Genomic DNA, 56,813 nt, shown 5'->3' with positions numbered 1-56,813 from the left:
CTGATCGCCGAAGCCTGGCACACCGAAGAAATCCGCCGCACCCGGCCTACCCCTGTGGACGAAGCCAAATGGGGCTTTGCGGTGATCGAGCATTCGCTGTGGCACGCCGTGCCCAATTATTTGCGCAAGGCCGACCAGGCGCTGCACGCCGCCACCGGGCTGCATCTGCCTCTGGAAGCGGCACCGATCCGCTTTGCTTCGTGGATGGGCGGCGACCGTGACGGCAACCCGAACGTGACGGCGCCGGTCACCCGCGAAGTGCTGCTGCTGGCGCGCTGGATGGCGGCTGACCTGTACCTGCGCGACGTCGACCACCTCGCCTCGGAACTGTCGATGCAGCAAGCCAGCCCGGCGTTGCAGGCGCGGGTGGGGGACAGCGTCGAGCCTTATCGCGCCTTGCTCAAGCAACTGCGCGAACGCTTGCGCGCCACGCGCCAGTGGGCGCACACCGCGTTGAGCAGCAGTACACCGGCACCGGTCGAGGTACTGCAAGACAACCGTGACCTGCTCGAACCGCTGGAGCTGTGCTACCAGTCGCTGCATGAATGCGGCATGGGGGTGATCGCCGACGGCCCGTTGCTCGATTGTCTGCGTCGCGCGGTGACGTTCGGCCTGTTCCTGGTGCGCCTGGATGTGCGTCAGGACTCCACCCGCCATTGCGCGGCCATGACCGAGATCACCGATTACCTGGGCCTGGGTCGCTACGAGGACTGGGACGAAGACGCGCGCATCCGCTTTCTGATGGACGAGTTGGCAAACCGCCGACCGTTGTTGCCGGGCTATTTCAAACCCTCGGCGGACACCGCCGAAGTGCTCGACACCTGTAAGGAAATCGCCGCAGCGCCGGCGGCCTCCCTGGGCTCCTATGTCATCTCCATGGCGGGTGCAGCGTCGGATGTGCTGGCGGTGCAACTGCTGCTCAAGGAGTCGGGCGTGCAGCGGCCGATGCGTGTGGTGCCGCTCTTCGAAACCCTGGCCGACCTGGATAACGCCGGTCCGGTGATCGAACAGTTGTTGCTGCTGCCGGGCTACCGCGCGCGGTTGCAAGGCCCGCAGGAAGTGATGATCGGCTATTCGGACTCGGCCAAGGATGCCGGCACCACTGCAGCGGCCTGGGCACAGTACCGCGCCCAGGAACGGCTGGTGGATATCTGCCGCGAGCAACAGGTGGAATTGCTGTTGTTCCATGGCCGTGGTGGCACCGTAGGCCGTGGCGGTGGCCCGGCGCATGCGGCGATCCTGTCGCAACCTCCGGGTTCGGTGGCGGGGCGTTTCCGCACCACTGAACAGGGCGAGATGATCCGCTTCAAGTTCGGCCTGCCGGACATCGCCGAGCAGAACCTCAACCTTTACCTTGCCGCTGTATTGGAGGCGACTCTGTTGCCACCGCCGCCACCGGAGCCGGCCTGGCGTCACCTGATGGACGAGTTGGCGGCGGATGGGGTGAGCGCCTATCGTGCCGTGGTGCGCGAGCATCCGCAGTTTGTCGAGTACTTCCGCCAGTCCACCCCGGAGCAGGAACTGGGGCGCCTGCCCTTGGGCAGTCGTCCGGCCAAGCGTCGTGCGGGTGGCATCGAAAGCCTGCGTGCCATTCCGTGGATTTTCGGCTGGACCCAGACCCGCCTGATGCTGCCCGCCTGGCTCGGCTGGGAAGCGGCGTTGAGCAAGGCCCTGGCCCGTGGCGAAGGCGAGTTGCTGGGGCAGATGCGCGAGCAGTGGCCGTTCTTCCGTACACGCATCGATATGCTGGAAATGGTGCTGGCCAAGGCCGATGCGGATATCGCGCTGCTGTATGACGAGCGTCTGGTGCAGCCGGACCTGTTGCCATTGGGTGCGCACTTACGCGACCTATTGTCGCAGGCGTGCGACGTGGTACTTGGCCTGACCGGCCAGTCGCAGCTGCTGGCCCATAGCCCCGAGACCCTGGAGTTCATCAGCCTGCGCAACACCTACCTCGACCCGTTGCACCTGTTGCAGGCAGAACTGCTGGCGCGTTCCCGTCGCCAGGAAGCCGCGCAGGACAGCCCTCTGGAACAGGCGCTGCTGGTGTCTGTGGCCGGTATCGCCGCCGGTTTGCGCAACACCGGCTAGGGTTTCTTTCGCATTCTCAAGGGCTTGCAGATCAACCCCGCAGGTCGCCCGGAAACGGACGACCTGCGTTTTTGCGAGCGGGTTGCGCCTGGGCATAGCCGACTCGAGAGGCAGGCACGACGCGGGGAACTGCGACTTTCGGCGGCTTGTGTGGTTAGGGCCTGCTGTGTATCTTGATCAGCCTTTGGCCGTTTGTGCGGCCTGGACCCAAAATTTCCGAGATTGGCCCCACGCGGCGAATCCGAGCGTCATCTCTATAAAAAATTGAGGAGCACATCGATGCGCGTCATTCTGCTGGGAGCTCCCGGGGCCGGTAAAGGTACTCAGGCAAAGTTCATCACTGAAAAATTCGGCATTCCACAAATCTCCACCGGCGACATGCTGCGCGCTGCGGTAAAAGCAGGCACCGAGCTGGGCGTCAAAGCCAAGAGCATCATGGATGCCGGTGGCCTGGTTTCCGATGACCTGATCATCGCCCTGGTCCAGGACCGTATCGCGCAGCCGGATTGCGCCAACGGCTTCCTGTTCGACGGCTTCCCGCGCACCATTCCCCAGGCTGAAGCCCTGGTGACCGCCGGCGTCGAGCTGGACGCCGTGGTTGAAATCGCAGTTGAAGACGAAGAAATCGTGCAGCGTATCGCGGGCCGCCGTGTTCACGAAGCCTCCGGCCGCGTGTACCACACCGTCTACAACCCGCCAAAGGTTGAAGGCAAGGACGATGTGACCGGCGAAGACCTGGTGCAGCGCAAGGACGATACCGAAGAAACCGTGCGTCATCGCCTGTCGGTCTACCATTCCCAGACCAAGCCGCTGGTGGACTTCTACCAGAAGCTGTCCGCCGCCCAGGGCAAGCCGAAGTACAGCCACATTCCTGGCGTCGGCTCGGTGGAAGCGATCACCGCCAAAGTGCTGCAAGCACTGAGCTGATCCCTCGACTGGCTTCACGGATAACGGCCCGCTTGCGGGCCGTTGTTGTTTATACTGGCGCACTTTTTTTCGACTTGGACACCTACACCGATGAGCACCCTGCTGGCCCTGGACACCGCGACTGAAGCTTGTTCCGTTGCCTTGCTGCACGATGGCAAGGTTACGAGTCACTACGAGGTGATCCCGCGCCTGCATGCGCAAAAGCTGTTGCCGATGATCAAGCAGCTGTTGCAGGACGCCGGCACCACCCTGGCGGCGGTCGATGCCATCGCATTTGGCCGTGGTCCGGGCGCCTTTACCGGTGTGCGCATCGCCATTGGCGTGGTGCAGGGCCTGGCCTTTGCCCTGGAGCGCCCGGTGTTGCCGATCTCCAATCTCGCCATGCTGGCCCAGCGCGCGCTGCGCGAGCACGGTGCCCACCAGGTCGCCGCGGCCATCGATGCACGCATGGATGAAGTCTATTGGGGTTGCTACCGCGAAGTGGCAGGCGAGATGCGCCTGGTCGGCGAGGAAGCTGTGCAGCCGCCGCAGGCATCGGCGTTGCCTGCCGATGCCAGCGGCGGCTGGTTCGGCGCGGGCACCGGCTGGGGTTATGGTGAACGCATCGCGGTGCCGTTGGTGGGTCAGGATGCGGCGATGTTGCCCCACGCTGAAGACTTGTTGACCCTGGCGCGCTTTGCCTTCGCGCGCGGCGAGGCGATTGCAGCCGACCAGGCTGCACCGGTTTACCTGCGCGATAAAGTCGCGCAGACCAAGGCGGAACGCGGGATTATTTGACGCCAAAAATGATGGCAATTTGGTGCAAAAATCACCAATCGTCAGAATTTGCCCCCCGTTTTAAACCTTTTTCGAATTATGTGTTCTAGTTATCACCAGAGCATTTGCGCGCTACGGATTGCGCCATTAAAATGCCATCACTGATACCGAGTTCGCATCCATGCGTATAGACGGCTTTTCCTCACAGTCCTACCCCATCAAACGCAAGCCGCGTAAGGCGAACGTCATGGTGGACGATTCCGTCGAGGATTCGCCGGACTTCATCGAAGTCCAGGCCGATGCGCAGTCGAATGCCCACAGCGCACGCACCAGTGGCCTGCCTGCCCGCCAGCAAGACATGGTCTTCCCGCGCTCCATGAGCAAAAGCGTCGCCACCGCCTTGGCCAGCTACCTGACCACCGCCGGTTTTGTCGAATGGGATATGGAAGTGCTGGGCCTCGACATCCACATCTGATGCGATTGCCTTACTACCTCGGTTGTCCGTCCTGGAGCGAAAACGCCTGGCGTGAATATCTGTATCCCGCCGATGCCCGTTCCAGCGACTACCTCTCGTTATATTCCCAGGTTTTCAACGCCGTCGAAGGCAACACTACCTTCTATGCTCGCCCGTCGGCGGCCACCGTGCAGCGCTGGGCCGAGATCATGCCGGCTGACTTTCGCTTCACCGCCAAGTTTCCCGGCGACATCAGCCATGGCGGCGATTTGCGCGAGCAACTGCCAGCGGCAGAAAGTTTTGTCGGTTTGATGAGTCCGCTGGGCGAGCGGGTTTCGCCGCTGTGGTTGCAACTCTCCGCCGGGTTTGCACCGCAACGCCTGGCTGAGCTGGCAGGATTTATCGACGGTCTTGAACGCCCCATGGCCGTGGAGGTGCGCCACCCGGAGTTCTTCGCCAAGGGCGATGCCGAGCGCATGCTCAACCGACTGCTGCGTGATCGCGGTGTGGAGCGCATCTGCCTGGACCCGCGTGCATTGTTCAGTTGCACCTCCACATCAGCCGCCGTCCTGCACGCCCAAGCTAAAAAGCCCAAGGTGCCACCACGGCCAGCGGCCCTGACGCAGTTTCCCCAAGTGCGCTTTATCGGCCACCCGGAGTTGGAAGCCAACGACCCGTTCCTGATCCCGTGGGTGGAAAAAATCGCTGGCTGGATCGAAGAGGGCCGTACGCCCTACGTGTTCCTGCACACCTCGGATAACCGCCTGGCGGCGCAATTGGCGCTGCGTTTTCACGATCAACTCATGGCTCGCCTACCGGGCCTGCCGCCGTTGCCCGTGTTGAATCGAGAGCCCGAAGTGCAGCAACTGGGGTTACTCTAAGGCTCCTTTTCCCGCCAGGAGTATGTCATGGATGCTCAAACCCTTCGCGCCGAAACCTTCAAGGCCCTGCACGAGCGCGACCGTGCGTTCGTGATGCCCAACCCCTGGGACGCCGGTTCCGCCATCATGCTTGCCAGCCTCGGCTTTGAAGCCCTGGCCACCACCAGCGCGGGCCTTGCGTTCAGCCTCGGGCGGCCCGATGCGGAGGGCGCGCTATCCCTGGAGGACACACTGAACAATGCCGGCGCCATCGCCCGAGCCACCGCGCTGCCGGTGGCCGCTGATCTGGAAAACGGCTTCAGTGACACCCCCGAAGGTTGTGCCCGGACCATCCTGAGCGCCGCTGCCGTGGGCCTCGTTGGCGGTTCCATTGAAGACGCCAGCGGCCGTGCGGCTGATCCGATCTATGCCTTCGACTTGTCCGTCGAGCGTGTCGAAGCCGCTGTTGCGGCAGCCCGCAGCTTGCCGTTCCCGTTCATGCTGACGGCCCGTGCGGAAAACCTCCTGCATGGTCGCCTGGATTTGCCTGACACCATTCGCCGCTTGCAAGCCTACGCCGAAGCCGGTGCCGACGTGCTGTATGCGCCGGGGTTGCGCAGTGCCGAAGAAGTGCTGGCAGTGGTCAAGGCCGTCGCGCCGAAACCGGTGAACGTGTTGATGTCCGGCGGCTTGAACCTGAGCGTGGCGCAGTTGAGCGACCTGGGTGTGCGGCGTATCAGCGTCGGTTCGGCGTTGGCGCTGGCGGCTTATGGCGAGTTTTATCGCGCGGCGCAGGAGATCTCTGCGTTGGGCACTTTCACCTTCAACGAGCGCAAGATGCCGTTCAGCCAGGCCAACCAGTTCTTCAAGGGTTGAGCGAGGGTGCCTGCGATGATTTCAATGTGATGCTGAGCCCGGACTACAACGCCGCGCACCGCAACCATTTCCACTTGGACAGGGTGTGTCGCTGAATCTCAAGCGTCCAGACGCAGGTTCTGGGTGACCAGCGGACGCGCCCAGTAGTAGTCGAAGTCCAAGGCTTTCTGTTGCGCCACCAACTCTTCGCTGGAGTAGGGCGTGGCGGCCGGTGGCAGCAGGTCCAGTTCGAACTCGGCGATGGGCAGGTGCAATGGATAAGGTTCCGGCGCCGGGCCGGGTTCCGGCAGGGGTTGGCCTGCGGTGAGCACGATAGGGCGCACCCAGCCGCTTTCGAAATTCTGCTGGCGCTGTTGGGCGGCGATTTCTTCAGGCGGGAACGGCGTGGCCGCCGGTGGCAGCAGCTCGGTTTCGAATTCGGCGATGGGCAGGAACAACGGCTCGGGCGGCACGATTTCGGTGTCTTTCACGTCGCATTCGCGCTGGGTCAGGATCTGCGACAGCAGGTCGGCACCGGCGTTGGGTTCTACCGCCGGGTCCACCGGTGCAGGCGCCTGTACCGCGAGTTCGCCGGGGGCTTCGCCCAACTGCTCGGCCAGCGCACGGGCGAAGAAGTCCTGCCACACATGACTCACGCCGGCCAGCGCTTGAGTATTGCGCAGGCCGTAGTGGTTGTGGGTCGGCAATACGCCGATGGTAAGGGGAAGAATGTCTGACATTTTTTTCGGTCGACGCTCAGCTCTGGCAAAATACCTGACTGTTGTTTTTATCGGCCGCAGTTTGCCGATCCTTAATATTTTTGAGCGTAGCGATTGATGAGTGAGCAACCCGCGGCCAGCCGCATCCAGGTCCAGGCATTGGCCGAAGGTTTCCAGGCCCGTGCCGAGCAGTGGGCCGCACAGCTTGGCTTGCCGTTACAGCTGGCGGATGCCGACTTTTCCCTGCAAGTCGGGGAGCACGGCTTGCAACTGCAACAGCTTGGGCCTGACGCGCCGGGACCGGTGCGGGTGGATTTCGTCGAAGGCGGCGCTGCGCACCGAAGGCTGTACGGCGGTGGCAGCGGGCAGATGATCGCCAAGGCTGTCGGCATTGCCCAAGGCGTGCGTCCCCGGGTGCTGGACGCCACGGCGGGGTTGGGCAAGGATGCATTTGTGCTGGCCAGCCTGGGCTGCGAAATGAGCCTGATCGAGCGTCAGCCGTTGATCGGCGCGTTGTTGGAAGACGGGCTGGCGCGCGCAGCCGAAGATTTCGAGGTGGCGCCGATCGTGGCGCGCATGACGCTGCTCAAGGGCAACTCCATTGACGTGATGCGCAACTGGGAAGGCGAGCCACCCCAGGTGATCTACCTTGACCCGATGTTCCCGCACCGTGAGAAAACCGCACTGGTGAAGAAGGAAATGCGCCTGTTCCGCCCCTTGGTCGGCGATGACCCGGACGCCCCGGCCCTGTTGGCCGCCGCGCTGGCATTGGCCAGCCACCGGGTGGTGGTCAAGCGCCCGCGCAAGGCGCCGTGCATCGACGGCCCCAAGCCGAGCCATGCCCTGGACGGCAAGTCCAGCCGGTATGACATCTACCCCAAGAAAGCGCTCAAGCCCTGATTCTTCACTGGTCTTGAGGGCCTTATCGCAGGCAAGCCAGCTCCCATATTGGAATGCAATCCCCCGCGGGAGCCGGGCTTGCCCGCGATGACGTCCGCCCAGGCAATGAAATATTCAGGGCCGATACGCCCGCATAAACAACCCCACCACATCCTGCACATGCGCTTCGGCGGCTTCATCACTCAGTTGCCCGCCGCAGCCATACAGCAAGCAGAAGTTCGCCGTGCCCTTGAGCAGGCAAAAGAAGTGCTCCGCTGCGGTAAACGGTTTTTCGATGCGCAGGGCGCCGCTCTGGTCGATGCGGCTGAGCAGGCGTTCCATGCCTTGCAGCATGCGCATGGGGCCGGCTTCGAAGAAGATCTGTGACAGCTTCACGTCCTGATTGCCGGTGGTCATCATCAGGCGATGCAGGTTCACTGACTCTTCGCTGTTGACCAGTCGATGGAATCTGCGCGCGATATTCAGCAGCACCGTCTCCACCGGAACGTCGACGGGCAGTTCGAAATACATCACCGGCAATTGTTCCTCGCACGTGGCGACCACGGCGGCGGTGAACAAGGTTTCCTTGTCGGTGAAGTGGCTGTAGACGGTCAGTTTCGACACGCCGGCCGCCAGCGCCACAGCGTCCATGCTGGTATTGGCATACCCGTTACTCAAGAACAGGATTTTCGCCGCGTCGAGAATCGCCTGGCGTTTTGCCATGTCCTTGGGACGCCCGGGGCTATTGGTGTTTACAGGATTGTCGGACATTTTCAGTTAATACTGGACTGGTGAGTTTGGTATTAATAACATACTGGCCAGTATAATTATTCCTAGCTCCATTTGCGAAAGGTCCTTCAGCATGCGCAGCACTTTCCTGCCTCTTGCGTTGCCTCTCAGCCTGGTAGTCCTCCTGTCCGCCTGCGGCCACGAAGAAACGAGCCAGACCAGCGTCCGCCCAGCCATGGTGGTGCAACCGCAACCGGCGGTGCAGTCGTCCGACAGTTACCCCGGTGAAGTACGCGCCCGCTACGAGCCGGACTTGGCCTTTCGCATCGCTGGCAAGGTGAGCAAACGCCTGGTGGAGGAGGGCGAACGCGTCAAGGCCAACCAGCCGCTGGCTGAACTGGACCCCCAGGATGTGCGCCTGCAATTGGAGGCCACCCGCGCCCAGGTGGCGGCCGCCGAGGCCAACCTGAGCCTGGTGCGCGCGGAGCGGGATCGCTACAAGACCCTGATGGACCGTCAGATGGTCAGCCGTTCCCAGTACGACAATTCCGAAAACCTCTACCGAGCGGGTGAAGCACGCCTCAAGCAGATCAAGGCCGAATTCGACGTAGCCAGCAACCAGACCGGCTACGCGGTGCTGCGCGCGCCCCAGGATGGCGTGGTGGCCAGGCGTGCGGTGGAAGTCGGTCAGGTGGTCGCTGCCGGCCAGACCGTGTTCACCCTGGCCACCGATGGCGAGCGCGAAGTGCTGATCAGCTTGCCGGAGCAAGGCTTTGGTCGCTTCAAGATCGGCCAGCCGGTGTCGGTCGAGCTATGGAGCCAGCCTGACCAACGCTTCGCCGGGCGCATTCGCGAACTCTCGCCGGCAGCGGATCCGAAGTCGCGCACCTTCGCTGCCCGCGTAGCGTTCAGTGGCGCAAAAGTCCCGGCGGAACTGGGCCAGAGCGCCCGCGTCTTCATCCAGGCCGAGGGCGTGGTGCCGCTGTCGGTGCCGTTATCAGCCCTGAGTGCGGAGAATGGCGCGTCCTACGTCTGGCGCGTGCAGCCGGACAGCACCCTCAAGCGCACCCCGGTGCGCATCGGCGCTTTCGGTGAAAAGACCGTTCCCGTGCTGGAAGGCCTCGCGCCCACGGACTGGGTGATCGCAGCGGGTGTGCACGTGTTGCATGAGGGCCAGCAAGTACGCCCCGTGGACCGTGCCAATCGTGTGGTGAATCTGGCGGCCAAGGAGTAGTCCCCGATGGGTTTCAATCTTTCCGAATGGGCGCTGCGCAATCGCCAGATCGTACTGTTCCTGATGATTCTGCTGGCGGTGGTCGGCACCTTGTCCTACACCAAGCTGGGGCAGAGCGAAGACCCGCCGTTCACCTTCAAGGCCATGGTGATCAAGACCAACTGGCCGGGGGCCACGGCCCAGGAGGTGTCGCGCCAGGTCACCGAGCGTATCGAGAAAAAACTCATGGAGACCGGCGACTACGAGCGCATCGTCTCCTTCTCGCGGCCCGGCGAGTCCCAGGTCACCTTCATGGCGCGGGACTCGATGCACTCGGCGCAGATTCCCGAGTTGTGGTACCAGGTGCGCAAGAAAATCAGCGACATCCGCCAGACCTTGCCGCCGGATATCCAGGGGCCGTTTTTCAACGATGAGTTCGGCACCACCTTCGGCAATATCTACGCCTTGACCGGTGATGGTTTTGACTATGCCGTACTCAAGGACTACGCCGACCGCATCCAGATTCAGCTGCAACGCGTAGCGGATGTGGGCAAGGTCGAACTGCTGGGGCTGCAGGACGAGAAGATCTGGATCGAGCTGTCCAACGTCAAGCTTGCCACCCTGGGCTTGCCGCTGGCCGCGGTGCAACAGGCCTTGCAGGAGCAGAACGCGGTGTCTACCGCGGGCTTTTTTGAAACCCCGAGCGAGCGCGTGCAACTGCGCGTGTCGGGCAACTTCAAGAGCGTGGACGAGATCCGCAGCTTCCCGATTCGCGTGGGCGACCGTACCTTCCGCATCGGTGATGTGGCCGATATTCACCGTGGCTTCAACGATCCACCCGCACCGCGCATGCGCTACATGGGGGCCGATGCCATCGGCCTGGCCGTGGCCATGCGCGACGGCGGCGATATCCTGGTGCTGGGCAAGGCCCTGGAAACCGAATTCGCACGGTTGCAGAAGAACCTTCCGGCGGGCATGGAACTGCGCAAGGTGTCGGATCAGCCGGCGGCGGTGAAAACCAGTGTCGGCGAGTTCGTCCGCGTGCTGGCTGAAGCGTTGGCGATCGTATTGTTGGTGAGCTTTTTTTCCCTCGGCGTACGCACCGGCATGGTGGTGGCCCTGGCGATTCCGCTGGTGCTGGCGATGACCTTTGCCACCATGTATTACCTCGGCATCGGCCTGCACAAGATATCCCTGGGCGCACTGGTGTTGGCCCTGGGGTTGCTGGTGGACGACGCGATCATCGCCGTGGAAATGATGGCGATCAAAATGGAGCAGGGTTACGACCGACTCAAGGCCGCGAGTTTCGCCTGGACCAGCACAGCGTTCCCGATGCTCACTGGCACGCTGATCACCGCCGCCGGCTTCCTGCCGATTGCCACCGCGCAGTCGAGCACCGGTGAATACACCCGTTCGATCTTCCAGGTGGTGACCATCGCCTTGCTGGCATCGTGGGTCGCCGCCGTGGTTTTTGTGCCGTACCTGGGGGAAAAACTCCTGCCGGACCTGGCGAAGATTCATGCAGCCAAGCACGGTGCCGATGGCCCGGATCCCTACGGCACCCCTTTCTATCAGCGGGTAAGGCGTTTGGTGGAGTGGTGCGTGCGCCGGCGTAAAACCGTGATCATGCTGACGCTGTTGTTGTTTGTCGGCTCGGTTGCGCTGTTTCGCTTCGTACCGCAACAGTTCTTTCCGGCGTCGGGCCGCCTGGAATTGATGGTCGACCTGAAACTCGCCGAAGGCGCCTCCCTGAGCAACACCGCCGACCAAGTCAAGCGCCTGGAGGGCTTGCTCAAGGAGCATGCCGGCATCGATAACTATGTGGCGTATGTCGGCACCGGCTCGCCGCGTTTCTACCTGCCTCTCGACCAGCAGTTGCCGGCCGCGAGCTTTGCCCAGTTTGTGGTGTTGGCGAAGACCATCGAAGAGCGCGAAACCCTGCGCACCTGGCTGATCGAAACCCTCAACGAACAATTCCCCGACTTGCGCTCGCGCGTCACGCGTCTGGAAAACGGCCCGCCCGTGGGGTACCCGGTGCAGTTTCGCGTGACCGGTGAGCACATCGAGGAGGTGCGTGCGCTGGCGCGGAAAGTGGCGGCCAAGGTTCGCGAAAATGCCCACGTGGTCAACGTGCACCTGGATTGGGAAGAACCGAGCAAAATCGTCTACCTGAATATCGACCAGGACCGCGCACGCGCCATGGGCGTGAGCACGGCGAGCCTGGCGAAATTCCTGCAAAGCTCCCTGACCGGTTCCAGCGTGAGCCAGTATCGGGAAGACAATGAGCTGATCGAAATCCTCCTGCGCGGCACCGTGCATGAGCGTACCGAGCTGTCATTGCTGCCGAGTCTGGCGGTGCCGACCGACAACGGCCAAAGCGTGGCGCTGTCGCAGATCGCCACCCTGGAGTACGGTTTCGAGGAGGGTGTCATCTGGCACCGCAATCGTCTGCCTACGGTCACTATCCGCGCCGATATTTATGGCAAGGAACAGCCGGCGACGCTGGTCCAGCAGATTCTGCCGACCCTGGAAGGCGTGCGCGCCGAGCTGCCGGACGGTTACTTATTGGACGTCGGCGGTACGGTTGAAGACTCGGCGCGCGGGCAGAACTCGGTGAAAGCCGGCGTGCCGCTGTTTATCGTGGTGGTGCTGACGTTGCTGATGTTGCAGCTGCGCAGTTTCTCGCGCACCGCCATGGTGTTTCTCACGGCACCGCTGGGCTTGATCGGCGTGACCTTGTTCCTGCTGGTGTTCCGTCAGCCGTTCGGTTTTGTTGCCATGCTGGGCACCATCGCGCTGTCCGGGATGATCATGCGCAACTCGGTCATCCTGGTGGATCAGATCGAACAGGACATCAAGGCCGGGCTGGCACCGTGGCAGGCGATCATCGAGGCCACCGTGCGTCGTTTCCGGCCGATTGTGCTGACCGCCCTCGCGGCGGTGCTGGCGATGATTCCACTGTCGCGCAGTGTGTTCTTCGGGCCGATGGCCGTGGCGATCATGGGTGGGTTGATCGTGGCGACGGCCCTGACCCTATTGTTCCTTCCAGCCCTGTATGCTGCGTGGTTCCGAGTGAGGAAGGACGTCGCGTAATCATGCTGGCCACCGTTTCAGCCCTGATCTTGCTGTTGCTTGCCCCTGGCCCGACCAACACCCTGCTGTTTCGGGCCGGGGTGTTGTTCGGGTACCGGGCGTCCTGGACGCTGGCCCTGGTCGAATGCCTGGCTTACGTGCTGCAGGTGTCGGTGTGGGGTGTGGCGCTGCTCTACCTAGCGGCCTACTCACCGTGGGCGTTGAAGGCCACACAGCTGGCTGCGGCCTGCTACCTGCTGTATGTCTCGTTCAAACTGTGGCAGCGCAAGCACAGCGCCATCGAACCGGGGCGCGACCGTTTCTCCGGCGGGTATTTCTTCTGGATGACCGTGATGAACCCCAAAGGGTTGCTGATCGTGTCGTTCATCGCGCCAGCCAACACCTTTGTGGCATTGCCGGAGTATGTCGCGTTCATGACGACGCTGGCGCTGGTGGTCGTGCCGGTGGGGTCCGCCTGGATTGTGCTGGGCAGCCGTTTTGAAAGGCTGCAGAAGGCCTGGCTGACGCCTCTGCGGATCAACCGGGCGGCATCCATCGCAATCTGCTGCTTCGCCACCCTCATGATGGGCCGACTGGCGGAGTCGGTGTTGCACTGACTGCTTACATGCGGATGCAATCGGGCATCGGCGCACAGGGAACGTCTGAATTTTTTACTCCACTCAGAGGTGCCTGATGGACAGGCACAGGACTCGGCTCTGCCCCAGGGCAGTTCGAACCTGTTCCAATCATCTTAGGGAGTATCGAATGTTCAAATTTTCAGACGTTGCGGCATTCAAAGGTGCGTTTCTCGGGGCGTTGCTGGGCAACACCTTGTCATCGAACCCGCAACAAATGAGTGTACGGCCGAAACGGGAATACTCAAATCAGCCAACCTTCGGCCATTCCCTGCCTGTAAGACCTGGGCACGGTCACCAGCATCCCTATCCGGTGTGCCAGTATCCGATGCCCGACAGGCCTCTGTTTCCCATGGGGCGCTAAAGCCGTAGCGTAAAACCACTGCGCCAAAGCCCGTGATCAGCGGCTTTGGCGCAGTGGTTGAAGGGGGACGCTCAGTGCCTAGAGAGCGCCAAATACCTTTTTCGCCAGGCTGGTGGCGGCCGCCGCCGGGTTCTTGCGAATGGTTTCTTCCTGCTGCGCGATCATCTTGAACAGGCCGTCGAGGGCTTGTTCGGTCACGTAGCTTTCCACGTTGGCGCTTTTGGCGTCTACCGCACCAAAGGCCGCAGCCTTGCCGGCCAGGGCATTGTATTGCTGGGCGACACCGACCTTGTCGGTCGCTGCCTTGACGATCGGCAGGAACTTGGCGCGGATCTGTTCACGGCTGCTTTTGTTCAGGTACTGGGTGGCGGAGTCCTGGCCACCGGTGAGGATGCCCTTGGCATCGGTCACGCTCATGTTTTTCACCGCGTTCACCAGGATCGGCTGAGCCTGGGTCACTGCGGTTTCGGCGGCCTTGTTCATGCTGGTTTCCAGCTGCGTGACCTGGTCACCCATGCCGAACATCTTCAGCTTGTCGGCCACTTTGCCGAGCTTGCCGGGCAGGCCGATCTTCACTTCAGGGTTGTTGCTGAAACCGCCGGGAACCCCCAGCTGTTTCACGGCGATCTGCGCGCCTTGGGTCAGTGCGTCCTTGAGGCCGCCGGAGGCGTCGCCCTGGGACAGGCTGCCAAGGTCCAGGGCCATGGCGTTGGCGCCCAGCAGCAGGCCGGCGCACAGGGCGGTAAAGCGAAGGGAATTGCGGAGCATGGGCGCTTCCTTATGATCGAATTCAGTGGGCTACAGCATCGACGCGCAGGCGCAGAGGCTGTGGGTCCTGGCCGTTGAGCTGCACGGCGTGCCGTTCAGTGGTGATAAACAGTAGCTTGCCATCGAGTTCGATGCGAGCGCTGACCGAATAACTGTGGCCCGGTTTGACCTGTGCCGGGTCGTAGCTCAGGTGAAACGGTAGCGGCACCTGGCCTTTGACCGGGCCTTTCTGCTCGGCCAGGGTCACGGATGGCGCGTCGGCCAGGGACACGTCCAGCAGGCTGACACTCAGGGTGGCGGTGGGTGGCAGGGCGATGCGTTGCAGGTAGAACACTTCACCGTCGAGGCTTGCCTTGGGCGTGGGTGACATGGAATGGCAGGCTCCGAGCAGGGCGGTAAGGCCCAGGAGGATAATCTTTTTCATGGTGCAGCTCCTTTTCAGCGGCGCCGGCATCCCGCCGGCACCCTATTCAATCTAGCGGCTTTCTTCAGGTTTGACGGCCTCGGATTCGCTCGGTGCGGGGTCTGCGCCATCGACCCGGTGCAGGGCCACCTGGCGAATCGACAGGCGAATCTCAGCCGGCAACACGCGCTTGGCCGCGCCTTCGGCCAGCTCGCCGAGCAAGTCGTGGTAGCTCAGCTTGCCGGCCTCGTCACGCCGCAGCACATCTTGCTCCAACAGGGTCTGGATGAAATGTCGGAAAAGGCTCTTGTCGAAGAACTCCGGCGCGTTGAGACCATGCAGGATCGACAGGCGCTGGGCCATGATCGTGCACAGGTCTTCCAGCTCTTCGGCGCTGATGCTGTTCTGGCCGCTGTTGAGCAGCAGCGAGATCGCCATGTAGAAGCGTTGCAGGGTCTGGGCGATGCTCTTGGACAACAGGGTCAGCAGCACGAAGTGCCGTGAACTCGGCGCCGGGCGCAGGTACACATCCTTCTCGAAGCGCAGCAGGCCCTGTTCGACAAAGGCCTCCAGCCACTGGTCGACCACGCTGTCCAGTTCCTCCAGCGACCAGCGGATAAACAGCTCCGATTGCAGGTAGGGGTACAGCGCGCGGGTGTAGCGCAGGATCTGTTCGCGGCTCATGCGCGAGCTGCTCTGGAAGAAACTCGCCAGTAATGCCGGCAGCGCAAAGATGTGCAGCACGTTGTTGCGGTAGTAGGTCATCAGGACGGCATTCTGCTCGTCCAGGTACAGGATCTTGCCCAGGGCGTCGCTCTGTTCCGACAGCAAGTCCATGTCCTTCACGTGCTTGATCAGCGCCAGGCCGTCGCCCTCGGGCAGGGTGGTGTGTGGCGAGTACGGCACACGGCGCAGCAGCGCCAGGTACAGGTCCAGCTGGCGCGCCATGGCCTGTTCGTCCAGGGCCAGGCGGGTGGTGGACAGCAACGCCAGCGCCACCAGGTTCACCGGGTTTATGGCGGCGGCTTCGTTCAAATGGCGCGCCACCTGCTCGCCGAGGCGGTTGGTGGTTTCGTTGAGCCAGGCCGGTTTATAGGTCGGGCCCAGTTCCTGGGTGCGCCAGTCCGGCTGTTCGGTGTCGAGGAACTGCGCAAGCTTGATCGGCTCGCCGAAGTTGACGGCGACCTGGCCAAAGCGTTGCTTGAGCGCACCGACCACTTTGAAAATATCGAAGATCGACTCTTTCTTCTTGCTCGCACCGCGCAGTTCGCCCAGGTAGGTGCGGCCTTCGAGCACGCGCTCATAGCCGATGTACACCGGCACGAACACGATGGGCATGCGTGAGGAGCGCAGGAAACTGCGCAGGGTGATCGCCAGCATGCCGGTTTTTGGCTGCAGCATGCGCCCGGTGCGTGAGCGGCCGCCCTCGACGAAGTACTCCACCGGAAAACCCTTGGTGAACAGCGTGTGCAGGTATTCGTTGAACACCGAGGTGTACAGCGGGTTGCCCTTGAACGTACGGCGCATGAAAAAAGCACCGCCACGGCGCAGCAGGCTGCCGATCACCGGCATGTTCAGGTTGATCCCGGCGGCGATGTGCGGCGGGGTCAGGCCGTTCTTGAACAGCAGGTACGAGAGCAGCAGGTAGTCGATATGGCTACGGTGGCAGGGCACGTAAATGATCTCGTAACCCTGGGCAACCTTTTGCACACCCTCGATGTTATTGACCTTGATCCCGTCGTAGATCTTGTTCCAGAACCAGCTCAGCACCACTTCCAGGAAGCGGATCGCGGTGTAGGTGTAGTCCGAGGCGATCTCGTTGCCGTAGCGCAGGGCCTGGGCCTTGGCTTTTTCAGGGCTGATCTTTTCCCGCTCGGCTTCGTCGGCGATGGCCTGGCGCACCAGTGGCATGTTGACCAGACCTTTGACCAGGTTGCGCCGGTGGGACAGGTCGGGGCCGATCACGGCGGTCTTCAGGTTGCGAAAGTGCACCCGAAGGATCCGTTGGGCCATGCGCACCGTGCGTTCGTGACCTTTATTGTGCTCGATCAATTCACGCAGGTTGATAGGCGCGGAGAATTGCACCCGGGTCTTGCGCCCCAGGATCAGGATGCTCAGCAGCCGGCGCAGGCGCCCGGTGACCGCCCAGCTATCGGCGAACAGCAGTTTCCACGGGCTCGATTCGCTCTCGGGAGACTGGCCCCAGAACACGCTGACCGGAATGATTTGTGCATTCTCTTCGGCATGTTCGCTGAGGGTGTTGACCAGGCGGGTCAAGGTCGGCGGTGCGCCGCGCTTGTCCTGGCGGCCCAGCCAATCCGGGTCCGGAGTGAGGTAGAAGAACGCCGCGGGCTCCAGCAGCGGGCCCACACTGACCGGCAACACCGGCCGTGGCAGGCCCGCCTTGGTGCACTCGGCGTCGACCACGGCCAGCTCGGTGATGGAAGGGGATTGCAGGACGTAAAACACCGGTCGGCTGCGGTCGAGGTTAAGGGTTAGGGACGACTGATTGATCGTCTCCGAGCGAACCCAGAGGTACAACAGTCGGCGCAAGGTGCCAAACACCAGACGGCGGAACGGGGAACGGGTCATAGGCGTGCTGCTTCAAGTGGAAAAAACCGAGCAGATGCTCGGGCGGGTAGTGTGCCGTATTCGCCGAAAATCGGCAAAAAAGCAGCGATGTAAACTTGAGTTGATCGTTTTTGAGCCTGTCTTATACTCGGCAGTTCAATGCGACTGACTCAACAATAAAAAAGCATGTGGGAGCAAAACAGATGGCAACGCGCGAAACCGGCAGTGTGAAGTGGTTCAACGATGCAAAGGGCTATGGGTTTATCCAGCGCGACGATGGCAAGGATGTGTTCGTGCACTACCGCGCCATTCGCGGCGAGGGCCACCGTTCACTGGCCGAGGGCCAGCAGGTGGAATACGCCGTGGTCAGCGGCGAGAAGGGGTTGCAGGCGGAGGATGTGGTGGGGCTTTGAGGCCAGACCGATCTTGACCTGATAACCCGATCAATGTGGGAGCTGGCTTGCCTGCGATAGCATCACTGTGGTCTTACTGGTAGACCGAGGTGTCTGCATCGCAGGCAAGCCAGCTCCCACAGTCGGTTGGGTTCATAAATCAGGGGTCAGGCAGTTTTCCAGGTGATCTGCTCTTCACCGTCTTCGCTGATGCGGATCCAGGTGTCGGCGCTTTCCTCACCTTCTTCCTCGACCCAACTGCCCGGCGCGCAGCGCACTTCGACGTTCAGTGCGGCAAAGGCTGCGCGGGCACAGGCGATGTCGTCGTCCCACGGTGTCTGATCGCTTTCCAAGTACAGACTGTTCCATTTGCCGACGGCTTTTGGCAGCCAGGTCACCGGCACGTTGCCGGCCTTGCACTTGTAGGTCTGGCCTTTTTGTTGCCAGTCGCTGCAAGGGCCGAGCGCTTCGGTCAACCAGGCGGTGATGGCCTTGTGGTCGACGTCGGCGTCCTTCAGGTAAATCTCGATATCGGGTTGGCGCATGGCGATTCCGCTGGGGCTCGACGGCCCGTGAAAAGGGGTTATTGAAGCACGAAATAATCGTAGCGCATGGACACGGTGACTTGCAGCGGCTGCGCCTGTTCGATCACCGCCGCACGGCGCTCGGCACTGGCGCGCCAGCCGTGGGGGGTCATGGCCAGCAGGTTGGCGCGGTCCGCAGGCTCGGCCAGGCTCAGCGTGAACGTCAGGGTCTCGCTGTGCGCAAGGCTCATACCGTCCGGCACCAGGGCCAGGTGCTTGTCGTCGGTGTACTCACGCACTTCGTCATACAGACGTTCGCGCAATTCCATCAGGTGGCCGCGGGTCGGGCCGACTTTCATCAAGCCGCCGCCAGGGCTGAGCAGGCGCTTGGCCTCTTGCCAGTCCAGCGGGCTGAACACGCTGGCCAGGAACTGGCAGCTGGCATCGGCCAACGGCACGCGGGCCATACTGGCGATCAACCAGGTCAGCGCCGGGTTGCGTTTGCACGCACGCTTGACCGCCTCTTTGGAGATATCCAGCGCGTAGCCATCGGCATGGGGCAGGGCCTCGGCGACCTGCGCGGTGTAGTAACCCTCGCCACAGCCGATATCCACCCAGCGCTGCGGCGCGCGTTCAGCGGCCAGTTCGGCCAGGCGCCTGGCCACCGGCGCGTAGTGCCCGGCGTTGAGGAAGTTACGGCGCGCCTCGACCATGGCAAGGTTGTCGCCCGGGTCGCGGCTGTTCTTGTGCTGCACCGGCAACAGGTTCAAGTAACCCTGGCGCGCGCGGTCGAAACGGTGCCCGGCCGGGCACGCCACGCCATTGTCCACCGCGTTGAGCGGTGCGCTGCAAAGGGGGCAGGCGAGCATCAGGCGAGCAACTTGATCAGGGTCTGGTAATAGATTTCGGTCAGTACATCCAGGTCGCTGGCGAGGATGCGCTCGTTGACCTGATGGATGGTTGCGTTGACCGGGCCCAGCTCGACCACTTGCGTGCCGAGCGTCGCGATGAAGCGCCCGTCGGATGTGCCGCCGCTGGTCGAAGCCTGGGTCTCGCGACCGGTGATGGCCTTGATGCTGGCCGACACCGCGTCGAGCAAGGCACCCGGTTCGGTGAGGAACGGCAGGCCCGACAGTGCCCACTCCACGTGCCAGTCCAGGCCGTGTTTGTCGAGGATCTGCGCAACGCGTTGTTGCAGGCCTTCGACGGTGGACTCGGTGGAAAACCGGAAGTTGAACAATGCCGTCAGGTCACCTGGGATCACGTTGGTCGCGCCGGTGCCGGAATTGAGGTTGGAGATCTGGAAGCTGGTCGGCGGGAAGAACGCGTTGCCATTGTCCCAATGCTCGGCGGCAAGCTCCGCCAGGGCCGGCGCGGCCAGGTGGATCGGGTTCTTCGCCAGGTGCGGGTAGGCCACATGGCCTTGTACGCCGCGCACGGTCAAGGTGGCGCCGAGGGAACCACGGCGGCCGTTCTTGACCACATCCCCCACCAGTGTGGTGCTTGACGGTTCGCCGACGATGCACCAGTCCAGACGCTCGTTGCGCGCGGCCAGGCGTTCGATCACGGCCTTGGTGCCGTGGTGCGCCGGGCCTTCTTCGTCACTGGTGATCAGAAACGCGACCGAGCCCCTGTGGTCCGGGTAATCGGTGACAAAACGCTCCGACGCCACCAGCATCGCCGCCAGGCTGCCTTTCATGTCGGCAGCGCCGCGACCGCAGAGCATGCCGTTCTCGTCGATCAACGCGTCGAACGGGTCGTTCTGCCAGGCCTGCACCGGGCCGGTCGGGACCACGTCGGTGTGGCCGGCGAAGCACAGCACCGGGCCTTCATGCTTGCCATGGGTGGCCCAGAAGTTGTCCACGTCCTCGATGCGCATCGGCTCGAGCTTGAAACCGGCGTCGCCCAGGCGCTGCATCATCAGCTTCTGGCAATCGGCGTCGACCGGCGTCACCGAGGGGCGACGGATCAGATCGATAGCGAGTTGAAGGGTCGGCGAAAGGTCGGCATGGGCCGTCATGGGAAAACTCCGGGAAGCGTGTCGTGGGCGCAGGACGAATGTGGATTTGAAACGGCGCAGATCCAATGTGGGAGCTGGCTTGCCTGCGATGCAGACGCCGCGGTTCAGCAGGTACACCGCAGCGATGCTATCGCAGCGGTGCGGCGATCCGACAAGCCAGCTCCCACAGAGAGCAAAGCCAGAGCCAAGTCTCGTAAAAGGGCCGTTATCTTATAGCAAAACGGCGGCCAGAGGCCGCCGTTTAGTGCATTGCGCAAGTTTTTACACAGCGGGCGCTGGCTCCGCTGTCGCCGAAGGTTTCGGCAGCGACGAGAGGAACGCCATGATCAGCGCTGCCACGTACGGCAGCGACTGCACCAGCAGCATCACCACCCAGAAGCGTATGTCGTTGCTCGGCAGGCCCTGCACCAGGTAGATCCCCAGCGCGGCGCCCCACAACAGCAGCATGATGAACATTTCTTCGCGGGCTTCGGAAATGGCGACCCAGAAACCGTGGTTATCGGCGTTTTTCGGTGTACGAAAGAACGGAATGCTGCTGGTGAAGAAACCATACAGCACCGCCTTGGCGATGGTGTGGGACAACGCCAGGCCCGCCAGCGCCGCGCAGAACGCATCCTTGAGGTTCACGCCAACGGCGCGACGGTACAGGAAGATGATCTTGCCCACCTTGAACACGAACAACGCCAGCGGCGGGATCGCGAAAATCAGCAGCGGCGGGTCGACCCGTGTCGGCACGATGATCATCGCCGCCGACCACAACAGGGCGCCGACGGTGAAGAAGATGTTCATGCCGTCCGCCACCCACGGCAACCAGCCCGCCAGGAAGTGATAGCGCTGGCCACGGGTCAGCTCGGTGTCCTTGCCGCGCAACAGGCTGGCGGTGTGACGCTTGATGATCTGAATCGCGCCGTAGGCCCAGCGGAAACGCTGTTTCTTGAAGTCGATAAAAGTGTCCGGCATCAGGCCCTTGCCGTAGCTGTCGTGGTAGTACGCCGCCGACAGACCTTTCTCGAACACGCGCAGGCCCAGTTCGGCGTCTTCGCAGATGCACCAGTCGGCCCAGCCCAGCTCTTCGAGCACCGAGCGGCGGGTCATGGTCATGGTGCCATGCTGGATGATCGCGTCACGGTCGTTGCGGGTGACCATGCCGATATGGAAGAAGCCCTTGTATTCCGCATAGCAGAGCTTCTTGAAGGTGCTTTCGTGCTGGTCGCGGTAGTCCTGCGGCGACTGCACCACGGCGATTTTCGGGTCGGCGAAGTGCGGCACCATGTGCTTGAGCCAATTCGGCGACACGCAGTAGTCCGAGTCGATCACCGCGATCACTTCGGCATCCTTGGCGGTGTGCGGGATCAGGTAGTTCAGCGCACCGCCCTTGAAACCGGCCAGGGGCGCCACGTGGAAGAACTTGAAGCGCGGGCCGAGGGTTGCGCAGTAGTCGCGTACCGGCTCCCACACCGCCGGGTCCTTGGTGTTGTTGTCGATGATCAGGACTTCGTAGTCCGGGTAATCGAGGGCCGCCAGCGCATCGAGGGTCTGTTTGACCATTTCCGGCGGCTCGTTGTAGCAGGGCACATGGATAGACACTTTGGGGCGGTAGTCCGAATCCCCTTCGACCGGCAGGAATTCACGCCGACGCTTGTGGGTCCATACCGCTTCCGCCAGCTCGTGGGCCTCGGTCAGCAGCACGATAAACACGCCGAGGGCGCCGAGCGCCAGAAGCACACCGACGGTCACGCTGAACCAGGTGCTGTATTGCTGGCTGTAGTCGTAGGCGATCCACACCAGCACCGACCCGCATAGAAACGCGATGAAAGTCAGGAAGGTACGGCCACGTTGGCGCAGGGCCGAGCCGTCGATCATCAGCAGGGTCAGGGACAGCAGTGCGAGCACCACCGAGCCGATGGCCAGCACGCGCCATTGCGGGATCGCGACCACCGGTCCTTCAAAGTTGAATTTCTGCTGGCGCGCGGCGTTGAACACGCCCCAATAAGCGCCCGCAGAACCTTCGTCGCTGACTTTCCACGGCTGATCGAACGCTTCGATCACGAAGTAGTTGAAGCCCTGACGGTTCAATTTGTTGACCAGGGTGCGCAGGTAAATCGCCTGGTCCGCCGGTGAGGTTTCATTGCCGCCGCGCATACGGCCATTGCTCGGCCAGCCCACTTCCGACAGCAGCAGCGGTTTTTTCGGGAACAGCTTCTTCAGGTCCCGGGCGCGGTCGAGTACGTACTGGCCGGCCTTGTCCATCGGGATGTATTCCCAGAAGGGCAGGATGTGCGCGGCGATCAGGTCGACGTGCTTGGCCAGTTGCGGGTTCTTTTCCCAGATGTGCCATTGCTCGGAGGTGGTCACCGGCACTTTCACGGCGGCGCGCACGCGGTCGAGCAACACGATCAGGGCGTCGGGGGTGATTTCTTCACGGAACAGCGCTTCGTTGCCGACCACCACGCGCACCACACTGCGCGAGCTGTTGGCCAGTTCGATGGCGCGCTGGATTTCGCGTTCGTTGCGTTCCAGGTCCGGGCTGATCCAGATCCCCAGGGTCACGCGCAGGCCGAACTCTTCAGCCAGCTTGGGGATGTCACCCAGGGTGCCGTCGACCGAATAGGTGCGGATGTTATCGGTCAGCTTGCTCATGATCTCCAGGTCACGGCGCATCTGATCGTCGGTGGGGTATTGATCCTTCTGCGGGTACTGCCCCTGTTGGAACGGGGAGTAGGAGAAACCGGAGATTTGTTCAGGCCAGTTGGGGGCGGTGACCGGGCGGTTGATCAATGCCCAGAAACCGGTGAACAGCGCGGCGATCGCCAGCACGATCACCAGATTGAGTCCAAATTTACGCGATGCCATGGCTATTTCGGGTTCCAAAGGGTGTGGAACGAAAAGAGGTGTCGGCCTGCGCCGAACGGCGCGCATCCTACACCGGCCTTTCGCTGAGCGTACAGCAGACAGAGAAAAGCCGGACGTTAGTCAGCGAAAGGCCATCTAAGTTCTTTACGTGTAACTTGTAGCTTAAAACTTGGCGCTCTGTAGCCCATAATGCGCGCCGGTTTTTGGGGTAATGGTCATGAGTACAGAAGATCCGCGGTTTGCAGGCGTCGCCCGCCTGTATGGCATTGAAGGTCTGGAGCGCTTGAAAGCGGCCCACGTAGCCATCGTCGGCGTGGGCGGCGTCGGTTCCTGGGCGGCGGAAGCCATGGCCCGGTGCGGGGTGGGCGAGATTTCGCTGTTTGACCTGGACGACGTCTGCGTCAGCAACAGCAACCGCCAGTTGCATGCCCTGGACAGCACGGTGGGCCGGCCCAAGGTCGAGGTGATGGCCGAGCGCCTGCGCGGCATCAACCCGGACTGTACCGTGCATGCCGTCAGCGACTTCGTGACCCGCGACACCATGGCCGACTACATCACCCCCGACCTCGATTGCGTGATCGATTGCATCGATGCCGTCAACGCCAAGGCGGCGCTGATCGCCTGGTGCAAGCGTCGCAAGATCCAGATCATCACCACCGGCGGCGCCGGCGGGCAGATCGACCCGACGCTGATCCAGGTGTGCGACCTGAATCGCACCTTCAACGATCCGCTGGCCTCGAAAGTGCGCTCGACCCTGCGCCGTGACTACGGTTTCTCACGCACGGTGACCCGTCACTACAGCGTGCCGTGCGTGTTTTCCACCGAACAGCTGCGTTACCCCAAGCCGGACGGCAGCATTTGCCTGCAGAAGAGTTTCGTCGGGGATGGCGTGAAGCTGGACTGCGCCGGCGGGTTCGGCGCCGTGATGATGGTCACCGCCACGTTTGGCATGGTGGCGGCGACCAAGGCGGTGGATAAGATCGTGGCTGGCGTGCGGCGGCCTTCGGAGCGGGCCAAGGCCGGTTGATGTGGGGCGCTTCAGGCCAAGGCAAAGTCATACAGCAGCTTGAGGTTCAGCCCCACGATCACCGTCGCGACCACCCAGGCCAGCACGGCTACCCAACTGGACACCACGAACTCGCCCATTTTCCGGCGGTCGGTGACGAACCGCACCAGCGGTACCGCCGCAAAGGGCAACTGCATCGACAGCACCACCTGGCTGAAGATCAGCAGCTGCGCGGTGCCTTTCTCGCCATACAGCGCCGTGACGAAAATGACCGGAATCACCGCCAGGCCACGGGTCACCAGGCGACGCATCCAGTTGGGCAAGCGCAGGCGCAGAAAACCCTCCATGACAATTTGCCCGGCCAGCGTCGCGGTGACCGTGGAGTTGATCCCCGAGGCCAGCAACGCCACGGCGAACAAGGTGGAAGCAATGCCCAGGCCTAGCAGCGGCGAGAGCAGCTCGAACGCCTGTTCGATTTCGGCGACATCCGAATGCCCGCTGGTATGGAACGCTGCCGCGCCTACGATCAGGATCGCGGCATTGATAAACAGCGCCAGCATCAGGGCGATGCTGCTGTCGGTGGTCGCCCACTTGATCGCATCGCGCTTGCCGGTGCTGTCGCGCGGGTAGTTGCGGGTTTGCACGATGGAGGAGTGCAGGTACAGGTTATGCGGCATGACCGTCGCTCCGAGGATGCCGATGGCGATGTAGAGCATTGCCGGGTTGGTCACGACCTCGGTGGACGGGATGAAACCACTGATGATCGCCGCGATGGGCGGCGCCGCTGCCGCGACCTGCACGCCGAAGCAGATGGCGATCACCACCAGCAGGGCAATCACAAAGGCTTCCAGGAAGCGAAAGCCCTTGTTCATCAATAACAGCAGCAGGAACACGTCCAGGGTGGTCAGCAGCACACCGCCCAGCAACGGGATGCCGAACAACAGTTTCAACGCGATGGCGGTGCCGATGACTTCAGCCAGGTCGCAGGCGATGATCGCCAGTTCGCAGATGATCCACAGGGCAACGCTGACCGGTTTTGGGTAGTGATCCCGGCAGGCTTGCGCCAAATCGCGTCCGGTGGCGATACCCAGGCGGGCCGACAGCGCTTGCAGCAGGATCGCCATCAGATTCGACAGCAGGATCACGCACAGCAGCGTGTAGCCGAATTGCGCACCTCCGGCCAGATCGGTCGCCCAGTTGCCCGGGTCCATGTAGCCCACCGAGACCATGTAGCCCGGCCCCGAGAACGCCAGCAGCCGACGCAACCAGGTGCCGGTTGCGGGAACGCTCACACTGGAGTGGACCTCGGCCAGGCTGGCGTAGGCTGGCCCGGGCTGGTCAAGCCGCCAGGCTGAAGGGTTGGAGGGGAGCGCGGGCTTGGGCATGACACAACTCCAGAAGACCAAAAGCGATACTGCACAGATCGCCGTGTCTGAGAGACGTTCTCATGAATCTGGAATTTAGCCGACGGATGTCCCGGGTTTCGGTGACATCGCGCTCAAGGTGCGCATGCGCTTCAACACCGCGTTGAGGCCATTGTTGCGCGACGGTGAGAGCTGGCGCGACAAGCCGAGTTGTTCGAACCAGCCAGGCAGGTCGACGGTGTTCAGGGCCTCGGCGGACAAACCATTGACCCGCGCCAGCAGCAGCGCCACCAGCCCACGGATCATGCGCGCATCGCTGCTGGCGGCAAACTGCCAATGACCGTCCTGCAAATGGCCCACCAGCCACACCAGGCTTTCGCAACCCTGCACCAGGTTGGCATCGGTCTTGTGTTCATCCGCCAGGACCGGCATGCGTTCCCCCCATTGCATCAGCAGGCGCGCCCGTTGCTCCCAACTGCCCACCGCTTGAAACGCGTCCAGCGCCGTGACTGCGTCTGTTGGCAGGTTCATCGCAGCATTGCCATGGCCTGATCCAGCGCGTCGAAAAAGCGCTCCAGGTCGTCGGAATCGTTGTACAGCGCCAGGGACACACGGATCGCCCCCGACAGTTGCAAGGCCTTGATCAGCGGCATCGCACAATGATGACCGGCGCGCACGGCAATGCCTTGTTCGGTCAACAGATGAGCGAGGTCGGCGTTGTGCACACCCTCGACCACGAAACTGACCAGCGCCACCTGGGGCGTACCCAGCACGCGCACGCCGTTGCGCGCCTTGAGCCCGCGCAGCAGGTAATCGTGCAGCGCGGCTTCATGGGCGATGACCGCCGCCTGATCCAGTGACGCCAGGTAGTCGAGGCTGGCGCCCAGCCCGATCACGCTGGCGATTGGCGGTGTGCCGGCCTCGAAACCCAGCGGCGCGGGGCGGAAGCTGGCGCTGTGGTAATCGGCCTGTTGCACCATCTCGCCGCCAAACTGCCAGTGGCGCAGGTGGTGCAGGGCTTCGTTGCGTCCGTAGAGCACGCCGAGGCCATCCGGGCCGTAGAGTTTATGACTGGAGAATACGTAGAAATCGCAGCCCAGCGCCTGTATGTCATGGCGGCCATGGACAATGCCCTGGGCGCCGTCGACCACCGTGAGCGCGCCGTGTGCCTGGGCCTGCGCGATCAAGACCTCCAGCGGTTGCCAGGCGCCCAGCACGTTGGACAGCTGGCTCACCGCCAGCAGGCGCGTGCGTGGGCCGATCAACTCGGCGGCGGCATGCAGGTCGATCACGCCGGCATCGTCCAGTGGCAACACCACCAGCGTGAGGGCGCGACGTTTGGCCAGTTGTTGCCAGGGCAGCAGGTTGGCGTGGTGTTCCAGGGCGCTGATGACAATTTCATCGCCCGCATTGAATAAGTGCTCAAGGCCATAAGCCAGGAGGTTCAGCGCAGAGGTTGCGCCATGGGTGAATACGATCTGCCCACTGTCACCTGCGTTCAGCCACTGCGCGACCTTGCTGCGGCTGTCTTCGAACGCCTGGGTCGCATGGGCGCCGGGCAGATGCTGGGCACGGTGCACATTGGCTGCGCCATTGGCGTAGTAATGGCTGATGGCATCCAGCAGGGCCTGGGGTTTTTGCGTGGTGGCGGCGCTGTCCAAGTAGGTCTGGTCTTGCCGTTGCAGGGTGGCGATGGCCGGAAAATCGGCGCGCCAGGGGGAGGGCACAAGCATGGTGTTCAAGACTCGTATAAGCGGGCCCCGAAGTCGGGGCCCGCTAGTGGCATCGAGTGGCCGCTTAGTTGTGAGCGTGCAGCGCTTCGTTCAGTTCGATGGCCGATTTGTGGGTTTTGCACTCCACGGCACCGGTCTCGGAGTTGCGACGGAACAGCAGGTCCGGCTGACCGGCCAGTTCACGTGCCTTGACCACTTTGACCAACTGGTTCTGCTCGTCCAGCAGCGCCACCTTGGTACCTGCGGTCACATACAGGCCCGACTCCACGGTGTTGCGGTCGCCCAGCGGGATACCGATACCGGCGTTGGCACCGATCAGGCAGCCTTCGCCGACCTTGATCACGATGTTGCCGCCGCCCGACAGGGTGCCCATGGTGGAGCAACCGCCGCCCAGGTCAGAACCCTTGCCGACGAACACGCCTGCCGACACACGGCCTTCGATCATGCCCGGGCCTTCGGTGCCGGCGTTGAAGTTGATGAAGCCCTCGTGCATCACGGTGGTGCCTTCGCCCACATAGGCGCCCAGGCGCAGGCGTGCAGCGTCGGCGATGCGCACACCGGCGGGTACCACGTAGTCGGTCATTTTCGGGAACTTGTCCACCGAGAACACTTCCAGCAGCTCGCCACGCAGGCGCGCTTCCAGCTGACGCTCGGCCAGTTCGGCGATGTCGATCGCGCCCTGGCTGGTCCAGGCCACGTTCGGCAGTTGCGGGAATACACCGGCCAGGCTCAGGCCGTGGGGCTTGACCAGGCGGTGGGACAGCAAGTGCAGCTTGAGGTAGGCCTCAGGCGTGGAGGTCAGCGCGGCGTCTTCGGCCAGCAAGGTGGCGACCAGCGGCTTGTGGCTCTCGGCCAGGCGGGTCAGCAGCGCGGCTTGAGCGGCGTCGACGCCTTTGAGTGCGTCAGCCAGTTGCGAAGCCTGGGACAGGGTGAAGGTAATGGCCTGGTTGCCTTCGGTGTAGCCAAGGATCGGCGCGATGGCGGCGATGATTTCGGCCGAAGGATTGAGCAGCGGTTGTGCGTAGAACACTTCCAGCCAGGCACCTTGGCGGTTCTGGGTGCCGACGCCGAAGCCCAGGCTGAACAGGGAATGGGACATGCTGTTACCTCTACAAAATGAAAGGGCTGGCCTACTTGAGGGCCGCCGAATAACTATCTGGCTTGAAGCCAATCAGGGTTCTGTCACCGAGATCAAGCACCGGACGCTTGATCATCGAAGGTTGCGCGAGCATCAATTCAATGGCTTTCGACTGATCGAGATCGGCTTTGCGTTCGTCTTCGAGTTTGCGAAAGGTGGTGCCCGCACGGTTCAAAACCACCTGCCAACCGTGCTCGTCGCACCATTGGGTCAAGTGTTCGCGGTCGATACCGGCCGTTTTGTAGTCGTGGAATTCATAGCTCACGCCGTGCTCATCGAGCCAGGTGCGGGCCTTTTTCATGGTGTCGCAGGCTTTGATGCCAAAAAGGTGCAACGTTTTGCTTGAAGCGGTCAAGGAATTGCCCCCTTTGAGCGTGTGAAAACGGAAGGTCACGGATTATGCCACGACCAGCGGGTTTGGGTGCCGCTCGTCATGCCGGCGTGCGACTTATGTGCAAATGCCAGGTTGCAGCCAGGTGGGTAACATAGCTGGGTTATATGGCACTTCAACGGCGAGATGTTGCCGTATGTGTGTCGTTGTACGTCGATTGGCCGGGAAAACCGCGTTATGCAAACCGCCTACACCGTTCTTATCCTGCTGATGCTGGTCAGCGTTTCGCGTCTGGTCGGGCGTGTGATTCCCCTGCCGTTACCCCTGGTGCAAATTGCCGCCGGTGCCTTGCTGGCCTGGCCTACGCTGGGGCTTCACGTGGCGCTGGACCCGGAGCTGTTCCTGTTTCTGTTCCTGCCGCCGCTGTTGTTCTCCGATGCCTAGCGCATGCCCAAGCGGGAGCTTTGGCGCCTGCGCGGGCCAATCCTGACGCTGGCAGTGGGGCTGGTGCTGTTCACGGTGGTCGGTGCCGGTTACTTCATTCATTGGATATTGCCTACGATCCCGCTGCCGGTGGCCTTCGCCCTGGCGGCCGTGTTGTCGCCGACGGATGCCGTGGCCGTGTCGGCCATTTCCCAGAACCGCCTGCCTACTCCGCTGATGCACATGCTGCAGGGCGAGGCATTGATGAATGATGCGTCGGGCCTGGTGACCTTCAAGTTCGCCCTGGCCGCTGCGTTGACAGGGGTGTTTTCCCTGGCGGACGCCAGCCTCACATTTGTCTTGGTGGCCGTCGGTGGACTGGCGGTCGGCGTTGCGCTGAGCTGGCTGGTCGGTCGCCTGCGCGCGTGGATGATTGCCCGGGGGTGGGATGACCCGGCGACCCACGTGGTGTTCATGTTGCTGCTGCCGTTTGCCGCGTATGTGCTGGCAGAACGCCTGGGTGCCTCGGGCATTTTGTCAGCGGTCGCAGCCGGCATGATGCAAAGCTGGCTGGACCTGTTGCCGCGCCAGACCAGCACGCGCTTGCTCAATCGCAGTGTGTGGTCGCTGCTGGAGTTTGCTTTTAACGGCTTGATCTTCCTGCTGCTGGGTCTGCAACTGCCGGACATCATCAAGGCTGTGGTAAGTCATGAGCCGACATTATGGCCGGCCCTGTTCTATCGCTGTCTCGACGTGATCGGGATTTTCCTGGTGTTGGTGGTGTTGCGGTTTGTCTGGGTGCAGAGCATCTGGCGGCTGTCAGGGTTGTTGCGTCGTCTACGTGGGAAAAGTGAGCTGACACTGGTGCCCACGGCGCGCTCTTGCTGGTTGCTGACCGTCGGCGGCGTACGCGGTGCCGTGACCCTGGCCGGTGTCATGTCGGTACCATTGTTATTGGCGCCGGGCCAGGATTTTCCTGAGCGTGACCTGCTGATCTTCATCGCCGCCGGGGTGATTCTGTTGTCGCTGATTGCCGCATGCGTCGCCTTGCCGCTGCTGTTACGCGGTATCGAAAAGAGCCCGGATGAGAAGCGCCACAACGAGGTTCGCGAGGCCTGGAAAAAGACCGCCGTGGCCGCGATCCATGCCCTGGAAACTGAAGAACCGGCTGAACCCGAAACCCAGGATGCAGCCCAGGCCGCGCTTGCTACCGAATTGAAGGCGCGCTTGATGTCGGAATACCGCCACCAGTTGGAGGTGTTCAACGACTCGGCCGAGGCCCAGGCACTGGCGCAACAGATGGACCTGCTTGAGCGCAAACTGCGCCTGAAAGCCCTGCGTGCACAGCGCCTGGAGTTGTATAGCTTGAGCCGTCACCACCAGATTGGTGATGACGTGCTGCGCGAAGTGTTGGCCGAGCTGGATATGAGTGAGGCGAATCTGGGGCTCAAGAAGTAGCGGCTTCTGCTTTTGGGTAGGCTTTTTTGGCCCAGGCGATGTCTCCATCGCTCAACGACCAGGTTTCAGACTGGCCCCAGCCGCCGTGTGTCAGTTTGGGACTGATTTCATAGTGCATGACCGAGTTGCCATCGTAGGGCAGGAAGTCGTATTGGTTGGAACGGGGCAGCGGGAGCACGTTATTTTGCACACCTTCCCGGTCTAGCCCGGCGATACGGTTATAGCCCTCATACACTTTTTCCATATCCCACGGAATGTTGGCATCCGGGTGTTGATGGGCATGATGCGCGCCGAGCATATGACCGAATTCATGCATCACCACATACTTGAATCGTGGGTGCGTATGGTCCCTTGGCAGTGACATGGTGGGGCTTGCGGGAGACTTATCGAGCGCCTCTGTCCCTGTGGCTGAGCTGCCCCCTCCTTCATTGTTTATATTCTGAGTAATGCGAACGTCGCCTTCCTCTCCAGGCACGAACTCGAACTTCAGATTGATGTGGGGCAACCATTCGCTGGCGGCTTTCTTGACGGCCAATACGTAGGGATCGTCCATGTCGTAGTCGTACATGGCGATTTTGATCGTGCTGTTTTGGGGCCAGTATTTGTCGGGCTCGCCAATGTTGCGTCGGCTTCTGGAAAGGAGGTGTGCGCCGTCGCCAGCATTTTCGAAGGGCGAAGCAACAATGGGGTAGTGGAAAACGGGTAGGGAAGTGGCAGCTATCATGTGTTGTTTCCTGCGACGATTAAGGACGAATGTGTTGGTTTATTCGTCCAGATCGCAGGAAAGTTCCGGGCGCTTTGTGTGAGTATGTTAGCCAGTGTTTGCTTGGGGCAAACACGGGTCCGATGTTCGCCGACTGAAGCCCAGGCGCCGGCGCAACAGATGGACCTGCTTGAACGCAAGTTGCGGCTCAAGGCTCTACGGGCACAGCGCCTGGAGTTGTATAGCTTGAGCCGTCACCACCAGATTGGTGATGACGTGCTGCGCGAAGTGTTGGCCGAGCTGGATATGAGTGAGGCGAATTTGGGATCGCTGAAATAAGCCCCAAGGGCTCTATCGGTTTTTAGGGTACAGCGCACTGATGAACTGTTTATCGTTCTGACAATTCATCGTTTTCGGGTGTGGGCATGCCGTGAGTGGCTGGTTTTTGTAACCAGGCCGTGTGCAAAACCGATAATCATTGTGGGCTTGTGAGCGGGAACCCTCTTCGCATTTACGCCGACTGCCGATGAGCCCCCCACTTATTGATGTTGTTTTTGGTGAATTGCTCCTGCTCAGGCGTCATGCCAATCAACGAAATCTTGAGTGTCGAGTTTTGTGGCCAAAGGTCCGCAGGGAAGGCCACGCCACGTTTTTTCCTGCTGAGTTCGGATGTTCCCGGCGCTTGGTTGTAGTAGGCATGCTCGAGGGCGGCGGGTGTTGGATAGGCGGTAGGGTTGATGCTCAAAATGCACGGCCTCGCTGACGAAGGGAGTTTGGAAACCGTGTAGTGGTGCTGTTTGAGGGAAACGTTCCAGCAAAGGAGTAGCTGAATGCCCGTGGCACTGTAGGAAATGCCCAGCACCCGCACTGCATTGCGCAGTGCGGGCTTGTTTCATTATTGATGACGCTGAATAAACGCGCGAATCCGCTCCGCGGCTTCAACACACTCCGCCAACGGCGCAACCAACGCCAGGCGCACGCGTCCTGCACCCGGGTTGAAACCGTCGACTTCACGGGACAGGTACGAACCCGGCACCACCGTCACATGTTCTTCCACGAATAGATCCCGGCAGAACGCCGCGTCGTCGCCATTTACATTCGGCCACAGATAGAACCCGCCATCCGGGTTTTGTACGTCCAGCACGGGTTTGAGGATCGCCAGTACGGCGTCGAACTTCTCGCGGTACAGGTCACGGTTGGCCAGCACATGGGCTTCGTCCTGCCAGGCGGCGATGCTGGCCAGTTGGGTTTGTACCGGCATGGCGCAGCCGTGGTAGGTGCGGTACAGCAGGAAGGCCTTGAGGATGTCGGCGTCACCCGCCACAAAACCCGAGCGCAAGCCTGGCAGGTTGGAGCGCTTGGACAGGCTGTGGAACACCACGCAACGCTTGAAGTCCTGGCGACCCAGTTCGACGCAGGCGCTCAGCAGGCCGGGCGGCGGGGTCTGTTCGTCGAAGTACAGCTCGCTGTAGCACTCGTCGGCGGCGATGACGAAGTCATATTCGTCGGCCAGGGCGATGAGTTTTTTCAGGGTTTCGACCGGGATCAGCGCGCCGGTGGGGTTGCCCGGGGAGCACAGGAACAGGATCTGGCAGCGTTTCCAGATATCCGGCGAGACCGCATCGAAATCCGGGTTGAAGCCGTTGGCATCCAGGCAAGGCAGGTAGTGCGGCTTGGCCCCGGCCAGGAACGCTGCGCCTTCGTAGATCTGGTAGAACGGGTTGGGGCTCACCACCAGGGCGTCGTCCCCACGATTGACCACGGTCTGGGTGAAGGCAAACAGCGCTTCGCGGGTGCCGTTGACCGGCAGGATGTTGCGCGCAGGGTCCAGCCAGCCCTTGGGCACGTTGAAGCGGCGTTCGCACCAGGCGCCGATGGACTCGCGCAGCGCCGGGATGCCCAGGGTCGTGGGGTATACCGCCATCTGGTCGAGGTTGTTGCTCAGTGCCTCGGCGACGAACGCCGGAGAGGTGTGCTTGGGTTCGCCAATGGACAGCGCGATCGGGCGTTTGTCCGGGTTCGGCGTGACGCTGCCCAGCAGGGCGCGCAGTTTCTCGAACGGGTAGGGCTGTAGCTGGTTCAGGGCGTTGTTCATGTAAGCCTCTATGGCGGTGTACACAGACCCTGTGGGAGCTGGCTTGCCTGCGAAGGCATCGCCGCGGTGTACCTGCGGGACCGTGGCGCCCGCATCGCAGGCAAGCCAGCTCCCACAAGGGTTGTGTTTACACAGTTAAATAATCAAATGGTCAGGCGCATAGGCTCGGCGCCGGGCTCCTGAGTCACACTCAATTGCTGCACGATGGCTTCCTGCAAGCGCAGGCACAGCTCCGGGTCGGACAGCGGCTGGTTGTCGGCGTCCGTGATGAAGAACACGTCTTCCACGCGTTCGCCGAGGGTCGCAATCTTGGCGTTCTGCAACGACAGGTCGAACTCCAGGAAAATCCCGCCGATGCGTGCCAGCAGCCCTGGGCGGTCCGGTGCGCTGAGTTCCAGCACGGTGACCGGGCGCTGGGCGTCGTTGGAAATGGTCACCTGGGGCGCAAACGCAAAATGCTTGAGCTGGCGCGGTACCCGGCGCTGGATGATGGTCGGGTAGTCGTCAGGGTTGCGCAGGGCCTCGGTAAGGCCTTCGCGGATCTTGTTCACCCGCACCGGGTTATCACCGATCGAGTCGCCATCGGTGTCGAGCACAATGTAGGTGTCGAGGGTGAACTGGCTGCTGGAGGTGATGACCCGTGCGTCATGGATGTTCAGGTTGAGCTGGTCCATGGCCGCCACGGTCACGGCGAAGAAGTCATGTTGGTCGGGGGCGTAGATGAAGATCTGCGTGCCGCCTTCGAATTCGCGCTGGGTGGTTTCCTTGATCAGCACCAGCGGGCCGCCATCGGCTGGCTGCTGCAGGATCGCATCCGTGTGCCAGGCCACATCACCGGCGGTGTGACGCAGGAAATAATCGTCGCCCAGTTGCGACCACAGCTGTTCGACGTCGTCCGGATCGTTGCCGCCGCGTACCAGGATATCCAGCGCCGCGTTTTGGGTGCGACGGATCTGCTCTTCGCGGTCCACCGGGTTTTCCAGGCCACGGCGCAAGGCGCGCTTGGTCTCGGTGTAGAGTTGGCGCAGCAGGCTGGCGCGCCAGGAGTTCCACAGCGTGGGGTTGGTGGCGTTGATGTCGGACACGGTCAGCACATAGAGGTAGTCCAGGCGGATTTCATCGCCGACGATCTGTGCGAAGTCGTGGATCACCTGCGGGTCCGACAAGTCCTTGCGTTGGGCAGTGGTGGACATCACCAGGTGGTTCTGCACCAGCCAGACGATCAGGCGACTGTCCCACTGCGGGAGCTGATGGCGCTGGCAGAAGGCCTCTGCATCCACGGCACCGATGTCCGAATGGTCGCCGTGGCGGCCTTTGCCGATGTCATGGTACAGGCCGGCCATATACACCAGCTCGGGCTTGGGCAGCTTGGCCATCAGCTTGCTGGCCAGCGGGAATTTTTCTGACACCTGGGTGTACTGCAGCTTCCGCAGGTGCTTGATCAGGTTCAGGGTGTGGGCGTCCACGGTATAGATGTGGAACAGGTCGTGCTGCATCTGCCCGACGATAAAACCGAACTCCGGCAGGTAGCGCCCGAGAATGCCGTAGCGATTCATACGGCGCAGGTTGCGGTGGATGCCGATCTTGCACTTGAACAGCTCGACGAACAGGCTGGTGTTGCGGATGTCGTTGCGGAAGTCGTCGTCGATCAGGTGACGGTTCTCGCGCAGCAGGCGGATGGTGTCGGCGCGCACTCCCTTGATTTCCGGCTGCTGGGCCATCAACACGAAGATTTCCAGCATGGCGAACGGGGTGCGGCGGAACACGTTGTCGTTGCGCGCCTCGATATAGCCGTCGTGGAGTTGGAAACGCGCGTTGATCGGTTGTGGCGGTGCTTCGTCTTCCGGTGCCAGGATCACTTCTTCGAAGTGCTGGATGATCAGGTCGCTGAGCTGGGCAATGCTCATGACCACCCGGTAGTACTGCTGCATGAAGCTTTCGATGCTGGTCTTGGCGTCTTCGCCGGTAAAACCCAGCAAGCTGGCAATCGAGCGCTGGTGATCGAACAACAGGCGGTCTTCAGAGCGTCCGGCCAGCATGTGCAAGGCGTAGCGCACTTTCCACAGAAACTCCTGGGACGACGCCAGCAGGGCATTTTCGCTTTCCACCAGGAAGCCTTCGCCGGCCAGTGCCCGCAGGTTCAGCGTGCCGTACTGGCGACGGGCGACCCACAGGATGGTCTGGATGTCCCGCAGCCCGCCGGGCGAGCCTTTGACGTTGGGTTCCAGGTTGTATTCGGTGTCGTTGTACTTGTGGTGCCGAGTCTTCTGCTCGGCACGCTTGGCCAGGAAGAAATCCTTGCTCGGCCACATGTGTTCGGTGCTGGTGACTTCGAGCATGCGCTGACGCAGGTGCTCGGGGCCGGCAATAGTGCGGCTCTCCATCAGGTTGGTGATGACGGTGAGGTCGGCGCGGGCCTCTTCGGCGCACTCCTCCACGGATCGTACGCTCTGGCCAACTTCCAGGCCTATGTCCCACAGCAATGTCAGAAAGCGCTCGATGGAGTCACGAAAGATCTCGTGGTCGGCGCTGTCCAGCAGGATCAGCAGATCGATGTCGGAGTAGGGGTGCAATTCGCCACGACCATAGCCGCCGACGGCCACCAGGGCGATATCGGCATCTTCGCTCCAACTGAACTGTTCCCAAGCCTTTTGCAGGATGTTATCGACGAACCAGGCGCGGTCCTCGATCAGCCGGCGAATCTCCCGGCCCTGGCGAAAGCGCTCGTCGAGTACTTCGCGGGCCTGGCGGATGGCTTTCTTGAAGGCGGCGATAGGGCTCGCCTTCAGGGCCAGCTCGGCCTGGAACTGGCCACGGTCGAAGAGTTCCGGATCCACTTGCGGCATCGATCGGTTTTCCTTTCTATCTATAGGTCATTCACAGGGTTACGGGAAAACCGAAGCAAGCATCACGCCGAAACGCGTGGAATCGTGTCGTCAGCGCGCAAGGTGAAGATCTCGTAGCCGGTTTCGGTGACCAGCAGCGTGTGTTCCCACTGAGCCGAGAGCTTGCGGTCCTTGGTGATGGCGGTCCAGCCGTCGCCCAGTACCTTGGTGTCGGCCTTGCCCTGGTTGATCATCGGCTCGATGGTGAAGGTCATGCCCGCTTTCAGCTCCATGCCGGTGCCGGCACGACCGTAGTGCAGGATTTGCGGTTCTTCGTGGAACACGGTGCCGATGCCGTGACCGCAGAACTCACGGACTACCGAGAAACCGTTCTTTTCTGCATGCTTCTGGATCACTTCGCCGATGTCCCCAAGGCGGCAGCCGGGCTTGACGATTTCGATGGCCTTGTACATGCATTCCTGGGTCACCTGGGACAGGCGCTCGGCCCAGACCGGTACGGTGCCGACGTGGAACATGCGGCTGGTATCGCCGAAGTAGCGGTCCTTGATTACGGTGACGTCGATGTTCAGGGTGTCGCCGTCCTTCAGGGGCTTGTCACCGGGAATCCCGTGGCAGACCACGTGGTTGACCGAGGTGCAGATCGACTTGGGGAAACCTTTGTAGTTCAGCGGGGCAGGAATGGCGCCCTGTACGTTGACGATGTAGTCGTGGCAGATCTGGTTCAGGGTCTCGGTGGTGACGCCGGGCTTGACGTGTTCGGCGATCATTTCCAGCACGTCGGCAGCCAGTTTGCCGGCGATGCGCATGCCGGCAATGTCTTCGGCGGTTTTCAAACTTACGGTCATACAGGCTCTCTCTAGCGCGACGCGCTGAAATCAATACGGTTTACGGGCGTGCGACAAAAGGTTACAGAATTCGCAAAAGCCACAAAAAACGCGATTCTAGCAGACGACGGCGGCAAATCATGAGCGTCTGATCATCGCTTCTCTCTATAAGCTTAGGGCGTGTTGGCTCTATTCAAGGGGTTGCACTGACTGCGTTCATGCGCGATGTGATTGCGGGTTTCGTTTTTACACTTGCTGTGGTATAAAATGCGCCGCTTTCCGGGGATGCCTCCGGGAAGCTTAAATCCACACACGTGTCGACACGATGACCTGGGTGCCGGAGGCTTTTAAGTCGCTGGTTGGTCATTGGGATACGTGGAGGCCAAACCCGACTTATTAAGGAACTATCATGTCCCAAGTCAACATGCGCGATATGCTGAAGGCCGGTGTGCACTTCGGTCACCAGACCCGTTACTGGAACCCGAAAATGGGCAAGTACATTTTCGGCGCGCGCAACAAGATCCACATCATCAACCTTGAAAAAACCCTGCCAATGTTCAACGAGGCACTGACCTTCGTAGAGCGTCTGGCCCAGGGCAAAAACAAGATTCTGTTCGTCGGCACCAAGCGTTCCGCTGGCAAGATCGTTGCTGAAGAAGCAGCACGTTGCGGTTCGCCGTACGTCGATCACCGCTGGTTGGGCGGCATGCTGACCAACTTCAAGACCATCCGTGCTTCCATCAAGCGTCTGCGTGACCTTGAAGTGCAAGCCGAAGACGGTACTTTCGCCAAGCTGACCAAGAAAGAGGCGCTGATGCGCACTCGCGATCTGGAAAAGCTGGACCGTTCGCTGGGCGGTATCAAGGACATGGGCGGTCTGCCAGACGCACTGTTCGTGATCGACGTTGACCACGAGCGCATCGCAATCACCGAAGCCAACAAGCTGGGCATCCCGGTCATCGGCGTAGTCGATACCAACAGCAGCCCGGAAGGCGTTGACTACATCATCCCAGGCAACGATGACGCCATTCGCGCCATCCAGCTGTACATGGGTTCGATGGCTGACGCTGTTATCCGTGGTCGCAACAATGTTGGCGGCGGCACCGAAGTCTTCGCTGAAGAAGCTCAGGCTGCAGCTGAGTAATTGACGCCCTGGCGTTGACTCAGTAAGCGAAAAGGGGGCTTTGCCCCCTTTTTGCCACCTCGAAAACCATTTGTCATTGCGCGCCGGTTACACGCCGCTCTCCGTGTTGTAACAGGCAGCCGCTACAAGGTATTTCGGGAAGAATTGAACGCCCGTTTGCTCGGGTGGAATGGTTGAAAACCTATCCAAGAGGATTTTGAAATGGCAGAGATTACTGCAGCGTTGGTTAAAGAACTGCGTGAGCGTACCGGCGAAGGCATGATGGATTGCAAAAAGGCTTTGACCAAAGCCGGCGGCGACATCGAAAAAGCCATCGACGATATGCGTGCTTCCGGCGCCATCAAGGCTGCCAAGAAAGCCGGTAACGTGGCTGCTGAAGGCGCTATCGCCGTCAAGGCTGACGCCAAGTCCGCCGTGATCCTGGAAGTGAACTCGCAGACCGACTTCCTGGCCCTGCAAGACGACTTCAAAAACTTCGTTAACGAAAGCGTTGAACAGGCTTTCGCTGACAAGCTGACCGACGCTGCTCCGCTGATCGCTTCCCGTGAAGCTGCTCGTGAAGCGCTGGTTGCCAAAGTGGGCGAGAACGTCAACATCCGTCGTCTGACCCGTATCGAAGGTGACGTAGTTGGTGCTTACCTGCACGGCAACAAGATCGGCGTAGTTGTGGCTCTGAAAGGCGGCGACGTCGAGCTGGCCAAAGACATCGCGATGCACGTTGCGGCAAGCAACCCAGAGTTCCTGCTGCCGTCGGAAGTTTCGGCTGAAGCGATCGAACGCGAAAAAGCTGTATTCCTGCAGCTGAACGAAGAAAAAATCAAAGGCAAGCCTGAGAACATCGTCGCCAACATGGTTGACGGTCGTATCAAGAAGTTCCTGGCTGAAGCGAGCCTGGTCGAGCAGGCGTTCGTCAAGAACCCTGAAATCAAGGTTGGCGAACTGGCCAAGAAAGCCGGTGCTGAAATCGTTTCCTTCACTTACTACAAAGTAGGCGAAGGCATCGAGAAGCCGGTCGACAACTTCGCTGAAGAAGTTGCTGCCCAGCTGGCTGCTGCCAAGCAGTAAGACAGGTTTAAACTGTCGCCCAAAAGAGGCTGCCCGCTCACGCGCGCAGCCTCTTTTCAAATGGGGTAACCGGTTTTATTCGGAAACCCTGCGGAACTGGCTTACAAAGCCATGTTCCAGATGGCGCTGGTACAGTGTCCAGCTAGAGTGAACGCAGGCCGTAAAACGGTTTGCCAAGAATTTTTGATTAAACGCCGCAGGAGAGATTCGCAATGGCTCAGCAGGGCAGTGGCTATCAGGCTCGCTATAAACGCATTCTACTCAAGCTTAGCGGCGAGGCCCTGATGGGCTCGGAAGAGTTCGGGATCGATCCCAAGGTGCTCGACCGCATGGCGCTGGAAGTCGGCCAACTGGTAGGGATCGGCGTACAAGTCGGCCTGGTGATCGGTGGCGGTAACCTGTTCCGTGGTGCAGCGCTCAGCGCCGCCGGCATGGACCGTGTAACCGGTGACCACATGGGCATGCTCGCAACCGTGATGAACGGTCTGGCCATGCGCGATGCGCTGGAGCGTGCGAATATCTCCGCCATCGTGATGTCGGCCATTTCCATGGTGGGCGTGACCGATCACTATGATCGTCGCAAAGCCATGCGTCACCTGAACTCCAAAGACGTAGTAATCTTTGCCGCCGGTACCGGCAACCCGTTCTTCACCACCGACTCGGCAGCCTGCCTGCGTGCCATCGAAATCGATGCGGACGTGGTGCTCAAGGCCACCAAGGTCGACGGTGTCTACACTGCCGATCCATTCAAGGACCCGCATGCCGAGAAGTTCGATCATCTGACCTACGATGAAGTACTGGATCGCAAGCTGGGTGTGATGGACCTGACGGCAATCTGCCTGTGCCGCGACCACAAGATGCCGCTGCGCGTATTTAACATGAACAAGCCCGGCGCCCTGCTGAATATCGTACACGGCGGCGCTGAAGGGACTCTGATCGAGGAAGGCGAAGAATGATCAACGAAATCAAGAAAGACGCTCAGGCGCGCATGCAGAAATCCCTGGAGTCTCTAAACCACGCATTCGGCCAGATTCGTACCGGCAAGGCGCACCCGAGCATTCTGGGGAGTGTGATGGTGCCTTACTACGGTTCCGATACCCCGCTGAAAAACGTGGCCAACGTCACCGTAAAAGACTCCCAGACCCTTCAGGTCGTGCCGTTCGAGCGCAACATGCTGGGCGCCATCGATAAAGCCATCGGCAGCGCGGGTCTGAACCTCAATCCGACCAACCTGGGCGAGTTGCTGTTGATCAACATGCCGCCGCTGACTGAGGAAACCCGCAAGGGCTTCACCAAGCAGGCCCGTGCCGCTGCTGAAGATGCGCGTGTTGCCGTGCGCAACATTCGTCGTGATGCGTTGGGTGATCTGAAGAAGCTGTCCAAGGACAAGGAAATCAGTGAAGACGAAGAGCGCCGTGCAGGTGCCGAGATCGACAAGCTTATCAAGGATGTCGAGGCCCAGATCACCAAAGCCACTGAAGATAAGGAAAAGGACCTGATGGCCGTATAAGGGGTCAGGACGCCTTCATGGAAAAGACCAAGCAGACTGTACCCTCTGTGGTGCCGCGCCATGTCGCGATCATCATGGATGGGAATAATCGCTGGGCGAAAAAACGCTTTATGCCGGGTGTTGCCGGGCATAAAGCGGGTGTCGATGCGGTGCGGGCGGTGATCGAAGTGTGCGCCGAGGCCAAGGTCGAAGTGTTGACCTTGTTCGCGTTCTCCAGTGAAAACTGGCAGCGGCCGGCTGACGAGGTCAGTGCCTTGATGGACCTGTTTTTCAAGGCGCTGCGCCGTGAGGCCAAGCGCTTGAACGATAACAACATCAGCCTGCGCATCATCGGTGATCGCTCGCGCTTCCACCCGGAACTGCAGGCCGCGATGCGTGAAGCCGAGGCGATCACGGCCGGCAGCAACCGTTTTGTGCTGCAGATCGCGGCCAATTACGGCGGCCAGTGGGATATCGCCCAGGCCGCGCAGCGTCTGGCCCGCGAAGTGCAGGCCGGTCATCTGCGGCCGGACGACATTACGCCCGAACTGTTGCAGACCTGTCTGGTAACCGGTGACCTGCCGTTGCCGGACTTGTGCATCCGTACCGGCGGCGAACACCGCATCAGCAATTTCCTGTTGTGGCAGTTGGCCTATACCGAGCTGTACTTCTCCGACCTGTTCTGGCCGGACTTCAAACACGATGCCATGCGCACTGCGCTGGCCGATTTCGCTTCTCGCCAGCGTCGCTTCGGTAAAACGAGCGAGCAGGTCGAAGCTGGAGCCCGGGTTTAATGCTGAAACAACGAATCATCACTGCCCTGATCCTTCTGCCGATTGCCCTGTGCGGGTTTTTCCTGCTCGACGGTTCCAGCTTTGCGCTGTTCATCGGTCTGGTCGTGACCCTGGGGGCCTGGGAGTGGGCCCGCCTGGCGGGCTTCAGCGCACAGTTGCCGCGAGTGGTGTATGCCGCTGTCGTGGCCTTCCTGCTGTTTCTGATGCATACCTTGTCGAGCATCATCGTACCTTGGGTGCTGGGAGCGGCAGTGCTGTGGTGGGCGCTGGCGACCTTCCTGGTGCTGACTTATCCGCGCACGAGCAACCAATGGTCCAGTGTGGCCAGCAAATTGGTGATTGGTTTGTTGATTCTGCTGCCGGCCTGGCAAGGGTTGGTGGAGATCAAGAACGCACCGATGGGCAACTGGTTGATCATGGCGGTGATGGTGCTGGTCTGGGGGGCCGATATCGGCGCGTACTTCTCCGGCCGTGCCTTTGGCAAACGCAAGCTGGCGCCGGCGGTGAGCCCGGGCAAGAGTTGGGAGGGTGTCTACGGCGGCTTGGCGTTGACTCTGGTCATCACGTTGGTGGTCGGCTTCGTGCGTGGCTGGCCGGTGCATGAAATGCTGCTGGCACTGCTGGGGACGGCGGTCGTCGTGTTCGTTTCCGTGGTGGGCGACCTGACTGAAAGCATGTTCAAGCGCCAGGCGGGGATCAAGGACAGCAGTAATCTGCTGCCCGGTCACGGTGGCGTGTTGGACCGCATCGACAGCCTCACTGCCGCCATTCCGATCTTCGCCGTACTGCTGTGGATGACTGCTCCATGAGCCGCTTGCAACAAGTCACCGTATTGGGGGCTACGGGTTCTGTCGGCTTGAGCGCCCTGGATGTGATTGCCCGTCATCCCGAGCGCTACCAGGTGTTTGCGCTCACCGGCTTCACGCGTCTGAGCGAGCTGTTGGCCCTGTGCGTGCGCCACGCGCCGCGTTTCGCTGTCGTGCCTGAAGCGACTACTGCGCAAGGCTTGCAGAATGATCTACGGGCAGCCGGCCTTGCGACGCAGGTGTTGGTGGGCGAGGAGGGGCTGTGCCAGGTCTCGGCCGATGCCGAGGTCGACACCGTGGTGGCGGCCATTGTCGGCGCCGCCGGGCTGCGTCCGACCCTGGCCGCGGTCGATGCCGGCAAGAAGATCCTGCTGGCCAACAAAGAAGCGCTGGTCATGTCCGGCGCGCTGTTTATGCAGGCCGTGCGCAAGAGCGGTGCGGTATTGCTGCCGCTCGACAGCGAACACAATGCGATCTTCCAGTGCATGCCGGGCGATTTTGCGCGCGGATTGAGCCAGGTGGGTGTGCGCCGGATTCTGCTCACGGCTTCGGGCGGCCCGTTCCGGAAAACCCCGTTGGTCGAGCTTGAACATGTGTCGCCGGACCAGGCGTGTGCGCACCCCAACTGGTCCATGGGGCGCAAGATTTCCGTGGACTCGGCGAGCATGATGAACAAGGGGTTGGAGCTGATCGAGGCCTGTTGGCTGTTCGATGCGCGCCCTGACCAGGTCGAAGTGGTGATCCACCCACAAAGTGTGATTCATTCCCTGGTCGACTATGTAGATGGCTCCGTACTGGCGCAATTGGGCAATCCCGACATGCGCACACCCATTGCCAACGCCCTGGCGTGGCCGGAGCGTATCGATTCCGGTGTGGCGCCCCTGGATCTGTTTGCCGTTGCGCGCCTGGATTTCGAGGCGCCGGACGAACAGCGCTTCCCTTGTCTGCGCCTGGCGCGTGAGGCGGCGGAGGCTGGCAACAGTGCGCCGGCGATGCTCAACGCGGCCAATGAGGTGGCGGTGGCGGCGTTTCTCGAACGGCGCATCCGCTTTCCGCAGATCGCGAGTATCATCGAGGACGTGCTGGGTCGGGAGCCGGTCGTGGCTGTCAATGAACTGGGCGCGGTGTTCGAGGCGGATGCCAAGGCTCGGACGCTCGCCGAACAATGGCTGAACCGCAACGCGCGTTAGCCTGTGGGTGCATCAGCGCTCTCAGGCACTGGATTGAAATGCGGAGAAATTAGATGAGTGCGCTCTACATGATTGTCGGCACCCTGGTTGCTCTGGGTGTGCTGGTTACCTTCCACGAATTCGGCCACTTCTGGGTGGCACGTCGTTGCGGCGTCAAGGTACTGCGCTTTTCCGTCGGTTTCGGCATGCCGTTGCTGCGTTGGCATGATCGCCAGGGCACCGAATTCGTGATCGCTGCGATTCCGCTGGGTGGCTACGTCAAGATGCTTGATGAGCGCGAAGGCGAAGTGCCTGCGGATCAGTTGGACCAGTCCTTCAATCGCAAGACCGTTCGTCAGCGTATCGCCATTGTTGCTGCTGGCCCGATCGCCAACTTCCTGTTGGCGCTGGTGTTCTTCTGGGTGCTGGCGATGCTGGGCAGCCAGCAGGTACGTCCGGTCATCGGCGCCGTCGAAGCGGATAGCATTGCGGCCAGGGCGGGCTTGGCGGCCGGGCAGGAAATTGTTTCCATTGATGGCGAGCCGACCACAGGATGGGGCGCAGTCAATCTGCAGCTGGTCCGTCGCCTGGGTGAGAGCGGCAGCGTCAATGTGGTGGTTCGTGAGCAGGACTCGACCGCTGAAAGCCCGCGGGAGCTGGCACTGAATCAATGGCTGAAAGGCGCTGACGAGCCTGACCCGATCAAATCCCTGGGGATTCGTCCGTGGCGTCCGGCCTTGCCGCCGGTGCTGGCCGAACTCGACCCTAAAGGCCCGGCCCAGGCGGCAGGCCTGAAAACCGGTGATCGCCTGTTGGCCCTGGATGGCCAGGCGCTGGGAGACTGGCAGCAAGTGGTCGACCTGGTGCGTGTACGCCCTGATACCAAAATTGTGCTGAAAGTCGAGCGTGAGGGTGCTCAAATCGACGTCCCCGTGACCCTGTCGGTGCGTGGGGAAGCCAAGGCGGCCGGGGGGTATCTGGGCGCGGGGGTGAAAGGCGTCGAGTGGCCACCATCGATGGTGCGTGAGGTCAGTTTCGGGCCGTTGGCGGCGATTGGCGAAGGTGCGCGACGCACGTGGACCATGAGTGTGCTGACCCTCGAATCCCTCAAGAAAATGTTGTTCGGTGAGCTCTCGGTAAAAAACTTGAGTGGACCGATAACCATTGCTAAAGTGGCGGGCGCTTCTGCCCAGTCGGGTGTCGCGGATTTCCTGAATTTCCTGGCTTATCTGAGTATTAGCCTGGGGGTTCTGAATTTGTTGCCCATTCCTGTACTGGATGGGGGGCATCTGTTGTTTTATCTGGTCGAGTGGGCGCGTGGTCGTCCCTTGTCGGATCGGGTGCAGGGTTGGGGGATACAGATCGGTATCAGTTTGGTGGTCGGGGTGATGTTGTTAGCCTTGGTCAACGATCTGGGACGACTGTAACGCTTCGCTGAATTGCGAATCTGCCGCATTTTGCGGCAGTTTGTTTATTGCCAGTTGGAATAAGAAAGGACTTCATGAAACGTCTGCTGCTAACTGCGGTTCTCACCGTATTGATGATCGCCGAAGTTCACGCCGAGTCCTTCACCATCTCCGATATTCGCGTCAACGGCCTCCAGCGGGTTTCCGCGGGTAGCGTCTTTGGTGCATTACCGTTGAACGTCGGTGAACAGGCTGATGACCGCCGCCTGGTGGAATCCACTCGTGCGCTGTTCAAAACCGGTTTCTTTCAGGACATCCAACTGGGTCGTGAAGGCAACGTCCTGGTGATCACCGTCGTCGAGCGGCCTTCCGTCGCCAGTATCGAGATCGAAGGCAACAAGGCGATTTCGACTGAAGACTTGATGAAAGGTCTCAAACAGTCCGGCCTGGCCGAAGGTGAGATTTTCCAGCGCGCCACCCTTGAAGGTGTGCGTAATGAGCTGCAGCGCCAGTATGTCGCCCAGGGTCGCTATTCCGCGAGCGTGGAAACCGAAGTGGTCCCGCAGCCGCGTAACCGTGTTGGCCTGAAGGTCAAGATCAATGAAGGTACCGTGGCGGCCATCCAGCACATCAACGTGGTGGGCAACACCAAGTTCGCGGATGAAGACCTGATCGACCTGTTCGAACTCAAGACCACCAACTGGTTGTCGTTCTTCAAGAACGATGACAAATACGCCCGTGAAAAACTCTCCGGTGACCTGGAACGTCTGCGTTCCTATTACCTGGACCGTGGCTATATCAACATGGATATCGCTTCGACCCAGGTGTCCATCACCCCGGACAAGAAACACGTCTATATCACTGTCAACGTCAACGAAGGCGAGAAGTACAAGGTTCGTGACGTGAAACTCAGCGGCGACCTGAAGGTGCCTGAGGACCAGGTCAAGTCCCTGCTGCTGGTACAGAAGGACCAGGTGTTCTCGCGCAAGCTGATGACCACCACCTCCGAGCTGATCACGCGCCGCCTGGGTAACGACGGTTATACCTTTGCCAACGTCAATGGCGTGCCGACTCCGCACGACGAAGACCACACCGTGGACATCACCTTCGTCGTCGATCCGGGCAAGCGCGCCTACGTGAACCGTATCAACTTCCGTGGCAACACCAAGTCCGCCGACGAAGTGCTGCGCCGTGAAATGCGCCAGATGGAAGGTGGCTGGGCGTCGACTTACCTGATCGACCAGTCCAAGACCCGTCTGGAGCGCCTGGGCTTCTTCAAGGAAGTCAACGTCGAAACCCCGGCCGTGCCCGGCGTGGATGACCAGGTTGACGTGAACTACGCCGTTGAAGAGCAGGCGTCGGGTTCCATCACCGCCAGTGTCGGCTTCGCACAGAGTGCGGGTCTGATCCTCGGTGGTTCGATCACCCAGAACAACTTCCTCGGTACCGGTAACAAGGTTTCCATCGGCCTGACCCGAAGCGAGTACCAGAGCCGCTATAACTTCGGTTATGTCGACCCCTACTGGACTGCCGACGGCGTGAGCCTGGGCTACAACGCCTTCTATCGCACCACCGACTACAAAGACCTCGACGTTGACGTTGCAAGCTACGCAATCGACAGCCTCGGCGCCGGTGTGAACATCGGTTACCCGATCAGCGAAACCTCGCGTCTGACCTTCGGTCTGACCGCGCAGCAGGACGAGATCAAGACCGGTGTCTACACCGTGGACGAAATCTTCGACTTCACCCGCAAAGAGGGTGACAAGTTCCTGAACTTCAAGGCGTCTGCCGGCTGGTCCGAGTCGACCCTGAACAAAGGCGTGTTGGCTACCCGTGGTCATTCCCAGAGCCTGACGCTGGAAGCCACGACGCCTGGCAGCGACCTGTCGTTCTTCAAACTCGACTACCGTGGCCAGTTGTTCGCACCGTTGAGCGATAACTACACCATGCGCCTGCACACCGAATTGGGTTATGGCGATGGTTATGGTTCCACCAATGGTCTACCGTTCTACGAGAACTACTACGCGGGTGGTTTCAACTCCGTACGTGGTTTCAAGGACAGCACCCTGGGCCCTCGTGGTACGCCAAGCCGTGGTGTGGGTGTAACGGGTAACCGCGGTACTGTGGCCGACTCCGACAACGACCCGCTGCCGTTCGGTGGTAACGTGCTGATCCAGGGCGGTGCGGAAATCCTGTTCCCGCTGCCGTTCGTGAAGGATCAGCGTTCCCTGCGTACTTCGTTGTTCTGGGACGTGGGTAACGTGTTCGACTCCAAGTGCGAGCAGATCACCAACCCGAGTGGTGTACGGTCCAATACTCAGTGCAACGACGTGAGCTTCAGCAACATGGCGAGCTCCGTGGGTATCGGTGTTACATGGGTGACCGCGCTGGGTCCGTTGAGCTTTGCTCTGGCCATGCCGATCAAGAAACCGGATGACGCTGAAACCCAGATTTTCCAATTCTCCCTCGGCCAGACGTTCTAAGCGTCTGACCCAAGATAACGACAACGGATTTTGTAGGAGTACATCGTGCGTAAGTTGACTCAATTGGTTCTGCTGGCCACCGTGCTGGTAACCACCCCGGCCTTCGCCGAAATGAAGATCGCTGTCCTGAATTATCAGATGGCCTTGCTGGAGTCCGACGCGGCCAAGAAGTACGCCGTGGATGCCGAGAAGAAATTCGGCCCGCAACTGACCAAGCTCAAAACCCTGGAAAGCAGCGCCAAGGGCATCCAGGATCGCCTGGTAGCCGGTGGCGACAAAATGCAGCAAGGCGAGCGTGAGCGTCTGGAGCTTGAGTTCAAGCAAAAGGCCCGCGACTATCAGTTCCAGTCCAAGGAACTGAACGAAGCCAAAGCTGTTGCCGACCGCGAAATGCTGAAGCAGCTCAAGCCAAAACTGGACAGTGCAGTGGAAGAAGTCATCAAGAAAGGTGCCTTTGACCTGGTGTTCGAGCGTGGCGCCGTGATCGACGTCAAGCCTCAATACGACATCACCCGTCAGGTGATCGAGCGCATGAACCAGCTGAAGTAAGCCATGACTGCGACTATCAAGCTCGGCGAGTTGGCCGAGTTCCTGGGGGCTGACTTGCGCGGCTCCCCGGAGAAGGAAATCACTGGGCTAGCCACCTTGCAGGAGGCTGGCCCAGCTCAGTTGAGCTTCCTCGCAAACCCTCAATACCGTAAATACCTGGTCGACAGCCAAGCCGCAGCCATACTGCTGAAGGCCGCTGACGCCGAAGGGTTTGCCGGGGATGCGCTGGTGGTGGCCGATCCGTATCTGGCGTACGCCCGGGTGTCCCATCTGTTCGACCCGAAACCCAAGGCGGCTGGCGGTATTCATCCTTCGGCGGTGATCGCCGAGGATGCCCAGGTTGACCCAGCAGCCAGCATTGGTGCTTATGCGGTGATCGAAAGCGGCGCACGCATTGCGGCCGGTGTCACGATTGGCGCCCATTGCTTCATCGGTGCGCGTTGTGAAATCGGTGCCGATGGTTGGCTCGCCCCTCGTGTAACCCTGTACCACGATGTGCGTATCGGGCAGCGGGTGGTCATTCAGTCGGGCGCAGTGATCGGTGGTGAAGGTTTCGGCTTTGCCAATTCGAAGGGCATCTGGAACAAGATTGCCCAGGTCGGAGGCGTACTGATCGGCGACGACGTGGAAATCGGCGTGAACACAGCCGTTGATCGGGGGGCCCTGGCCGATACCGTGATCGGCAACGGTGTGAAACTCGACAACCAGATCCAGATCGCGCACAACGTGCAGATCGGTGATCACACTGCCATGGCCGCGTGCGTGGGCATTTCCGGCAGCACCAAAATCGGCAAGCACTGCATGCTCGCCGGTGGTGTAGGGCTGGTGGGGCACATCGATATCTGCGACAACGTATTCATCACCGGCATGACCATGGTGACCCACTCGATTACCGAGCCGGGGGCCTATTCTTCCGGTACTGCCATGCAGCCCGCAGCTGAATGGCGCAAGAGCGCAGCACGTTTGAGGCAGATCGACGACATGGCTCGACGTCTCAAACAGCTGGAAAAGCGTGTTGGGGACGTGACCCCTGGCGATAATGCTTCATCAGAAGGCTGATACCATTTCCATATCAAGTGTGCACAGCCGCTAGACTGCCTCCTTGATTTGCTAGCGGGGCGTGCTCTCAGTTCGCCCGCCCCCAATTTTTATTACAGGCTTCCCCCCGAAATGATGGACATCAACGAGATTCGCGAATACCTGCCTCACCGTTACCCGTTCCTGCTGGTGGACCGTGTAGTGGACCTCAATGTCGAGGAAAAGCGCATTCGTGCCTACAAGAATGTCAGCATCAACGAACCGTTCTTCAATGGTCATTTCCCTGCGCATCCCATCATGCCGGGTGTTCTGATCATTGAAGCGATGGCCCAGGCTGCCGGTATCCTTGGTTTCAAAATGCTCGACCTCAAGCCTGCCGACGGCACGCTGTATTATTTCGTGGGCTCCGACAAGTTGCGCTTTCGCAACCCGGTCACCCCGGGTGACCAGTTGATCCTGGAAGCCAAGTTCATCAGCTGCAAGCGCCAGATCTGGAAGTTCGAGTGCCAGGCCTCGGTGGATGGCAAGCCGGTGTGCTCCGCAGAAATCATCTGCGCGGAACGCAAACTATGAGTTTGATTGACCCTCGCGCAATCATCGATCCGTCGGCCGTACTGGCCGCCGACGTTGAGGTCGGCCCTTGGTCGATCATCGGCGCAGGTGTGGAAATCGGCGAGGGGACTGTCATCGGGCCACACGTGATCCTCAAAGGTCCGACCCGCATTGGCAAACACAATCGCATCTACCAGTTCTCCTCGGTAGGCGAAGACACCCCGGACATGAAGTACAAGGGTGAGGAAACACGCCTGGTCATCGGTGACCACAACATCATCCGTGAAGGCGTGACCATTCATCGTGGCACCGTTCAAGACCGCGCCGAGACCACGCTGGGTGATCACAACCTGGTCATGGCCTATGCGCATATCGGCCATGACAGTGTGATCGGCAACCACTGCATCCTGGTCAACAACACCGCGTTGGCGGGCCATGTGCATGTTGATGACTGGGCGATCCTGTCTGGTTTCACGCTGGTGCATCAGTACTGCCATATCGGCGCCCACAGCTTTTCCGGCATGGGGACCGCCATTGGCAAGGACGTTCCGGCGTTCGTCACGGTATTCGGCAACCCGGCCGAAGCGCGCAGCATGAACTTCGAAGGCATGCGCCGTCGCGGTTTCAGCGAAGAGGCGATCCACGCCTTGCGCCGTGCCTACAAAGTGGTTTATCGCCAGGGACTGACCGTCGACCAGGCATTGGCTGAATTGGCCGAGCCGTCAGTGCAGTTCCCGGAAGTCGCGGTGTTCCGTGACTCGATCCAGGCGTCGACCCGCGGCATCACCCGCTGATCATGGCCAATCTTCGTATCGCGTTGGTGGCTGGAGAGGCTTCCGGCGATATCCTGGGGGCGGGTCTCATGCGGGCCCTCAAGGCCCGTCATCCGGCGGTAGAGTTCATTGGCGTCGGTGGTCCGCTGATGCAAGCCGAAGGCCTCACTTCCTACTTCCCCATGGAGCGTTTGTCGGTCATGGGCCTGGTGGAAGTGCTGGGCCGCCTGCGTGAGCTGCTGGCCCGCCGCAAGCTGTTGATCCAGACACTCATTGAAGAAAAGCCCGATGTCTTCATTGGCATCGATGCGCCGGACTTCACCCTGAACATCGAGCTCAAGCTGCGTCAGGCCGGGATCAAGACCGTGCATTACGTCAGCCCGTCCGTGTGGGCGTGGCGGCAGAAGCGCGTGTTGAAGATTCGCGAAGGCTGCGACCTGATGCTGACCCTGCTGCCTTTCGAAGCCAGGTTCTACGAAGAAAAAGGCGTGCCGGTGCGATTTGTCGGGCATACCCTGGCCGATGCCATCCCATTGCAGGCTGACCGCGCGGCGGCACGGGCCGAACTCGGCCTGCCCGACGGTCCGCTCGTCGCATTGATGCCGGGCAGTCGAGGGGGTGAAGTCGGTCGCCTGGCGAGCGTGTTTTTTGATGCTGCCGAACGTCTGCAAGCCCTGAAGCCTGGCGTGCGGTTCGTACTGCCTTGTGCCAGCCCGCAACGCCGGGCCCAGATCGAGACGCTGTTGGAAGGCCGCAACCTGCCATTGACCCTGCTCGACGGCCAGTCGCATCTGGCGCTGGCAGCGTGCGATGCCGTACTGATCGCCTCGGGCACCGCCACCCTCGAAGCCTTGCTGTACAAGCGCCCGATGGTCGTGGCCTACCGACTGGCGCCGCTGACCTTCTGGATTCTCAAGCGCATGGTCAAGAGCCCCTATATTTCACTGCCCAACCTGCTGGCCCAGCGGTTGCTGGTGCCGGAGCTGTTGCAGGACGACGCGACGCCCGAGGCTCTGGCGCAGACCTTGCTGCCACTGATCGATGGCGGCGAAGAGCAGACCCGCGGTTTTGACGACATCCATCGCACCCTGCGTCGCGACGCGTCCAATCAGGCGGCGGATGCCGTACTGACTCTGATCGGCCAACAGGAGGCCCTATGACCACGCAAATGGGCCTGGATTTCAGTCTGGTAGCCGAGGCCCACGAGTTGGTCGCCGGCGTTGATGAGGTCGGACGCGGCCCGTTGTGCGGTGCCGTGGTCACCGCGGCGGTGATTCTCGACCCGAACCGCCCGATCCTGGGGCTTAACGACTCGAAAAAGCTCACTGAAGCACGCCGTGAAAAGCTTTTTGACGAAATCTGTGAAAAGGCCTTGAGCTGGCACATCGCTCGGGCCGAAGTCGAAGAAATCGACGAACTGAACATCCTTCACGCCACCATGCTGGCGATGCAGCGGGCAGTGGAAGGCCTGCACATCACGCCAAAAATGGCGATGATCGACGGCAACCGCTGCCCGAAGCTGGCGATGCCGGCGGAGGCGGTGGTGAAGGGCGACAGCAAGGTGCCGGCCATCGCGGCGGCGTCGATTCTGGCGAAGGTCAGCCGTGATCGCGAAATGGCGGCGTTCGAGCTGATCTATCCTGGGTACGGCATCGGTGGTCATAAAGGCTACCCGACGCCCGTTCATCTGGAAGCCCTGGCCCGTCTGGGCCCGACGCCGATCCACCGCCGCTCGTTCGCCCCGGTTCGCCAGGCTTACGAGGTGCGTGAGAGCCTCAGCGAGGTTTAGCCGCAAGGCTGATGTTTTTGCCAAGGCCCGGTACAATCCCGGGCCTTGTTGTTTCCACGTTCAAGACAGGATCACTATGCCGGCTTCATTCGTTCACCTGCGCCTGCACACTGAATACTCCCTGGTCGACGGCCTGGTGCGGATCAAGCCGCTGGTCAAAACCCTGGTGGGCATGAACATGCCTGCGGTCGCGGTTACCGATCAGAACAACATGTGTTCCCTGGTCAAGTTCTACAAGACCGCCATGGGCGGCGGCATCAAGCCGATCTGTGGTGCTGACTTGTGGCTGTCCAACAAAGACCCGGAAAACCCCCTGAGTCGCATCAGCCTGCTGGCGATGAATGCTGTGGGCTATCGCAACCTTACCGAGCTGATTTCCCGGGGCTTCATCGACGGTCAACGCAACGGTTCGATCATCATCGAGCGCGAGTGGGTGGCCGAGGCCAGCGAAGGTCTGATCATGCTGTCGGCGGCCAAAGAAGGCGAGATCGGCATCGCCTTGCTGGGGGGGAACCCGCAAGAGGCCGAGGTGCTGGCGCGGGAGTGGATGCAGGTCTTCCCTGATCGTTTTTACCTGGAGATTCAGCGCACCAATCGCCCGAACGACGAAGAACACCTGCACGCCGCCGTTGCCCTGGCCGACACGCTGGGCGCACCGCTGGTGGCGACCAACGATGTGCGCTTCATCAAGAAAGAAGACTTCGAGGCCCACGAAACCCGCGTCTGCATCGGCGAAGGCCGGGCCCTGGATGACCCGCGCCGTTCGAAAAACTACAGCGAAGAGCAATACCTCAAAAGCGCCGAAGAAATGGCCGAGTTGTTCAGCGACTTGCCCGAGGCCCTGGAAAACTCCGTCGAAATTGCCAAGCGTTGCAATATCGAAGTGAAGCTGGGCAAGCACTTCCTGCCCAACTTCCCGATTCCCGATGGCATGACCATCGACGAGTATTTCCGCAAGGTGTCCTTCGATGGCCTGGACGAGCGCCTTGAGGTGTTGCTGCCCAAGGACACCACCGAGGACTATGACGCCAAGCGCCAGGTGTATATCGACCGGTTGAATTTCGAGCTGGATATCATCATCCAGATGGGCTTTCCCGGCTACTTCCTGATCGTGATGGACTTCATCCAGTGGGCCAAGAATAACGGCGTGCCGGTAGGCCCGGGCCGGGGGTCGGGTGCCGGCTCGCTGGTGGCCTATGTACAGAAGATCACCGACCTCGACCCGCTGGAATATGACCTGCTGTTCGAACGCTTCCTCAACCCGGAACGGGTATCGATGCCCGACTTCGACGTCGACTTCTGCATGGATGGTCGTGACCGGGTGATCGAGTACGTGGCCGAGAAATACGGTCGCAACGCGGTGAGCCAGATCATCACCTTTGGTTCCATGGCGGCCAAGGCGGTGATCCGTGACGTGGCGCGGGTGCAGGGCAAGTCCTATGGACTGGCCGACCGCCTGTCGAAGATGATTCCGTTCGAAGTCGGCATGACCCTGGAAAAAGCCTACGAGCAGGAAGAAATCCTGCGCGACTTCATCAAGGTCGATGAGGAGGCTGCTGAAATCTGGGACATGGCGCGCAAGCTCGAGGGCGTTGTGCGTAACGTGGGTAAACACGCTGGTGGCGTGGTGATCGCGCCGACCAAGCTCACCGACTTTTCGCCGATCTATTGCGATGAAGAAGGCGATGGTCTGGTCACCCAGTTCGACAAGGACGATGTGGAGGCTGCCGGTCTGGTGAAGTTCGACTTCCTGGGCCTGCGGACCCTGACCATCATCGACTGGGCACTCAAGACCATCAACCGCGACCGTGCCAAGGCCAATGAAGCGCCGCTGGACATCGCGTTCATTCCGCTGGACGACAAACCGACCTATTCGCTGCTGCAAAAAGCTGAAACCACGGCGGTGTTCCAGCTTGAATCCCGGGGCATGAAAGAGCTGATCAAAAAGCTCAAGCCCGACTGCCTGGAAGACTTGATCGCACTGGTGGCTCTGTTCCGTCCGGGCCCTTTGCAATCGGGCATGGTGGATGACTTCATCAACCGCAAGCACGGACGTGCGGAGCTTGCGTACCCGCATCCGGACTATCAGTACGACGGTCTGCAGCCGGTACTGGCGCCGACCTACGGCATCATTCTGTATCAGGAACAGGTGATGCAGATTGCCCAGGTCATGGCGGGTTATACCCTCGGTGGTGCGGACATGCTGCGCCGGGCCATGGGTAAAAAGAAACCCGAGGAGATGGCCAAGCAACGTGGTGGTTTCATCGAGGGCTGCGCGAGCAACAATATCGACGCGGACCTGGCGGGTAACATCTTCGACCTGGTGGAAAAGTTCGCCGGTTATGGCTTCAACAAATCTCACTCCGCCGCCTACGGCCTGGTGTCTTACCAGACGGCGTGGTTGAAAGCGCACTACCCGGCGCCGTTCATGGCGGCGGTGCTGTCGGCGGATATGCACAACACCGACAAGGTCGTGACCTTGATCGAAGAAGTGCGCACCATGAAGCTGCGTCTCGATGCGCCGGACGTGAACGCCTCCGAGTTCAAGTTCACGGTTAACGAAGAGGGCCGCATCATTTATGGCCTGGGCGCGATCAAGGGCGTTGGCGAGGGGCCGGTGGAAGCCATCACCGAGGCGCGCCAGGATGGGCCGTTCAAGGACCTTTTCGACTTCTGCGCGCGGGTTGACCTGAAACGCATCAACAAACGAACCCTCGACGGCTTGATCCGCAGCGGCGCACTTGACCGTCTCGGTCCGTATTTTCATGATGAGCCGAAAGCTTACCAGGCCAATATCGACCGCAACCGTGCCGTGTTGCTTGCGGCCATGGAAGAAGCGATCAAGGCTGCCGAGCAGACCGCCCGCACCCACGACAGCGGGCACGCCGACCTGTTTGGCGGGTTGTTCGTCGAAGAAGATGCGGATGTGTACGGTAACCACCGCAAGGCCAAGGAACTGACCCTCAAGGAGCGCCTCAAGGGCGAAAAAGACACCTTGGGCCTGTACCTCACCGGTCACCCGATTGACGAATACGAAGGCGAGATTCGCCGTTTCGCCCGTCAGCGCATCATCGACTTGAAACCGGCACGGGATACCCAGACCGTCGCCGGCATGATCATCGCCCTGCGGGTCATGAAAAATAAAAAGGGCGACAAGATGGGCTTTATCACCCTCGATGACCGCTCCGGCCGTATCGAAGCGTCGTTGTTTGCCGACGCCTTCCATTCCGCCCAGTCGTTGTTGCAGACTGATGCCATGGTGGTGGTGGAAGGGGAGGTCAGTAACGATGATTTCTCCGGGGGCCTGCGCCTGCGCATCAAGCGGGTGATGAGCATGGAAGATGCACGCACCAACCTGGCCGAAAGCCTGCGCCTGAAGGTCAAGACCGAAGCGCTCAAGGGCGATCAGCTACGCTGGCTGGGCGACCTGCTCAAGCGCCACCGTGGCGCATGCCCGGTGACCATGGAGTACACCGGCAACGACGCCAAGGTCATGTTGCAGTTTGGCGAGACCTGGCGAATTGATCCCGCCGATGGCTTGATTCAAGCTTTGCGTGACCAGTTCGGGCGAGACAACGTCTTCCTCCAATACCGTTGACGGTCAGAGATGTCTGACCTCGACTGAATATTTAATCTCGACCTAACCGCGCCTCTCCCTTAAGGTAGGGCGCGAATAGACCACCGGCTGGCCAGGCATACCTGGCCGTCGACCCAAGACGGACGCTTATGAACCCGAATTTTCTTGATTTCGAACAGCCGATCGCTGACCTGCAAGCCAAGATCGAAGAGCTGCGCCTGGTCGGCAATGACAATTCGCTGAACATCGGCGATGAGATCGCCCGCCTGCAAGACAAGAGCAGCACGCTCACCGAAGACATCTTCGGCAAGCTGACCAGCTGGCAGATCGCGCGCCTGGCCCGCCACCCGCGCCGTCCGTACACCCTGGATTACATTCAGCATATCTTCACCGAGTTCGACGAGTTGCACGGCGACCGCCATTTCTCCGACGACGCCGCCATTGTGGGCGGTATCGCCCGCCTGGACGACCAGCCGGTGATGGTGATCGGTCACCAGAAAGGCCGTGAAGTGCGCGAGAAAGTACGTCGCAACTTCGGCATGCCGCGTCCGGAAGGCTACCGCAAGGCCTGCCGCCTGATGGAAATGGCCGAGCGCTTCAAGATGCCGATCCTGACGTTCATCGACACGCCGGGCGCTTATCCGGGGATCGACGCCGAGGAACGCAACCAGAGTGAAGCGATCGCCTGGAACCTGCGCGTCATGGCACGCCTGAAAACCCCAATCATCGCCACCGTGATTGGTGAAGGTGGTTCCGGCGGTGCATTGGCTATCGGTGTCTGCGACCAACTGAACATGCTGCAATATTCGACCTACGCGGTGATTTCGCCGGAAGGTTGCGCCTCGATCCTGTGGAAAACCGCAGAAAAGGCTCCGGATGCCGCTGAAGCCATGGGCATTACCGCCGAGCGCCTCAAGGGCCTGGGCATCGTCGACAAAGTGATCGCCGAGCCTCTGGGCGGCGCCCACCGTGATCCGGCAGCCGCTGCCGCGACCATCCGTGCCGAACTGGGTTCGCAACTGGCGATGCTCAAGAAGCTGGATAACGAAGCGCTGCTGGCCCGTCGTTATGAGCGCCTTATGAGCTACGGTCTCTAAGACCTGCGCAATACCCCAATGTGGGAGCTGGCTTGCCTGCGATAGCATCACCTCGGTGCAACTGCGAAACCGAGAC

General features: G+C 61.0%; 48 protein-coding genes and 3 pseudogenes (1 of these 51 running past the window's edge). 32 read left to right on the top strand and 19 right to left on the bottom strand.

The genetic code is table 11. The features are described from left to right. From ppc to ACW9IB_RS16825, 7 genes and pseudogenes are all read left to right on the top strand, one after another. Positions 1-2,091: the 3' portion of a phosphoenolpyruvate carboxylase gene (ppc, locus tag ACW9IB_RS16855; protein WP_457414546.1), read on the top strand. The gene continues 537 nt to the left of window position 1, outside the view; the window shows 2,091 of its 2,628 coding nt (coding positions 538-2,628); its start codon lies off the left edge, out of view; it ends in the stop codon at positions 2,089-2,091. A 279-nt stretch (positions 2,092-2,370) separates the two neighbouring features. After that, the gene (gene adk / locus ACW9IB_RS16850; RefSeq protein WP_457364979.1) at positions 2,371-3,018 is read left to right on the top strand and encodes an adenylate kinase; all 648 of its coding nucleotides are present in this window, start codon (positions 2,371-2,373) and stop codon (positions 3,016-3,018) included. Positions 3,019-3,108: 90 nt separating this feature from the next. Continuing rightward, on the top strand, positions 3,109-3,795 hold the full coding sequence (gene tsaB, locus ACW9IB_RS16845; protein ID WP_457414544.1) for a tRNA (adenosine(37)-N6)-threonylcarbamoyltransferase complex dimerization subunit type 1 TsaB: 687 nt from the start codon (positions 3,109-3,111) through the stop codon (positions 3,793-3,795). A 160-nt stretch (positions 3,796-3,955) separates the two neighbouring features. Further along, complete coding sequence (locus ACW9IB_RS16840) at positions 3,956-4,249, top strand: hypothetical protein (protein WP_457364977.1); 294 nt, start codon at positions 3,956-3,958, stop codon at positions 4,247-4,249. After that, a complete protein-coding gene (locus tag ACW9IB_RS16835) occupies positions 4,249-5,109 on the top strand; it encodes a DUF72 domain-containing protein (RefSeq protein WP_457414543.1) in 861 nt (286 codons plus the stop codon). The genes ACW9IB_RS16840 and ACW9IB_RS16835 overlap by 1 nt, the downstream gene beginning before the upstream one ends. Before the next feature lie 27 nt (positions 5,110-5,136). Continuing rightward, positions 5,137-5,964 carry an isocitrate lyase/PEP mutase family protein gene (locus tag ACW9IB_RS16830; RefSeq protein ID WP_457414541.1) on the top strand — a complete coding sequence of 276 codons (828 nt, stop codon included), beginning with the start codon at positions 5,137-5,139 and terminating at the stop codon, positions 5,962-5,964. Between the two features lie 2 nt (positions 5,965-5,966). Then, positions 5,967-6,059, top strand: a pseudogene (locus ACW9IB_RS16825) (extensin family protein); the annotation flags it as partial. A 3-nt stretch (positions 6,060-6,062) separates the two neighbouring features. Here ACW9IB_RS16825 and ACW9IB_RS16820 read toward each other — a convergent pair. Then, complete coding sequence (locus tag ACW9IB_RS16820; RefSeq protein ID WP_457414540.1) at positions 6,063-6,683, bottom strand: energy transducer TonB; 621 nt, start codon at positions 6,681-6,683, stop codon at positions 6,063-6,065. A 96-nt stretch (positions 6,684-6,779) separates the two neighbouring features. Here ACW9IB_RS16820 and ACW9IB_RS16815 point away from each other — a divergent pair, with 96 nt between their 5' ends. Then, a complete protein-coding gene (locus ACW9IB_RS16815; RefSeq protein WP_457414538.1) occupies positions 6,780-7,562 on the top strand; it encodes a class I SAM-dependent methyltransferase in 783 nt (260 codons plus the stop codon). 114 nt (positions 7,563-7,676) lie between these two features. Here the strand turns inward: ACW9IB_RS16815 and ACW9IB_RS16810 are convergent, their stop codons facing one another. Beyond that, entirely contained in the window at positions 7,677-8,312 is a 636-nt protein-coding gene (locus ACW9IB_RS16810; protein WP_457414536.1) for a TetR/AcrR family transcriptional regulator, read from the bottom strand. A 91-nt stretch (positions 8,313-8,403) separates the two neighbouring features. On the opposite strand from ACW9IB_RS16810, the gene ACW9IB_RS16805 reads away from it, so the two are divergent. From ACW9IB_RS16805 to ACW9IB_RS16795, 3 genes are read left to right on the top strand one after another with little or no spacing between them, the layout of a single operon-like run. Then, positions 8,404-9,504 (top strand): efflux RND transporter periplasmic adaptor subunit, encoded by a 1,101-nt coding sequence (locus ACW9IB_RS16805; protein WP_457364971.1) that lies wholly within the window; start codon positions 8,404-8,406, stop codon positions 9,502-9,504. 6 nt (positions 9,505-9,510) lie between these two features. Next, on the top strand, positions 9,511-12,576 hold the full coding sequence (locus ACW9IB_RS16800) for an efflux RND transporter permease subunit (protein WP_457364970.1): 3,066 nt from the start codon (positions 9,511-9,513) through the stop codon (positions 12,574-12,576). Between the two features lie 2 nt (positions 12,577-12,578). After that, a complete protein-coding gene (locus ACW9IB_RS16795) occupies positions 12,579-13,172 on the top strand; it encodes a LysE family translocator (RefSeq protein WP_457414534.1) in 594 nt (197 codons plus the stop codon). Positions 13,173-13,632: 460 nt separating this feature from the next. On the opposite strand, the gene ACW9IB_RS16790 is transcribed toward ACW9IB_RS16795, so the two are convergent. Genes ACW9IB_RS16790 through plsB form a run of 3 tightly spaced genes read right to left on the bottom strand, consistent with a single transcriptional unit; the run spans position 13,633 to position 17,317 of the window. Then, positions 13,633-14,322: a DUF4197 domain-containing protein gene (locus ACW9IB_RS16790; RefSeq protein ID WP_457364968.1), complete on the bottom strand. Its 690-nt coding sequence runs from the start codon at positions 14,320-14,322 to the stop codon at positions 13,633-13,635. Between the two features lie 22 nt (positions 14,323-14,344). Further along, complete coding sequence (locus tag ACW9IB_RS16785; RefSeq protein ID WP_457364967.1) at positions 14,345-14,746, bottom strand: YbaY family lipoprotein; 402 nt, start codon at positions 14,744-14,746, stop codon at positions 14,345-14,347. A 51-nt stretch (positions 14,747-14,797) separates the two neighbouring features. Further along, positions 14,798-17,317, bottom strand: coding sequence for a glycerol-3-phosphate 1-O-acyltransferase PlsB (gene plsB, locus ACW9IB_RS16780; protein WP_457414532.1), 2,520 nt, complete (start codon positions 17,315-17,317; stop codon positions 14,798-14,800). A gap of 182 nt (positions 17,318-17,499) precedes the next feature. On the opposite strand from plsB, the gene ACW9IB_RS16775 reads away from it, so the two are divergent. Beyond that, positions 17,500-17,709, top strand: coding sequence for a cold-shock protein (locus tag ACW9IB_RS16775; protein WP_457364965.1), 210 nt, complete (start codon positions 17,500-17,502; stop codon positions 17,707-17,709). A 146-nt stretch (positions 17,710-17,855) separates the two neighbouring features. On the opposite strand, the gene ACW9IB_RS16770 is transcribed toward ACW9IB_RS16775, so the two are convergent. The 4 genes from ACW9IB_RS16770 to ACW9IB_RS16755 all read right to left on the bottom strand — a co-directional run bounded on the left by ACW9IB_RS16770 (position 17,856) and on the right by ACW9IB_RS16755 (position 23,085). Then, positions 17,856-18,233 carry a hypothetical protein gene (locus ACW9IB_RS16770; protein WP_457364964.1) on the bottom strand — a complete coding sequence of 126 codons (378 nt, stop codon included), beginning with the start codon at positions 18,231-18,233 and terminating at the stop codon, positions 17,856-17,858. Positions 18,234-18,271: 38 nt separating this feature from the next. Then, a complete protein-coding gene (locus ACW9IB_RS16765) occupies positions 18,272-19,081 on the bottom strand; it encodes a putative RNA methyltransferase (RefSeq protein ID WP_457364963.1) in 810 nt (269 codons plus the stop codon). Continuing rightward, positions 19,081-20,232, bottom strand: a complete 1,152-nt coding sequence (dapE, locus tag ACW9IB_RS16760; RefSeq protein ID WP_457414531.1) for a succinyl-diaminopimelate desuccinylase — start codon at positions 20,230-20,232, stop codon at positions 19,081-19,083. Before dapE ends, ACW9IB_RS16765 begins: the two co-directional genes overlap by 1 nt. Before the next feature lie 261 nt (positions 20,233-20,493). Then, entirely contained in the window at positions 20,494-23,085 is a 2,592-nt protein-coding gene (locus tag ACW9IB_RS16755) for a glycosyltransferase (RefSeq protein ID WP_457364961.1), read from the bottom strand. A gap of 217 nt (positions 23,086-23,302) precedes the next feature. On the opposite strand from ACW9IB_RS16755, the gene tcdA reads away from it, so the two are divergent. Further along, the gene (gene tcdA, locus ACW9IB_RS16750; protein WP_457364960.1) at positions 23,303-24,112 is read left to right on the top strand and encodes a tRNA cyclic N6-threonylcarbamoyladenosine(37) synthase TcdA; all 810 of its coding nucleotides are present in this window, start codon (positions 23,303-23,305) and stop codon (positions 24,110-24,112) included. A gap of 11 nt (positions 24,113-24,123) precedes the next feature. On the opposite strand, the gene ACW9IB_RS16745 is transcribed toward tcdA, so the two are convergent. From ACW9IB_RS16745 to ACW9IB_RS16725, 5 genes are all read right to left on the bottom strand, one after another. Then, positions 24,124-25,476, bottom strand: coding sequence for an Nramp family divalent metal transporter (locus ACW9IB_RS16745; protein ID WP_457364959.1), 1,353 nt, complete (start codon positions 25,474-25,476; stop codon positions 24,124-24,126). 75 nt (positions 25,477-25,551) lie between these two features. Then, entirely contained in the window at positions 25,552-25,986 is a 435-nt protein-coding gene (locus ACW9IB_RS16740) for a SufE family protein (RefSeq protein ID WP_457414530.1), read from the bottom strand. Further along, positions 25,983-27,188 carry an aminotransferase class V-fold PLP-dependent enzyme gene (locus ACW9IB_RS16735; protein ID WP_457414529.1) on the bottom strand — a complete coding sequence of 402 codons (1,206 nt, stop codon included), beginning with the start codon at positions 27,186-27,188 and terminating at the stop codon, positions 25,983-25,985. The genes ACW9IB_RS16740 and ACW9IB_RS16735 overlap by 4 nt, the downstream gene beginning before the upstream one ends. Before the next feature lie 64 nt (positions 27,189-27,252). Next, positions 27,253-28,287 carry a 2,3,4,5-tetrahydropyridine-2,6-dicarboxylate N-succinyltransferase gene (gene dapD, locus ACW9IB_RS16730; protein ID WP_457364956.1) on the bottom strand — a complete coding sequence of 345 codons (1,035 nt, stop codon included), beginning with the start codon at positions 28,285-28,287 and terminating at the stop codon, positions 27,253-27,255. 31 nt (positions 28,288-28,318) lie between these two features. Further along, positions 28,319-28,627: an arsenate reductase gene (locus tag ACW9IB_RS16725; protein WP_231124426.1), complete on the bottom strand. Its 309-nt coding sequence runs from the start codon at positions 28,625-28,627 to the stop codon at positions 28,319-28,321. Between the two features lie 267 nt (positions 28,628-28,894). Between ACW9IB_RS16725 and ACW9IB_RS16720 the strand changes: the two are divergent. After that, a pseudogene (locus tag ACW9IB_RS16720) lies at positions 28,895-30,538 on the top strand (Na+/H+ antiporter). Here the strand turns inward: ACW9IB_RS16720 and ACW9IB_RS16715 are convergent. Then, a complete protein-coding gene (locus ACW9IB_RS16715) occupies positions 30,528-31,262 on the bottom strand; it encodes a M12 family metallopeptidase (protein WP_457414528.1) in 735 nt (244 codons plus the stop codon). The pseudogene ACW9IB_RS16720 and the gene ACW9IB_RS16715 overlap by 11 nt on opposite strands. Positions 31,263-31,394: 132 nt before the next feature. Between ACW9IB_RS16715 and ACW9IB_RS16710 the strand changes: the two are divergent. Beyond that, a pseudogene (locus ACW9IB_RS16710) lies at positions 31,395-31,580 on the top strand (Na+/H+ antiporter); the annotation flags it as partial. 172 nt (positions 31,581-31,752) lie between these two features. Here the strand turns inward: ACW9IB_RS16710 and ACW9IB_RS16705 are convergent. From ACW9IB_RS16705 to map, 4 genes are all read right to left on the bottom strand, one after another. Next, complete coding sequence (locus ACW9IB_RS16705; RefSeq protein WP_457414527.1) at positions 31,753-31,986, bottom strand: hypothetical protein; 234 nt, start codon at positions 31,984-31,986, stop codon at positions 31,753-31,755. Positions 31,987-32,136: 150 nt separating this feature from the next. Beyond that, positions 32,137-33,336: a succinyldiaminopimelate transaminase gene (gene dapC, locus ACW9IB_RS16700; RefSeq protein WP_457414526.1), complete on the bottom strand. Its 1,200-nt coding sequence runs from the start codon at positions 33,334-33,336 to the stop codon at positions 32,137-32,139. Between the two features lie 143 nt (positions 33,337-33,479). Further along, positions 33,480-36,182 (bottom strand): [protein-PII] uridylyltransferase, encoded by a 2,703-nt coding sequence (locus ACW9IB_RS16695; protein WP_457414525.1) that lies wholly within the window; start codon positions 36,180-36,182, stop codon positions 33,480-33,482. Positions 36,183-36,244: 62 nt separating this feature from the next. Continuing rightward, entirely contained in the window at positions 36,245-37,027 is a 783-nt protein-coding gene (gene map, locus ACW9IB_RS16690) for a type I methionyl aminopeptidase (RefSeq protein ID WP_012722594.1), read from the bottom strand. 388 nt (positions 37,028-37,415) lie between these two features. Between map and rpsB the strand changes: the two genes are divergently transcribed. The 17 genes from rpsB to ACW9IB_RS16605 all read left to right on the top strand — a co-directional run bounded on the left by rpsB (position 37,416) and on the right by ACW9IB_RS16605 (position 56,737). Next, complete coding sequence (rpsB, locus tag ACW9IB_RS16685; protein ID WP_457364950.1) at positions 37,416-38,150, top strand: 30S ribosomal protein S2; 735 nt, start codon at positions 37,416-37,418, stop codon at positions 38,148-38,150. A 201-nt stretch (positions 38,151-38,351) separates the two neighbouring features. After that, positions 38,352-39,215, top strand: coding sequence for a translation elongation factor Ts (gene tsf, locus ACW9IB_RS16680; protein WP_457364949.1), 864 nt, complete (start codon positions 38,352-38,354; stop codon positions 39,213-39,215). 212 nt (positions 39,216-39,427) lie between these two features. After that, positions 39,428-40,171 carry a UMP kinase gene (gene pyrH, locus ACW9IB_RS16675; protein WP_457364948.1) on the top strand — a complete coding sequence of 248 codons (744 nt, stop codon included), beginning with the start codon at positions 39,428-39,430 and terminating at the stop codon, positions 40,169-40,171. Beyond that, positions 40,168-40,725 (top strand): ribosome recycling factor, encoded by a 558-nt coding sequence (frr, locus tag ACW9IB_RS16670; RefSeq protein WP_457364947.1) that lies wholly within the window; start codon positions 40,168-40,170, stop codon positions 40,723-40,725. The genes pyrH and frr overlap by 4 nt, the downstream gene beginning before the upstream one ends. A 17-nt stretch (positions 40,726-40,742) precedes the next feature. Continuing rightward, entirely contained in the window at positions 40,743-41,498 is a 756-nt protein-coding gene (uppS, locus tag ACW9IB_RS16665) for a polyprenyl diphosphate synthase (RefSeq protein ID WP_457364946.1), read from the top strand. Continuing rightward, positions 41,498-42,307, top strand: a complete 810-nt coding sequence (locus ACW9IB_RS16660; RefSeq protein ID WP_457414524.1) for a phosphatidate cytidylyltransferase — start codon at positions 41,498-41,500, stop codon at positions 42,305-42,307. The genes uppS and ACW9IB_RS16660 overlap by 1 nt, the downstream gene beginning before the upstream one ends. Beyond that, positions 42,304-43,494: a 1-deoxy-D-xylulose-5-phosphate reductoisomerase gene (gene ispC, locus ACW9IB_RS16655; RefSeq protein WP_457414522.1), complete on the top strand. Its 1,191-nt coding sequence runs from the start codon at positions 42,304-42,306 to the stop codon at positions 43,492-43,494. Before ACW9IB_RS16660 ends, ispC begins: the two co-directional genes overlap by 4 nt. Positions 43,495-43,547: 53 nt before the next feature. Next, complete coding sequence (gene rseP, locus ACW9IB_RS16650; protein WP_457364943.1) at positions 43,548-44,900, top strand: sigma E protease regulator RseP; 1,353 nt, start codon at positions 43,548-43,550, stop codon at positions 44,898-44,900. A 74-nt stretch (positions 44,901-44,974) separates the two neighbouring features. After that, the gene (gene bamA, locus ACW9IB_RS16645) at positions 44,975-47,362 is read left to right on the top strand and encodes an outer membrane protein assembly factor BamA (protein ID WP_457364942.1); all 2,388 of its coding nucleotides are present in this window, start codon (positions 44,975-44,977) and stop codon (positions 47,360-47,362) included. 45 nt (positions 47,363-47,407) lie between these two features. After that, complete coding sequence (locus ACW9IB_RS16640) at positions 47,408-47,911, top strand: OmpH family outer membrane protein (RefSeq protein WP_003172279.1); 504 nt, start codon at positions 47,408-47,410, stop codon at positions 47,909-47,911. A gap of 3 nt (positions 47,912-47,914) precedes the next feature. Continuing rightward, complete coding sequence (gene lpxD, locus ACW9IB_RS16635) at positions 47,915-48,970, top strand: UDP-3-O-(3-hydroxymyristoyl)glucosamine N-acyltransferase (RefSeq protein ID WP_457414521.1); 1,056 nt, start codon at positions 47,915-47,917, stop codon at positions 48,968-48,970. 111 nt (positions 48,971-49,081) lie between these two features. Continuing rightward, positions 49,082-49,522, top strand: a complete 441-nt coding sequence (gene fabZ / locus ACW9IB_RS16630; RefSeq protein ID WP_003172281.1) for a 3-hydroxyacyl-ACP dehydratase FabZ — start codon at positions 49,082-49,084, stop codon at positions 49,520-49,522. Next, positions 49,519-50,295, top strand: coding sequence for an acyl-ACP--UDP-N-acetylglucosamine O-acyltransferase (lpxA, locus tag ACW9IB_RS16625; protein WP_457364940.1), 777 nt, complete (start codon positions 49,519-49,521; stop codon positions 50,293-50,295). The genes fabZ and lpxA overlap by 4 nt, the downstream gene beginning before the upstream one ends. Positions 50,296-50,297: 2 nt before the next feature. Continuing rightward, positions 50,298-51,434 carry a lipid-A-disaccharide synthase gene (lpxB, locus tag ACW9IB_RS16620; protein ID WP_457414519.1) on the top strand — a complete coding sequence of 379 codons (1,137 nt, stop codon included), beginning with the start codon at positions 50,298-50,300 and terminating at the stop codon, positions 51,432-51,434. Continuing rightward, complete coding sequence (rnhB, locus tag ACW9IB_RS16615; RefSeq protein WP_457364938.1) at positions 51,431-52,063, top strand: ribonuclease HII; 633 nt, start codon at positions 51,431-51,433, stop codon at positions 52,061-52,063. Before lpxB ends, rnhB begins: the two co-directional genes overlap by 4 nt. Positions 52,064-52,139: 76 nt before the next feature. Then, a complete protein-coding gene (gene dnaE / locus ACW9IB_RS16610) occupies positions 52,140-55,661 on the top strand; it encodes a DNA polymerase III subunit alpha (protein ID WP_457414517.1) in 3,522 nt (1,173 codons plus the stop codon). A 128-nt stretch (positions 55,662-55,789) separates the two neighbouring features. Continuing rightward, positions 55,790-56,737 carry an acetyl-CoA carboxylase carboxyltransferase subunit alpha gene (locus ACW9IB_RS16605; protein WP_457364936.1) on the top strand — a complete coding sequence of 316 codons (948 nt, stop codon included), beginning with the start codon at positions 55,790-55,792 and terminating at the stop codon, positions 56,735-56,737. The last annotated feature ends 76 nt before the right edge of the window (positions 56,738-56,813 follow it).

Source organism: Pseudomonas sp. SDO524_S393 (assembly GCF_054071875.1).
Note: the sequence above shows the minus strand (reverse complement) of the source record. Positions and strands in the feature narration are given on the sequence as shown.

Excerpts from the sequence above, each read along its gene's own strand:
- adk (WP_457364979.1), top strand. The coding sequence starts at position 2,371 with ATGCGCGTCATTCTGCTGGGAGCTCCCGGGGCCGGTAAAGGTACTCAG.
- tsaB (WP_457414544.1), top strand. The coding sequence starts at position 3,109 with ATGAGCACCCTGCTGGCCCTGGACACCGCGACTGAAGCTTGTTCCGTT.
- ACW9IB_RS16840 (WP_457364977.1), top strand. The coding sequence starts at position 3,956 with ATGCGTATAGACGGCTTTTCCTCACAGTCCTACCCCATCAAACGCAAG.
- ACW9IB_RS16835 (WP_457414543.1), top strand. The coding sequence starts at position 4,249 with ATGCGATTGCCTTACTACCTCGGTTGTCCGTCCTGGAGCGAAAACGCC.
- ACW9IB_RS16830 (WP_457414541.1), top strand. The coding sequence starts at position 5,137 with ATGGATGCTCAAACCCTTCGCGCCGAAACCTTCAAGGCCCTGCACGAG.
- ACW9IB_RS16820 (WP_457414540.1), bottom strand. The coding sequence starts at position 6,683 with ATGTCAGACATTCTTCCCCTTACCATCGGCGTATTGCCGACCCACAAC.
- ACW9IB_RS16815 (WP_457414538.1), top strand. The coding sequence starts at position 6,780 with ATGAGTGAGCAACCCGCGGCCAGCCGCATCCAGGTCCAGGCATTGGCC.
- ACW9IB_RS16810 (WP_457414536.1), bottom strand. The coding sequence starts at position 8,312 with ATGTCCGACAATCCTGTAAACACCAATAGCCCCGGGCGTCCCAAGGAC.
- ACW9IB_RS16805 (WP_457364971.1), top strand. The coding sequence starts at position 8,404 with ATGCGCAGCACTTTCCTGCCTCTTGCGTTGCCTCTCAGCCTGGTAGTC.
- ACW9IB_RS16800 (WP_457364970.1), top strand. The coding sequence starts at position 9,511 with ATGGGTTTCAATCTTTCCGAATGGGCGCTGCGCAATCGCCAGATCGTA.
- ACW9IB_RS16795 (WP_457414534.1), top strand. The coding sequence starts at position 12,579 with ATGCTGGCCACCGTTTCAGCCCTGATCTTGCTGTTGCTTGCCCCTGGC.
- ACW9IB_RS16790 (WP_457364968.1), bottom strand. The coding sequence starts at position 14,322 with ATGCTCCGCAATTCCCTTCGCTTTACCGCCCTGTGCGCCGGCCTGCTG.
- ACW9IB_RS16785 (WP_457364967.1), bottom strand. The coding sequence starts at position 14,746 with ATGAAAAAGATTATCCTCCTGGGCCTTACCGCCCTGCTCGGAGCCTGC.
- plsB (WP_457414532.1), bottom strand. The coding sequence starts at position 17,317 with ATGACCCGTTCCCCGTTCCGCCGTCTGGTGTTTGGCACCTTGCGCCGA.
- ACW9IB_RS16775 (WP_457364965.1), top strand. The coding sequence starts at position 17,500 with ATGGCAACGCGCGAAACCGGCAGTGTGAAGTGGTTCAACGATGCAAAG.
- ACW9IB_RS16770 (WP_457364964.1), bottom strand. The coding sequence starts at position 18,233 with ATGCGCCAACCCGATATCGAGATTTACCTGAAGGACGCCGACGTCGAC.
- ACW9IB_RS16765 (WP_457364963.1), bottom strand. The coding sequence starts at position 19,081 with ATGCTCGCCTGCCCCCTTTGCAGCGCACCGCTCAACGCGGTGGACAAT.
- dapE (WP_457414531.1), bottom strand. The coding sequence starts at position 20,232 with ATGACGGCCCATGCCGACCTTTCGCCGACCCTTCAACTCGCTATCGAT.
- ACW9IB_RS16755 (WP_457364961.1), bottom strand. The coding sequence starts at position 23,085 with ATGGCATCGCGTAAATTTGGACTCAATCTGGTGATCGTGCTGGCGATC.
- tcdA (WP_457364960.1), top strand. The coding sequence starts at position 23,303 with ATGAGTACAGAAGATCCGCGGTTTGCAGGCGTCGCCCGCCTGTATGGC.
- ACW9IB_RS16745 (WP_457364959.1), bottom strand. The coding sequence starts at position 25,476 with ATGCCCAAGCCCGCGCTCCCCTCCAACCCTTCAGCCTGGCGGCTTGAC.
- ACW9IB_RS16740 (WP_457414530.1), bottom strand. The coding sequence starts at position 25,986 with ATGAACCTGCCAACAGACGCAGTCACGGCGCTGGACGCGTTTCAAGCG.
- ACW9IB_RS16735 (WP_457414529.1), bottom strand. The coding sequence starts at position 27,188 with ATGCTTGTGCCCTCCCCCTGGCGCGCCGATTTTCCGGCCATCGCCACC.
- dapD (WP_457364956.1), bottom strand. The coding sequence starts at position 28,287 with ATGTCCCATTCCCTGTTCAGCCTGGGCTTCGGCGTCGGCACCCAGAAC.
- ACW9IB_RS16725 (WP_231124426.1), bottom strand. The coding sequence starts at position 28,627 with ATGAAAAAGGCCCGCACCTGGCTCGATGAGCACGGCGTGAGCTATGAA.
- ACW9IB_RS16715 (WP_457414528.1), bottom strand. The coding sequence starts at position 31,262 with ATGATAGCTGCCACTTCCCTACCCGTTTTCCACTACCCCATTGTTGCT.
- dapC (WP_457414526.1), bottom strand. The coding sequence starts at position 33,336 with ATGAACAACGCCCTGAACCAGCTACAGCCCTACCCGTTCGAGAAACTG.
- ACW9IB_RS16695 (WP_457414525.1), bottom strand. The coding sequence starts at position 36,182 with ATGCCGCAAGTGGATCCGGAACTCTTCGACCGTGGCCAGTTCCAGGCC.
- map (WP_012722594.1), bottom strand. The coding sequence starts at position 37,027 with ATGACCGTAAGTTTGAAAACCGCCGAAGACATTGCCGGCATGCGCATC.
- rpsB (WP_457364950.1), top strand. The coding sequence starts at position 37,416 with ATGTCCCAAGTCAACATGCGCGATATGCTGAAGGCCGGTGTGCACTTC.
- tsf (WP_457364949.1), top strand. The coding sequence starts at position 38,352 with ATGGCAGAGATTACTGCAGCGTTGGTTAAAGAACTGCGTGAGCGTACC.
- pyrH (WP_457364948.1), top strand. The coding sequence starts at position 39,428 with ATGGCTCAGCAGGGCAGTGGCTATCAGGCTCGCTATAAACGCATTCTA.
- frr (WP_457364947.1), top strand. The coding sequence starts at position 40,168 with ATGATCAACGAAATCAAGAAAGACGCTCAGGCGCGCATGCAGAAATCC.
- uppS (WP_457364946.1), top strand. The coding sequence starts at position 40,743 with ATGGAAAAGACCAAGCAGACTGTACCCTCTGTGGTGCCGCGCCATGTC.
- ACW9IB_RS16660 (WP_457414524.1), top strand. The coding sequence starts at position 41,498 with ATGCTGAAACAACGAATCATCACTGCCCTGATCCTTCTGCCGATTGCC.
- ispC (WP_457414522.1), top strand. The coding sequence starts at position 42,304 with ATGAGCCGCTTGCAACAAGTCACCGTATTGGGGGCTACGGGTTCTGTC.
- rseP (WP_457364943.1), top strand. The coding sequence starts at position 43,548 with ATGAGTGCGCTCTACATGATTGTCGGCACCCTGGTTGCTCTGGGTGTG.
- bamA (WP_457364942.1), top strand. The coding sequence starts at position 44,975 with ATGAAACGTCTGCTGCTAACTGCGGTTCTCACCGTATTGATGATCGCC.
- lpxD (WP_457414521.1), top strand. The coding sequence starts at position 47,915 with ATGACTGCGACTATCAAGCTCGGCGAGTTGGCCGAGTTCCTGGGGGCT.
- fabZ (WP_003172281.1), top strand. The coding sequence starts at position 49,082 with ATGATGGACATCAACGAGATTCGCGAATACCTGCCTCACCGTTACCCG.
- lpxA (WP_457364940.1), top strand. The coding sequence starts at position 49,519 with ATGAGTTTGATTGACCCTCGCGCAATCATCGATCCGTCGGCCGTACTG.
- lpxB (WP_457414519.1), top strand. The coding sequence starts at position 50,298 with ATGGCCAATCTTCGTATCGCGTTGGTGGCTGGAGAGGCTTCCGGCGAT.
- rnhB (WP_457364938.1), top strand. The coding sequence starts at position 51,431 with ATGACCACGCAAATGGGCCTGGATTTCAGTCTGGTAGCCGAGGCCCAC.
- dnaE (WP_457414517.1), top strand. The coding sequence starts at position 52,140 with ATGCCGGCTTCATTCGTTCACCTGCGCCTGCACACTGAATACTCCCTG.
- ACW9IB_RS16605 (WP_457364936.1), top strand. The coding sequence starts at position 55,790 with ATGAACCCGAATTTTCTTGATTTCGAACAGCCGATCGCTGACCTGCAA.